The sequence below is a fragment of the Cellulomonas sp. PS-H5 genome (assembly GCF_019265565.1).
Classification (GTDB): domain Bacteria; phylum Actinomycetota; class Actinomycetes; order Actinomycetales; family Cellulomonadaceae; genus Cellulomonas.
Genome location: NZ_JAHVCI010000002.1, coordinates 55,067 through 111,902, shown reverse-complemented (window position 1 = coordinate 111,902; position 56,836 = coordinate 55,067). Strand labels below are relative to the sequence as shown.

At 74.5% G+C, this 56,836-nt stretch carries 52 protein-coding genes (2 of these 52 cut by a window edge); 11 read left to right on the top strand and 41 right to left on the bottom strand.

The window, feature by feature from the left end:
• The 10 genes in view from der to J5O08_RS01720 are tightly spaced (at most 60 nt apart) and all read right to left on the bottom strand, a layout consistent with a single transcriptional unit that may run on beyond the window.
• Positions 1-979, bottom strand: the 5' portion of a protein-coding gene (der, locus tag J5O08_RS01765; protein WP_218705106.1) for a ribosome biogenesis GTPase Der. It extends 575 nt beyond the left edge of the window; the window shows 979 of its 1,554 coding nt (coding positions 1-979); the start codon lies at positions 977-979; its stop codon lies beyond the left edge, outside the window.
• A gap of 60 nt (positions 980-1,039) precedes the next feature.
• Positions 1,040-1,720, bottom strand: a complete 681-nt coding sequence (locus J5O08_RS01760; RefSeq protein ID WP_218705105.1) for a 1-acyl-sn-glycerol-3-phosphate acyltransferase — start codon at positions 1,718-1,720, stop codon at positions 1,040-1,042.
• A gap of 11 nt (positions 1,721-1,731) precedes the next feature.
• On the bottom strand, positions 1,732-2,457 hold the full coding sequence (gene cmk / locus J5O08_RS01755; protein ID WP_308160966.1) for a (d)CMP kinase: 726 nt from the start codon (positions 2,455-2,457) through the stop codon (positions 1,732-1,734).
• Positions 2,454-3,581 (bottom strand): prephenate dehydrogenase, encoded by a 1,128-nt coding sequence (locus tag J5O08_RS01750; RefSeq protein WP_308281245.1) that lies wholly within the window; start codon positions 3,579-3,581, stop codon positions 2,454-2,456. Before J5O08_RS01750 ends, cmk begins: the two co-directional genes overlap by 4 nt.
• The gene (locus J5O08_RS20665; RefSeq protein WP_255589092.1) at positions 3,578-4,927 is read right to left on the bottom strand and encodes a pseudouridine synthase; all 1,350 of its coding nucleotides are present in this window, start codon (positions 4,925-4,927) and stop codon (positions 3,578-3,580) included. The genes J5O08_RS01750 and J5O08_RS20665 overlap by 4 nt, the downstream gene beginning before the upstream one ends.
• Positions 4,927-5,613 (bottom strand): SMC-Scp complex subunit ScpB, encoded by a 687-nt coding sequence (scpB, locus tag J5O08_RS01740; protein ID WP_218705103.1) that lies wholly within the window; start codon positions 5,611-5,613, stop codon positions 4,927-4,929. The genes J5O08_RS20665 and scpB overlap by 1 nt, the downstream gene beginning before the upstream one ends.
• Positions 5,610-6,557 carry a ScpA family protein gene (locus J5O08_RS01735; RefSeq protein ID WP_218705102.1) on the bottom strand — a complete coding sequence of 316 codons (948 nt, stop codon included), beginning with the start codon at positions 6,555-6,557 and terminating at the stop codon, positions 5,610-5,612. The genes scpB and J5O08_RS01735 overlap by 4 nt, the downstream gene beginning before the upstream one ends.
• A complete protein-coding gene (locus J5O08_RS01730) occupies positions 6,541-7,407 on the bottom strand; it encodes a ParA family protein (protein ID WP_147796645.1) in 867 nt (288 codons plus the stop codon). Before J5O08_RS01730 ends, J5O08_RS01735 begins: the two co-directional genes overlap by 17 nt.
• Before the next feature lie 29 nt (positions 7,408-7,436).
• The gene (locus tag J5O08_RS01725) at positions 7,437-8,447 is read right to left on the bottom strand and encodes a site-specific tyrosine recombinase XerD (RefSeq protein WP_218705101.1); all 1,011 of its coding nucleotides are present in this window, start codon (positions 8,445-8,447) and stop codon (positions 7,437-7,439) included.
• 31 nt (positions 8,448-8,478) lie between these two features.
• Positions 8,479-9,432, bottom strand: a complete 954-nt coding sequence (locus J5O08_RS01720) for a heme o synthase (protein ID WP_218705100.1) — start codon at positions 9,430-9,432, stop codon at positions 8,479-8,481.
• 331 nt (positions 9,433-9,763) lie between these two features.
• On the opposite strand from J5O08_RS01720, the gene tal reads away from it, so the two are divergent.
• The 4 genes from tal to pgl are packed head-to-tail and all read left to right on the top strand — an operon-like array spanning position 9,764 to position 14,116.
• Positions 9,764-10,882: a transaldolase gene (tal, locus tag J5O08_RS01715; RefSeq protein WP_218705099.1), complete on the top strand. Its 1,119-nt coding sequence runs from the start codon at positions 9,764-9,766 to the stop codon at positions 10,880-10,882.
• On the top strand, positions 10,879-12,420 hold the full coding sequence (gene zwf, locus J5O08_RS01710; protein ID WP_147796641.1) for a glucose-6-phosphate dehydrogenase: 1,542 nt from the start codon (positions 10,879-10,881) through the stop codon (positions 12,418-12,420). The genes tal and zwf overlap by 4 nt, the downstream gene beginning before the upstream one ends.
• Entirely contained in the window at positions 12,417-13,337 is a 921-nt protein-coding gene (locus J5O08_RS01705; RefSeq protein WP_218705098.1) for a glucose-6-phosphate dehydrogenase assembly protein OpcA, read from the top strand. The genes zwf and J5O08_RS01705 overlap by 4 nt, the downstream gene beginning before the upstream one ends.
• A complete protein-coding gene (gene pgl / locus J5O08_RS01700; protein ID WP_218705097.1) occupies positions 13,334-14,116 on the top strand; it encodes a 6-phosphogluconolactonase in 783 nt (260 codons plus the stop codon). Before J5O08_RS01705 ends, pgl begins: the two co-directional genes overlap by 4 nt.
• Positions 14,117-14,366: 250 nt before the next feature.
• On the opposite strand, the gene J5O08_RS01695 is transcribed toward pgl, so the two are convergent.
• From J5O08_RS01695 to uvrC, 9 genes are all read right to left on the bottom strand, one after another.
• A complete protein-coding gene (locus tag J5O08_RS01695) occupies positions 14,367-14,723 on the bottom strand; it encodes an RNA polymerase-binding protein RbpA (protein WP_147796638.1) in 357 nt (118 codons plus the stop codon).
• 12 nt (positions 14,724-14,735) lie between these two features.
• On the bottom strand, positions 14,736-14,978 hold the full coding sequence (gene secG / locus J5O08_RS01690; protein ID WP_146837079.1) for a preprotein translocase subunit SecG: 243 nt from the start codon (positions 14,976-14,978) through the stop codon (positions 14,736-14,738).
• Positions 14,979-15,162: 184 nt separating this feature from the next.
• Positions 15,163-15,951, bottom strand: a complete 789-nt coding sequence (tpiA, locus tag J5O08_RS01685) for a triose-phosphate isomerase (protein WP_217614118.1) — start codon at positions 15,949-15,951, stop codon at positions 15,163-15,165.
• Between the two features lie 5 nt (positions 15,952-15,956).
• Positions 15,957-17,147 (bottom strand): phosphoglycerate kinase, encoded by a 1,191-nt coding sequence (gene pgk / locus J5O08_RS01680; protein ID WP_147796637.1) that lies wholly within the window; start codon positions 17,145-17,147, stop codon positions 15,957-15,959.
• A 136-nt stretch (positions 17,148-17,283) separates the two neighbouring features.
• Positions 17,284-18,288 carry a type I glyceraldehyde-3-phosphate dehydrogenase gene (gap, locus tag J5O08_RS01675; protein WP_217614119.1) on the bottom strand — a complete coding sequence of 335 codons (1,005 nt, stop codon included), beginning with the start codon at positions 18,286-18,288 and terminating at the stop codon, positions 17,284-17,286.
• Between the two features lie 232 nt (positions 18,289-18,520).
• Positions 18,521-19,501 carry a DNA-binding protein WhiA gene (whiA, locus tag J5O08_RS01670; RefSeq protein ID WP_217614120.1) on the bottom strand — a complete coding sequence of 327 codons (981 nt, stop codon included), beginning with the start codon at positions 19,499-19,501 and terminating at the stop codon, positions 18,521-18,523.
• A 4-nt stretch (positions 19,502-19,505) separates the two neighbouring features.
• Entirely contained in the window at positions 19,506-20,486 is a 981-nt protein-coding gene (yvcK, locus tag J5O08_RS01665; protein WP_217614121.1) for a uridine diphosphate-N-acetylglucosamine-binding protein YvcK, read from the bottom strand.
• Positions 20,483-21,430, bottom strand: coding sequence for an RNase adapter RapZ (gene rapZ, locus J5O08_RS01660; protein ID WP_147796633.1), 948 nt, complete (start codon positions 21,428-21,430; stop codon positions 20,483-20,485). Before rapZ ends, yvcK begins: the two co-directional genes overlap by 4 nt.
• A complete protein-coding gene (gene uvrC / locus J5O08_RS01655) occupies positions 21,427-23,571 on the bottom strand; it encodes an excinuclease ABC subunit UvrC (protein ID WP_218705096.1) in 2,145 nt (714 codons plus the stop codon). The genes rapZ and uvrC overlap by 4 nt, the downstream gene beginning before the upstream one ends.
• A 68-nt stretch (positions 23,572-23,639) precedes the next feature.
• On the opposite strand from uvrC, the gene J5O08_RS01650 reads away from it, so the two are divergent.
• Positions 23,640-24,161: an OsmC family protein gene (locus J5O08_RS01650; RefSeq protein ID WP_217614124.1), complete on the top strand. Its 522-nt coding sequence runs from the start codon at positions 23,640-23,642 to the stop codon at positions 24,159-24,161.
• A 12-nt stretch (positions 24,162-24,173) separates the two neighbouring features.
• On the opposite strand, the gene uvrA is transcribed toward J5O08_RS01650, so the two are convergent.
• Positions 24,174-27,047 carry an excinuclease ABC subunit UvrA gene (gene uvrA, locus J5O08_RS01645; RefSeq protein WP_255589126.1) on the bottom strand — a complete coding sequence of 958 codons (2,874 nt, stop codon included), beginning with the start codon at positions 27,045-27,047 and terminating at the stop codon, positions 24,174-24,176.
• Between the two features lie 84 nt (positions 27,048-27,131).
• Between uvrA and J5O08_RS01640 the strand changes: the two genes are divergently transcribed.
• From J5O08_RS01640 to J5O08_RS01630, 3 genes are all read left to right on the top strand, one after another.
• On the top strand, positions 27,132-29,033 hold the full coding sequence (locus tag J5O08_RS01640) for a glycoside hydrolase family 15 protein (protein WP_218705228.1): 1,902 nt from the start codon (positions 27,132-27,134) through the stop codon (positions 29,031-29,033).
• The gene (locus J5O08_RS01635; RefSeq protein ID WP_308281241.1) at positions 29,030-29,782 is read left to right on the top strand and encodes an MBL fold metallo-hydrolase; all 753 of its coding nucleotides are present in this window, start codon (positions 29,030-29,032) and stop codon (positions 29,780-29,782) included. Before J5O08_RS01640 ends, J5O08_RS01635 begins: the two co-directional genes overlap by 4 nt.
• Before the next feature lie 141 nt (positions 29,783-29,923).
• Positions 29,924-31,357 carry a DUF4190 domain-containing protein gene (locus J5O08_RS01630; protein WP_218705094.1) on the top strand — a complete coding sequence of 478 codons (1,434 nt, stop codon included), beginning with the start codon at positions 29,924-29,926 and terminating at the stop codon, positions 31,355-31,357.
• A gap of 115 nt (positions 31,358-31,472) precedes the next feature.
• On the opposite strand, the gene J5O08_RS01625 is transcribed toward J5O08_RS01630, so the two are convergent.
• On the bottom strand, positions 31,473-32,642 hold the full coding sequence (locus tag J5O08_RS01625; protein WP_218705093.1) for an acyl-CoA dehydrogenase family protein: 1,170 nt from the start codon (positions 32,640-32,642) through the stop codon (positions 31,473-31,475).
• A 106-nt stretch (positions 32,643-32,748) separates the two neighbouring features.
• Between J5O08_RS01625 and J5O08_RS01620 the strand changes: the two genes are divergently transcribed.
• Positions 32,749-33,042 (top strand): YciI family protein, encoded by a 294-nt coding sequence (locus J5O08_RS01620; RefSeq protein WP_218705092.1) that lies wholly within the window; start codon positions 32,749-32,751, stop codon positions 33,040-33,042.
• A gap of 13 nt (positions 33,043-33,055) precedes the next feature.
• On the opposite strand, the gene J5O08_RS01615 is transcribed toward J5O08_RS01620, so the two are convergent.
• The 4 genes from J5O08_RS01615 to uvrB all read right to left on the bottom strand — a co-directional run bounded on the left by J5O08_RS01615 (position 33,056) and on the right by uvrB (position 38,042).
• Positions 33,056-34,108: a TerC/Alx family metal homeostasis membrane protein gene (locus tag J5O08_RS01615; RefSeq protein ID WP_218705091.1), complete on the bottom strand. Its 1,053-nt coding sequence runs from the start codon at positions 34,106-34,108 to the stop codon at positions 33,056-33,058.
• A 7-nt stretch (positions 34,109-34,115) separates the two neighbouring features.
• Positions 34,116-35,156 (bottom strand): TerC family protein, encoded by a 1,041-nt coding sequence (locus J5O08_RS01610; RefSeq protein WP_218705090.1) that lies wholly within the window; start codon positions 35,154-35,156, stop codon positions 34,116-34,118.
• A 257-nt stretch (positions 35,157-35,413) separates the two neighbouring features.
• Entirely contained in the window at positions 35,414-35,860 is a 447-nt protein-coding gene (locus J5O08_RS01605) for a VOC family protein (protein ID WP_218705089.1), read from the bottom strand.
• Positions 35,861-35,936: 76 nt separating this feature from the next.
• Positions 35,937-38,042: an excinuclease ABC subunit UvrB gene (gene uvrB, locus J5O08_RS01600; RefSeq protein WP_147796623.1), complete on the bottom strand. Its 2,106-nt coding sequence runs from the start codon at positions 38,040-38,042 to the stop codon at positions 35,937-35,939.
• A 335-nt stretch (positions 38,043-38,377) separates the two neighbouring features.
• Between uvrB and J5O08_RS01595 the strand changes: the two genes are divergently transcribed.
• Positions 38,378-40,036 (top strand): HNH endonuclease signature motif containing protein, encoded by a 1,659-nt coding sequence (locus tag J5O08_RS01595; protein WP_218705088.1) that lies wholly within the window; start codon positions 38,378-38,380, stop codon positions 40,034-40,036.
• A 92-nt stretch (positions 40,037-40,128) separates the two neighbouring features.
• Here J5O08_RS01595 and pcp read toward each other — a convergent pair whose 3' ends face one another.
• The 16 genes from pcp to J5O08_RS01515 all read right to left on the bottom strand — a co-directional run bounded on the left by pcp (position 40,129) and on the right by J5O08_RS01515 (position 56,281).
• On the bottom strand, positions 40,129-40,866 hold the full coding sequence (pcp, locus tag J5O08_RS01590) for a pyroglutamyl-peptidase I (RefSeq protein ID WP_308281240.1): 738 nt from the start codon (positions 40,864-40,866) through the stop codon (positions 40,129-40,131).
• Positions 40,863-41,492 carry a dephospho-CoA kinase gene (gene coaE, locus J5O08_RS01585; RefSeq protein WP_218705087.1) on the bottom strand — a complete coding sequence of 210 codons (630 nt, stop codon included), beginning with the start codon at positions 41,490-41,492 and terminating at the stop codon, positions 40,863-40,865. The genes pcp and coaE overlap by 4 nt, the downstream gene beginning before the upstream one ends.
• A 37-nt stretch (positions 41,493-41,529) precedes the next feature.
• Positions 41,530-41,745 carry a hypothetical protein gene (locus J5O08_RS01580; protein ID WP_218705086.1) on the bottom strand — a complete coding sequence of 72 codons (216 nt, stop codon included), beginning with the start codon at positions 41,743-41,745 and terminating at the stop codon, positions 41,530-41,532.
• A gap of 63 nt (positions 41,746-41,808) precedes the next feature.
• Entirely contained in the window at positions 41,809-42,579 is a 771-nt protein-coding gene (gene hisF, locus J5O08_RS01575; protein ID WP_218705085.1) for an imidazole glycerol phosphate synthase subunit HisF, read from the bottom strand.
• 2 nt (positions 42,580-42,581) lie between these two features.
• Positions 42,582-43,487: an FKBP-type peptidyl-prolyl cis-trans isomerase gene (locus J5O08_RS01570; RefSeq protein WP_218705084.1), complete on the bottom strand. Its 906-nt coding sequence runs from the start codon at positions 43,485-43,487 to the stop codon at positions 42,582-42,584.
• A 109-nt stretch (positions 43,488-43,596) separates the two neighbouring features.
• Positions 43,597-44,958 (bottom strand): Pup--protein ligase, encoded by a 1,362-nt coding sequence (gene pafA / locus J5O08_RS01565; RefSeq protein WP_218705083.1) that lies wholly within the window; start codon positions 44,956-44,958, stop codon positions 43,597-43,599.
• Positions 44,959-44,969: 11 nt separating this feature from the next.
• On the bottom strand, positions 44,970-45,695 hold the full coding sequence (gene prcA / locus J5O08_RS01560; RefSeq protein WP_147796616.1) for a proteasome subunit alpha: 726 nt from the start codon (positions 45,693-45,695) through the stop codon (positions 44,970-44,972).
• Positions 45,692-46,558, bottom strand: a complete 867-nt coding sequence (prcB, locus tag J5O08_RS01555) for a proteasome subunit beta (protein ID WP_374225907.1) — start codon at positions 46,556-46,558, stop codon at positions 45,692-45,694. The genes prcA and prcB overlap by 4 nt, the downstream gene beginning before the upstream one ends.
• A 3-nt stretch (positions 46,559-46,561) precedes the next feature.
• A complete protein-coding gene (locus J5O08_RS01550; RefSeq protein WP_218705082.1) occupies positions 46,562-46,756 on the bottom strand; it encodes a ubiquitin-like protein Pup in 195 nt (64 codons plus the stop codon).
• 134 nt (positions 46,757-46,890) lie between these two features.
• Positions 46,891-48,546: a depupylase/deamidase Dop gene (gene dop, locus J5O08_RS01545; RefSeq protein WP_308281238.1), complete on the bottom strand. Its 1,656-nt coding sequence runs from the start codon at positions 48,544-48,546 to the stop codon at positions 46,891-46,893.
• Positions 48,547-48,662: 116 nt separating this feature from the next.
• Positions 48,663-50,528 carry a carbohydrate-binding domain-containing protein gene (locus tag J5O08_RS01540; protein ID WP_218705081.1) on the bottom strand — a complete coding sequence of 622 codons (1,866 nt, stop codon included), beginning with the start codon at positions 50,526-50,528 and terminating at the stop codon, positions 48,663-48,665.
• A gap of 119 nt (positions 50,529-50,647) precedes the next feature.
• Positions 50,648-51,514, bottom strand: a complete 867-nt coding sequence (locus J5O08_RS01535) for a polyphosphate polymerase domain-containing protein (protein ID WP_308281237.1) — start codon at positions 51,512-51,514, stop codon at positions 50,648-50,650.
• A complete protein-coding gene (locus tag J5O08_RS01530; RefSeq protein WP_218705080.1) occupies positions 51,511-52,197 on the bottom strand; it encodes a DUF4956 domain-containing protein in 687 nt (228 codons plus the stop codon). Before J5O08_RS01530 ends, J5O08_RS01535 begins: the two co-directional genes overlap by 4 nt.
• A 142-nt stretch (positions 52,198-52,339) precedes the next feature.
• Positions 52,340-53,968 carry a proteasome ATPase gene (gene arc / locus J5O08_RS01525; protein WP_218705079.1) on the bottom strand — a complete coding sequence of 543 codons (1,629 nt, stop codon included), beginning with the start codon at positions 53,966-53,968 and terminating at the stop codon, positions 52,340-52,342.
• A 112-nt stretch (positions 53,969-54,080) separates the two neighbouring features.
• Positions 54,081-55,154: a tRNA (adenine-N1)-methyltransferase gene (locus J5O08_RS01520; protein WP_308281236.1), complete on the bottom strand. Its 1,074-nt coding sequence runs from the start codon at positions 55,152-55,154 to the stop codon at positions 54,081-54,083.
• A gap of 11 nt (positions 55,155-55,165) precedes the next feature.
• Positions 55,166-56,281: a site-2 protease family protein gene (locus J5O08_RS01515; RefSeq protein ID WP_218705078.1), complete on the bottom strand. Its 1,116-nt coding sequence runs from the start codon at positions 56,279-56,281 to the stop codon at positions 55,166-55,168.
• 114 nt (positions 56,282-56,395) lie between these two features.
• Between J5O08_RS01515 and J5O08_RS01510 the strand changes: the two genes are divergently transcribed.
• Positions 56,396-56,836, top strand: partial view of a RecB family exonuclease gene (locus tag J5O08_RS01510; protein ID WP_374225905.1) — the beginning only. It continues 474 nt past the right edge of the window; only the first 441 of its 915 coding nucleotides appear in the window; its start codon is at positions 56,396-56,398; the stop codon falls past the right edge of the window.

The following is a 56,836-nucleotide window of genomic DNA, read 5'->3' as shown; positions in this document are numbered from 1 at the left end:
AGAAGTCGGCGCCGGACGTCTGGTGCACCCGGCGGCGGATGCCGGCGGTGTCGACGAACCACCACGGCACGCCCTTGAGCTCCACGAGCTCGTCGACCGGGTCGCGGGTGGTGCCGGCGGTGTCGTCGACGACCACCCGGTCGGTGCCCAGCACCTTGTTGAGCAGCGACGACTTCCCGACGTTCGGGCGGCCCACCAGGGCGACGCGGCGCGGGCCGCCGGGACGGGCGGTGGCGTGCTGCGAGACGGTCGGCAGCGCCGCCATCGCGGCGTCGAGCAGGTCGCCGGTGCCGCGGCCGTGCAGGGCGGAGACCGGGTGCGGCTCGCCGAGGCCCAGGCTCCACAGCTCGGCGGCGTCGGCCTCGACGCGCGGGCCGTCGACCTTGTTGGCGCACAGCACGACCGGCTTCCCGGACTTGCGGAGCAGGCGCACGACCCGCTCGTCGGTGGCCGTCGGGCCGACGGTGGCGTCGACGACGAACAGCACGGCGTCGGCCAGCGAGATCGCGACCTCGGCCTGCTCGGCCACGCGCGCCTCGATGCCCGCGACGTCGACCTCCCAGCCGCCGGTGTCGACCAGCGTGAACCGGCGACCGGCCCACTCGGCGGGGTAGGACACGCGGTCGCGCGTCACGCCCGGCTTGTCCTCGACGACAGCCTCGCGCCGGCCGAGGATCCGGTTGACCAGCGTCGACTTGCCGACGTTCGGGCGCCCGACCACGGCGAGCACGGGGAGCGCCAGGTGCGAGCCGTCCTCGTCGTCCGCGCCCTCGTCGCCCGAGAGCAGGGCGACGTCGTCGTCCTCGAGCTCGTAGTCGTCCAGCCCGGCCCGCAGCGCGCGCTCGCGCGCCTCGTCGTCCTCCGCCTCCGCGGTCACGTCCGTGCCGTCGAAGGGCTCGGCGGGGCCGTCCTGGAGGTCGTCGAGCTCCACGGCGGGGTCCTCGGAGGTGGTCGACTGGGCCGGCTCGCTGTCACGCATGCGCACCATTCTCCCTGACCGAGCGGCCGGGGACGAACCACGCCCGACGACGCCCCCGGGTCAGTCCGTCGGGAGCGCCGCGCCGGTGCGGGCCGCGGCGTCGCGGACCAGTGCCGAGAGCGCCGCGCGGACCGTCTCCGTCCCCTCCCCGATCGCCTCGCGCCGGGACTGCCCGTCGGCCGGCGACAGGTCCAGCGGCGCGCCGAGCTCGACGTGCAGCCGCCGGCGCAGCCCCGGGACGTGGCCGACCGACTCCCCCGTGCGGCGGGTCCCGAGGATCGCGACCGGGACGACCGGCGCGCCAGCGTGCACGGCCATCCAGGCGACGCCGGCCCGCGCCGAGGACGCGTCGCCGCGCCCCCGGTTCCCCTCGGGGAACACGCCGACCGCGTCGCCGCGCTGCAGCACCGCCAGCGCCGCGACCAGCGCCGCCCGCCCGCCGGACCGGTCCACCGGGATCTGCTGCGCGCCCCGCAGCACCGCACCGATCGGGCCGCGGAACATCTCGTACTTGACCAGGATGTGCACCGGGCGCGGCGTGATGCCCTGCAGCAGCGGCCCGTCGACCACGCTGGTGTGGTTGGCGGCGAACACCACCGGACCGGTCGCCGGCACGTGCTCGGCGCCGACGACCTGGGCGTCCCAGACGCCGTGCGCCAGGAACGTCCCGATGGCTCGGGCCCAGCCGGGGACCGGCCGGGACCCGGGCAGCGCCTCCGCCGCCCGCGGGGCCGACGCCACGCCCGGGCCCGTCACGCGTGCAGGTCCGCGGTGCGGGCCACCACGTCCAGCACCGCCTGCACGGTCTGGTCGAGGTCGAGCTCCGAGGAGTCCACCGTCACCACGCCGTCGGCCGCGACGAGGAACTGCGACACCGTCGAGTCGTCCGCGTCCCGGCGGACCACCTGGTCCCGGGTCGCCTCGACGGCGTCGGCGTCGTCCGAGCCGTGCACCTCGCGGGCGCGCCGGGCGAGGCGGGCCTCCTCGCTCGCGGTCAGCAGCAGCCGCACGTCGGCGTCCGGCGCGATGACCGTGGTGATGTCCCGGCCCTCCGCGACGATGCCGCGGCCGCCCGAGAACGCCGAGGACGCCGCCTGCGCCGCGATCTCCGCGCGCTGCCGGCGGCCGAGCTCGGCCCGCACCTCGAGGTTGGTCGCCACCGCGCTCACCGCGGCGGAGATGGCGGTGTCGCGGATCGCCTCGCCGACGTCGTGCCCGTCCACGTGCACGCCCGGGTCGCGCGGGTCGACGCCCATCACCAGCGGCATCTCCCGGACGAGCTGCGCCACCGCGTCCGCGTCGGTCAGCGACACCCCGCGGTGCAGCGCCCACCAGGTCGCCGCGCGGTACATCGCGCCGGTGTCCAGGTACGCCAGGCCGAGCCGCTCGGCGACCCGCCGGGACACCGTCGACTTCCCCGAGCCCGAGGGCCCGTCGATCGCCACCACCACGGGACGGGGCGCGTCGTGCGCAGTCACCGAACCAACCTCCAACCGCGGGCCGTCAGCTCCGCCTCCAGGTGCGCCGAGCGCGCGGGGTCGACCGACACCGACGCCATGCCGACGGGCCGTCCCGCCGCGTGCTCGAGCCGCAGGTCCTCCAGGTTCACGCCGGCCGCGCCGACGTCGGTCAGCAGCCGCGCGAGCTCGCCGGGCCGGTCGGGCACGAGGGCCGTCACCACCGCGTACGAGCGCGGCGCGCCGCCGTGCTTGCCGGGCACGAGCGCCACGCCGGCGTTGCCGTCCGCGATCAGCCGCGCCACGCGGGCCAGCGCGCCGAGCTCGACGTCCTCCGGCCCGCTCGCCCGGGCGGCGCTGTCCAGCGCACCCAGGACCTCGTCCAGGTCGTCCCGCAGCCCCGCGAGCACGCCGCGCACGGCCGCCGCGTTGGCCGCCAGGATCGACGTCCAGAGCGCCGGGTCCGACGACGCGATCCGGGTCACGTCCCGCAGGCCCTGGCCCGCGAGCCCGAGCGCGTCCGGCTCGGCCCCGCGCAGCCGCGCCGCGACCAGGCTGGCCGCGACCTGCGGCACGTGCGAGACGACGGCCACCGCGGCGTCGTGCTCGGCGGCGTCCATGGTCACCGGCAGGCTGCCCAGGTCGGTCGCCAGCGCCCGCACCGCGAGCAGCGCGTCCGGCCGGGACTCCCCCGAGTCGACCACGACCCACGGGCGCCCGACGAACAGGTCCGGCACCGCCGCAGCCGGGCCGGAGCGCTCCCGCCCCGCCATCGGGTGCGACCCGACGTACCGGGACAGGTCCGCGCCCGCGGCGCGCAGCTCGTTGAGCACGTAGCCCTTCACGCTCGCCACGTCGGTCACGACCGCGTCCGGGTGCGCGGCCAGCTCGGCCCGCACGACGTCCGCCGTCACGTCCGGCGGCGCGGCGACGACGACCAGCGCCGGCTCGGGGTCGCCGTCCGCCGCGGGCCGCCCGGCCCCCACGTCGCGGGCCAGCGCCAGCGCCGTGCGGGACGGGTCGTGCAGCGTCACGTCGACGCCGCGCGCGGTCAGCGCCAGGCCGACCGACGCGCCCAGCAGCCCGGTGCCGACCACGCGGACCGGGCCGCGGGTCACCACCGCGGCCGTGCCGTTCGTGCTCACATGCCCACCGACGTCATCAGCGAGCCGACCTCCGCCTTCCCGAGCACGCGGGTGCGGCCCGGGCGCAGGTCGCCGAGCTTGATCGGGCCGATCTGGGTGCGCAGCAGGCGGGTCACCGGGTGGCCCACCTCCTCCAGCAGCCGGCGGACGACGCGGTTGCGGCCCTCGTGGATCACGATTTCGACCATGCTGGCCTGCGGCGTGGCGTCCACGACGCGGAACGCGTCCACCGCCACGACGCCGTCCTCGAGCTCGACGCCCTTCTTCAGCCGCGCGCCGACCCCGGCCGGGACCCGGCCGTCGACGGTCGCGAGGTACGTCTTGGAGACGCCGTGCGACGGGTGCGACAGCCGGTTGGCGAGCTCGCCGTCGTTGGTCAGCAGGATCAGGCCCTCCGAGTCGGCGTCCAGGCGCCCGACGTGGAACAGCCGCTCCTCGCGGTTCTGCACGAACTGCTCGAGCGACGGGCGGCCCTCGGGGTCGTGCATGGTCGAGACCACGCCCAGCGGCTTGTTCAGCGCCAGGGTGATGACGTCCTTGTCCAGCTGCAGGCGCAGGCCGTCGACGTGGATCACAGCGCTGCGCGGGTCGACGCGCACGCCGAGCTCCAGCACCACCTGCTCGTCGACCGTCACGCGTCCGGCCGCGATCAGCTCCTCGCACGCGCGGCGCGAGCCGAGGCCGGCCTGCGCGAGCACCTTCTGCAGGCGCACGCCCTCGGGGTCGTGCACGTCGAGGTCCGTGGACCGCGGGCCGCGCGGCGGCGTGCGGTACGACTGCGGCGGGCGGGACGGCCAGGCGGAGCCCGGGCGGCCGGTGTCGGCGCCGCGGGGGGCGCCGGAACGGGTGCCGCCGCCGGGACGGCCCGCACCCGCGACCCGGCCGGACGAGGAGCCGCCGGGGCGGCCGGCGGAGGACGCGCCGGGGCGACCCGCACCCGGACGGCCGGAGCCCCCGCCGTAGCCGCCGCCCGACGACGGACGGCCCGCGCCGCCGCCGCCGTAGCCGCCGCCGGAGGACGGCCGTCCGGAGCCACCGCCCTGGCCGCCCGAGCCGGGCCGCCCGCCGCCGTAGCCGCCGCCCTGGCCGCCGGACCCGGAGCGCCCGCCGTAGCCGCCGGACGAGCCCGCGCCCGACCGACCGCCGCTCTGGCCCGCACCGCCGGACCGACCGCCGCCGTACCCGGCGCCGCCGCCGGAGCGACCGCCGCCCTGGCCCGCGCCGCTGCCCGCGCGGCCCGCGCCGCCGCGCCCGGCTCCCCCGGACCGACCACCGGACCCACCGGCCCCGCGGGCACCGCCGCCCGTGTTGCCGCGGCCGCGACCGCCCTGTCCTGCTGCACTCATCACACGTCTCCTGTCGTCACTGCGGCCCCGTCCAGCCCGTCGAACGCGTCGATCTCGGGCAGGTACGGGGCGAGCGGGGGCAGCTCGTCGAGGCTCGTGAGGCCCATCCGCTCGAGGAAGTATCCCGTGGTCCGGTACAGCAGCGCACCCGAGCCCGGGTCGGTACCCGCCTCGGTGACGAGCCCGCGGGCCGTCAGCGTGCGCACCACGCCGTCCACGTTGACCCCGCGCACGCCCGAGACCTGCCCGCGCGTGACCGGCTGCCGGTACGCAATCACGGCCAGGGTCTCCAGCGCCGCCTGGGTCAGCCGGGCGGTCTGGCCGTCCAGCACGAACTGCCCGACGACCTGGTGGAACGCCGGCGCCGAGTAGATCCGCCAGCCCTCGCCGGCCTGGCGCAGCTCGTACCCGCGGGGGCGGCCGCCGTGCTCGCCGCGGTACTCCTCGGCGAGGGTCCGCAGCAGGTCGACGACCTCCCCGGTGGGCAGGCCGAGCACCGTGGCGAGGCGCACAGCCGGGATCGGCTCGTCGGCGACCATCAGCACGGCCTCCAGTGCCGCGAGGGCGCCGCCGGGCAGGTCGTGCACGTCGGGGGCCTCCGCCGCGGGCGCGGGGGGCAGCTCGCCCTCGCCGAGCCCGTCCGCGGGCACGCCTCCGGGCACCGCGGCCGTCGGGTCCTGGGTCATGCGTCCTCCCCCTGCGCCTCGGGCGCGGCCGCGTCGGCCGGCACCACGTCGTCCCCCTCGTCGAAGTCCGAGGCCACGGCGACGTCGCCGTCCTCGGCCCCGGTCCACCGCACGGTGAGCTCGCCCAGCGGCGTCACCTGGTCGAACGCCACGGCGCCCTCCCGGAACAGCTCCAGCAGCGCGAGGAACCGCGCCACCACCAGCAGCGTCGAGTCGGCGTCGGCGGTCAGCGTGCGGAACGAGGCGGCCCCGCCGTGCCGCAGCCGGTCCGCGAGCACCGCGGCCTGCTCCCGGACGCTCACCGCGGGCGCGTGCAGGTGGCTGAGGTCGACCCCGGGCGGCGGGGGCGGCGGCGCGAGGGCCTTCGCGGCCAGCGCCGCGAGCTCCTCCGGCCCGATCTGCCAGATCAGCTCGGGCAGCATCGCGGCCAGGTGCGGCTCCAGCTGCACCGTGCGCGGCAGCCGCCGGCCCTGCTCGGTGAGCCGGGTCCCGATGTCCGTGGCCACCACCTTGTACGCGCGGTACTGCAGCAGGCGGGCGAACAGCAGGTCGCGCGCCTCCAGCAGCTCCAGGTCCTCGGCGTCCTCGACCTCGCCCGCGGGCAGCAGCCGCGCGGCCTTGAGGTCGAGCAGCGTGGCCGCCACCAGCAGGAACTCGGACGCCTGCCCGAGGTCCCACGGGCGCCCGCCCTCGGCCTCGGCGCGCTCGGCCGCGCGGATGTACGCGATGAACTCGTCCGTGACCGCGGCGAGCGCGACCTCGGTGATGTCGAGCTTGTGCTTGGAGATCAGCCCCAGCAGCAGGTCGAACGGCCCGGAGAAGTTCTCCAGGTGCACCTCGAAGGCGCCGGACCCGGGCCGCGGCGCGTCGTCGGGCGCAGCGCTCTCGCCGGGGTCGGCGGCAACGGCCTCGGCGGTCGGCGCCGTCTCAGGCGGCGTCGCCACGGGCGACGAGCTCCCGCGCGAGCTGCCGGTACGCGTGCGCCCCGGCGTGCGTCGGCGCGTAGGTCGTGATCGGCTCCGCCGCCACCGAGGCGTCCGGGAACTTCACGGTGCGGCCGATGACGGTGTGCAGCAGGGTGTCGCCGAACGCCTCGTACACCCGGGCCACGACCTCGCGGGCGTGCAGGGTGCGCGGGTCGTACATGGTGGCGAGGATGCCGTCGACCTCGAGGCGCGGGTTGAGCCGGTCCCGGACCTTCTCGATCGTCTCGACCAGCAGCGCCACGCCGCGCAGCGCGAAGAACTCGCACTCCAGCGGGATGAGCACGCCGTGCGCGGCGGTCAGCGCGTTGACGGTCAGCAGGCCGAGCGACGGCTGGCAGTCGACCAGCACCACGTCGTAGTCGTCGAGCACGGGCCGCAGCACCCGGGACAGGATCGACTCGCGGGCCACCTCGCTGACCAGCTGCACCTCGGCGGCGGACAGGTCGATGTTGGCCGGCAGCAGGTCCAGGTTGGGGATCTCCGTGGGGCGGATCAGCTCCTCGACCCGCGCGTGCCGGTCGACCAGCAGGTCGTAGACCGTGCGGTCGAGCTCGTGCGGGTTGGCGCCCAGGCCGACCGACGCCGCGCCCTGCGGGTCGAAGTCGACGATGAGCACCCGGCGGCCGTACTCGGCCAGCGCCGCGGCGAGGTTGATCGTGGTGGTCGTCTTGCCGACGCCGCCCTTCTGGTTGCACATCGCGATGACGCGGGCGGGACCGTGGGCGGCGAGCGGCGCGGGGACGGGGAAGTCGGGCAGGGGCCTGCCCACCGGGTCGGTTGCGATCTCGGTCGTCTCCTCGCGTGCCACCCGCACAACCTACCGGAGCACCCGGCCGGTCAGCCGTCTCCCGCGCCGGTGCGCGCGGCGCCCGCGGCGGCCCGGACGGCGCTGTCCCGCCTGGCGCGCGGGTGGCTGGTCGCGTACACCTCGCGCAGCGTGTCCGGCGTCACCTTCGTGTAGATCTGCGTGGTCGTCACCGAGGCGTGCCCCAGCAGCTCCTGCACCACCCGGACGTCGGCGCCGCCGGCCAGCAGGTGGGTCGCGAACGAGTGCCGCAGCGTGTGCGGGGACACGTGGTCGGCACCCGGCAGCCCCGCGCGCTCGGCGGCCGTGCGCAGCACCGCCCACGCGCTCTGCCGCGACAGCCGCGCCCCGCGGGTGTTGAGGAACACCGCCGCTCCCCCGCGACCCGCCGCCGCCAGCGCCGGGCGGCCGCGCACCAGGTACGCCTCGAGCGCCTCGACGGCGTACGCGCCCACCGGGACGACGCGCTCCTTGCTGCCCTTGCCGAAGAGCCGGACCGCCGCGCGGCCCTCGGTGAGGTCGAGGTCGTCGACGTCGAGGCCCACGGCCTCCGAGATGCGTGCGCCGGTCGAGTACACGAGCTCCAGCAGCGCCCGGTCGCGCAGCGGCACCGGCCCGTCGCCGAGCGACGCCGCCTCCAGCAGCCGCAGCACCTCGTCGGTGCCGATGGCCTTCGGCAGCACCTGCGCCTGCTTGGGCGGCCGCACGGCCCGCGCGGGGTCGGCGGCGGTCAGCCCCTCCAGGACCGAGAACCGGTGCCAGCCGCGCACGGCCACGACGGCGCGCTTCGCGGAGGACGCCGACAGCACCGCCCGGCCGTCGGACCCGGTGCGCACGGCGGTGAGGAAGTCCTCGACGTCGGCCTCCGCCACCTCCGCGACGGACGCGCGACCCGCGGCGGCGAGGTGGTCGACGTACCGGGTGAGGTCGCGCCGGTAGGCGGCCAGCGTGTTGGCGGACAGCCCACGCTCGACCGTGAGGTGGGCGAGATACCCGTCCAGGGCGGCGCGCAGCGCGGGGGCGGACGGCTCGTCGTCCGTCATGCCGGTGCCTCCCCGCGGTCCCTCCGGTGGGTCAGAGCGGGAGGAACACGTCGACAGCCACCGCGACCGACAGCAGCGACAGGTACGTGATCGACCCGTGGAACACCGACATCGCGCGGAGCTTGCCGCGGCTCGGGTCCTGGGCGCGACGGTACAGCGCGATGTTCGACCAGAGGAACCACACGCCGAGGACGGTCGCGACGACCGCGTACACCCAGGTCATCCCGGCGACGGGGACCAGCAGCAACGAGCAGGCGATCATCGCGACGGTGTACGCGATCATCTCCTTCGCGACCTTCGACTCGGCCGCGACGACCGGGAGCATCGGCACGCCCGCGGCCGCGTAGTCCTTGCGGAACTTCATCGACAGCGGCCAGTAGTGCGGCGGCGTCCAGAAGAAGATCACGCCGAAGAGCAGCACCGCGGCCCAGGACAGCCCGCCGGTCACCGACGACCAGCCGATCAGCACCGGCATGCAGCCGGCGGCCCCGCCCCACACGATGTTCTGCGGCGTGCGCCGCTTGAGGATCATCGTGTAGCCGACGACGTAGATGAGGATCGCGCCGCCGGTGAGCAGCGCCGACGGCACGTTGACCAGCAGCGCGAGCCACAGCAGCGAGCCGACGCCGAGCGCGAGGCCGAACACCAGCGCGGCGCGCGGGGTGATCTCCCCCGTGACCAGCGGACGCCGCTTGGTCCGGTTCATCACCTGGTCGATGTCGCGGTCGATGTAGCAGTTGAGCACGTTCGCCGCGCCGGCCGCGGCAGCGCCGCCGACCAGCGTCGCCAGCACCAGCCCGATCGGCGGGAACCCGCCCTGCGCCAGGATCATCGTCGGCAGCGTGGTGACCAGCAGCAGCTCGATGACCCGCGGCTTGGTGAGGGCCACGTAGGCGGCGACGCGGCGCCGCAGCGCGCTCCGGCCGTCCTGGGCCTGGGCACCGGGGGCCCGCGACGAGGCCCCGGCGGGAGCGGCTGGGCTCATCGTGCGCACGCTCCGGTCCTCCGCCCGTCGCTCGACCGCGCCGGCCGGACGGCCCCGCGGATGATCTCGACCATCGTACGGCCCTCCCGGCAGCAGATGCGGCCGTGAACCGCCTGGGACCAGGGTCCCGGTCGTGTGACGTCCGTCGCCCCGGGCCCCCGCGCCGGTGGACCGGACGGCGGACCCCCGCCCCGCGGGTCTAGGCTCGAAACGCACGCCCGGCCCCGGGGGAATCAGGACCGGGCGTGAGCGGCGCCCGGCCTGGTCAGGACGGGCCCGACCGTCGACGCCCCGGCCCGGAGTCCGGGGCGAGAAGTGAGGTGGCACGACGATGACAGAGGGCATCACGCCGCTCGACCAGGTGGCCGACGCGGGCGTCGCGGTATGGCTGGACGACCTGTCCCGGGAGCGGCTGCGCACCGGGAACCTGAAGGACCTCGTGGCCGAGCGCCGCGTGGTCGGGGTCACGACCAACCCGACGATCTTCGCGAGCGCGCTGGCCAAGGGCGAGTCCTACGACGAGCAGCTCAAGCAGCTGCGGGCGCAGGGCACGGACGTGGACGGCGCCGTCTTCGCGATCACGACCGACGACGTGCGCGAGGCGGCCGACGTGCTGCGCCCCGTGTACGACGCCACCGACGGCGTGGACGGCCGCGTGTCCATCGAGGTCGACCCGCGCCTGGCGCGCGACGCCCAGGCCACCGTCGACTCGGCCCGCGCGCTGTGGTCGACGATCGACCGGCCGAACCTGTTCATCAAGATCCCGGCGACGCTCGACGGGCTGACGGCGATCACCGAGGTGCTCGCCGACGGCATCAGCGTCAACGTCACGCTGATCTTCTCGCTCGAGCGGTACCGCGCCGTGCTGGACGCGTTCGTCGAGGGCCTGGAGCGGGCGAAGGCCAACGGCCACGACCTCGCCCCCATCGCCTCCGTCGCGTCGTTCTTCGTGTCCCGCGTGGACGCGGCGATCGACCCGCGCCTGGACGAGATCGGCTCCCCCGAGGCCGCCGACCTCCGGGGCAAGGCCGCCATCGCCAACGCCCGCCTCGCGTACGGCGTCTACGAGGAGGTCGTCGCCTCCGACCGCTGGCAGGCGCTCGCCGCCGCCGGCGCGAAGCCGCAGCGTCCGCTGTGGGCGTCCACCGGTGTCAAGGACAAGGCGTACCCCGACACCCGGTACGTCGACGAGCTCGTCGTCGCCGGCGTGGTCAACACCATGCCCGAGGCCACGCTCCAGGCCGTCTTCGACCACGGCGACTTCCGGGGCGACACCGTCACCGGCACCCAGGCCGAGGCGCAGGACGTCATCGACCGCCTCGCCGGCCTCGGCATCCAGATCGACGAGGTCACCGACCAGCTCGAGCGCGAGGGCGTCGACAAGTTCGAGAAGTCCTGGGCCGAGCTGCTCGACACCGTCCGCGGCGGCCTGGAGCAGGTGGCCGAGTGAGGCCCGCGAAGGTCACCGCGGAGCACAACCCGCTCCGCGACCCGCGCGACCGCCGGCTCCCCCGGATCGCCGGGCCCTCGGGCCTGGTGATCTTCGGGGTGACCGGCGACCTCGCCCGCAAGAAGCTCATGCCCGCGGTGTACGACCTCACCAACCGCGGCCTGCTGCCCCCCGGCTTCGCGCTCACCGGGTTCGCCCGGCGCGACTGGGAGGACCAGGACTTCGCGCAGATCGTGCACGACTCCGTCAAGGAGCACGCCCGCACCCCGTTCCGCGAGTCGACCTGGCGCCAGCTGTCCGAGGGCATCCGGTTCGTCCAGGGCACCTTCGACGACGACGACGCGTTCGACCGGCTGCGGCAGACCGTCGAGGACCTCGACGTCACCCGCGGCACCGGCGGCAACCACGCGTTCTACCTCTCGGTCCCGCCGAGCGCGTTCCCCGTCGTCTGCAAGCAGCTCGCCCGCTCCGGCCTGTCCGAGTCGGTCGAGGACGCCTGGCGCCGCGTCGTCATCGAGAAGCCGTTCGGCCACGACCTGCAGTCGGCCCGCGAGCTGAACGACGTCGTGTCCTCGGTGTTCCACCCGGACGACGTGTTCCGGATCGACCACTACCTCGGCAAGGAGACGGTCCAGAACCTCCTGGCGCTGCGGTTCGCCAACCAGCTGTTCGAGCCGATCTGGAACGCCAACTACGTCGACCACGTGCAGATCACGATGGCCGAGGACATCGGCGTCGGCGGCCGCGCCGGGTACTACGACGGCATCGGCGCCGCGCGCGACGTCATCCAGAACCACCTGCTGCAGCTCCTGGCCCTGACGGCCATGGAGGAGCCGGTCACGTTCGACGCGCACGACCTGACCGCCGAGAAGATCAAGGTCCTCTCCGCGGTCCGCGTGCCCAAGGACATCGGCAAGCACACCGCCCGCGGGCAGTACGCCGAGGGCTGGCAGGGCGGCGAGAAGGTCGTCGGCTACCTCGACGAGGGCGGCTTCGACCCGAACTCGACCACCGAGACGTTCGCCGCCATCCGCGTCGACGTGGACACCCGCCGCTGGGCCGGCGTCCCGTTCTACCTGCGCACCGGCAAGCGCCTCGGCCGCCGCGTCACCGAGATCGCCGTCGTGTTCAAGAAGGCGCCGCACCTGCCGTTCGAGTCGACCGCGACCGAGGAGCTCGGCAAGAACGCGCTGGTCATCCGCGTGCAGCCCGACGAGGGCGTCACCCTGCGGTTCGGCGCCAAGGTACCGGGCACCGCCATGGAGGTCCGCGACGTCACGATGGACTTCGGCTACGGCCACGCCTTCACCGAGTCGTCCCCCGAGGCCTACGAGCGCCTCATCCTCGACGTCCTGCTGGGCGACCCGCCGCTGTTCCCGCGGCACGAGGAGGTCGAGCTCTCCTGGAAGATCCTCGACCCCATCACGTCCTACTGGGCGAGCAAGGGCAAGCCGGAGCCGTACCGCGCCGGCACCTGGGGGCCGGAGTCGGCCGACCGCATGATGGAGCGCGACGGACGGACCTGGAGGCGACCGTGATCATCGACCTGCCCAAGACGACCACCCGCGACATCAACAAGCGGCTGGTGCAGGAGCGCGAGGAGGGCGGCGCGGTCGCCCTCGGACGCGTGCTGACGCTCCTCATCGACGTCGGCGCCAACGACCCGGAGGCCGCCATCGAGGCCGCCAACGACGCGAGCCGCGAGCACCCCTGCCGCGTCATCGTGCTCACCGAGTCCGGCCCCGAGGCCGCCGACTCCGAGCTCGACGCGCAGATCCGGCTCGGCGGCGACGCCGGGGCCTCCGAGGTCGTCCTCCTGCACCCGTCCGCCGCGCAGGCCCGGCACCTGGACACCCTCGTGCTCCCCCTGCTGCTGCCGGACGCGCCGATCGTCGCCTGGTGGCCCTACCAGGTGCCCGACGACCCGGCCCAGCACCCGCTCGGCCAGCTCGCCCGGCGCCGGATCACCGACTCCACCGAGTGCACCGACCCGTCCGACGCGCTGCACCGGCTGGCCGGCGGCTACACCGAGGGCGACACCGACCTCGCGTGGACCCGCACCACCCTGTGGCGCGGTCTCATCGCGGCGACGCTGGACCAGCCGCCGTTCGAGCCCGTCACCCGCGCGGTCGTGGCAGGCGAGAGCACCCACCCGTCGGTCGACCTGATGGCGGCGTGGCTGGGCTGGGCGCTGAACTGCCCCGTCGACATCGAGCGCCAGGCGGACGCCCCGGCGATCACGCAGGTGCGGCTCGAGCGGAAGTCCGGCCCGATCGTGCTCGACCGGCCCGACGGCAAGACCGCCGCGCTGCGCCAGCCCGACCAGCCCGAGCACCGGATCGCCCTGCCGATCCGGCAGCTGCGGGAGTGCCTGGCCGAGGAGCTCCGGCGGCTCGACGCCGACGAGGTCTACGGCGAGGTGCTGCGCAAGGGCCTGACGAAGGTGGGCGCGTGACGGGGGCGCCGCGGACGGTGCTCGTGCACCCGGACGCGACCACCCTCGCCGAGGCCACGGCCGCGCGGCTCATCACGCGGCTCGTCGACCTGCAGTCGGCGGCCGCGCCGGTGCACGTCGTGCTCACCGGCGGCACCGTCGGCATCAAGACGCTGGCCGCCGTGGCGTCGTCCCCGGCGGCCGGCGCCGTCGACTGGTCCGGCGTGCACCTGTGGTGGGGCGACGAGCGGTTCCTGCCCGACGGCGACGGCGACCGGAACGAGACCCAGGCGCGCTCCGCGCTGATCGACGGGCTCGGCGACGCCCTCCCGGCGGCGAACGTGCACCCCATGCGGCCGCTCGACGCGGGCGCCGGCATCGCGACCCCGGAGGACTCGGCCGCGGCCTACGCCGCCGAGCTCGCGGCGTTCGCGCCGGAGGGGGCGGACGTGCCGACGTTCGACGTGCTCATGCTCGGCATGGGCCCCGACGGCCACGTGGCGTCGCTGTTCCCCGGGCACGAGGGCGTCGACGTCACCGGCGTGCCGACCGTCGGGGTGCACGGCTCCCCGAAGCCGCCGCCGGAGCGGGTCTCGCTGACGTTCGAGTCGATCCGCGCCGCGCGCGAGGTGTGGGTGGTGGCGGCGGGCGCCGAGAAGGCGCCGGCCGTCGCGTCGGCGCTGTCCGACGCGGACGTCCAGGTCACGCCCGCCGCGGGCGCCCGCGGCACGGAGGCGACGCTGTGGCTGGTCGACGCGGCCGCGGTGGCCGAGGTCGGCGCGTCGCAGGGCGCGGCGTAGCCGCCGGTACTCCCCCGCACGGGACGAGGGCCCCGCAGCCGGGTGGCTGCGGGGCCCTCGGCCGTCGGCGCACCGCGCCGGGTCGGCGAACCCGGCGAGGTCGAGGGTTTGCCGGTTCACGGCGGCCCGAAACGCTCGACCTCGGCGGAAACGCTCGACCTCGGCGGGGTCCCCGCTCCCCCCGGACGCGGCGAGGGCCCCGCAGCGGTGCTGCGGGGCCCTCGGCCGGGGGCTGCGTGCGGGTGGTGCCTCAGCGCACCCCGCCGCGACGGCGGGCGCGGAGCGCGGCCAGCGCCTCGTCCAGGATCGCCTCGCCGTCCTCGGCGGACCGGCGCTCCTTCACGTAGGCCAGGTGGGTCTTGTACGGCTCGTTGCGCACGGGCGACGGCGGGTTCGCCTCGTCCTGGCCGGCCGGGAACCCGCAGCGCGGGCAGTCCCAGGTCTCGGGCGCCTCGGCGGCGGCCTCCTCGGCGAACGACGGCCGGGTCTCGTGGCCGTTCGCGCACCAGTAGGAGATCCACACGCGGGGCGCGGCGTCGCCGCGCTCGGCCTCGCCCATGGGGCCCGCGCCGACGCGGGACCCCCGGATCGCACTTCCGCTCGCCATGAGGTCTCTCCCTCAGCTCACGCGCTCGATGAGACCGAGCAGCACGATCACGACCGCCCACACGAGGCTGACGCCCACGGTGATGCGGTTGAGGTTGCGCTCGGCCACGCCGGAGGACCCGGCGCTGCTGGTGATGCCGCCGCCGAACATGTCGGACAGACCGCCGCCCTTGCCCTTGTGCAGCAGGACGAGCGGGACGAGCAGCAGGCTCGTGACCACCAGGAGGACCTGGAGGGCGATGGTGAGGGCTGTCACGGCGGGTCTGGCTCTTCTCGCTGTCGGGGACCCCGGGCGGGGTCGGTCGGGTGGACCGCGGTCCAGGGTAGGCGACGCGCGGCGCAGGAATCCAGCACGACAGGCCAGATCGGGCCGCGGGTCGCCCGGTCGGCCGGGGCGCGCGCCGGCGTGCTGCCGCCGCGCGCCCCGACCTCGGGGTGGATCAGGCGCCCGCGTGCTCCTGGAAGCGCGCGATCTTGGCGAACTCCTCGGCGTCGAGCGACGCACCGCCGACGAGCGCGCCGTCGACGTCGGGCTTGCCGATGATCTGGGCGGCGTTGCCGGACTTCACCGAGCCGCCGTAGAGCACGCGCACGGCGTCGGCGACCTCGGCCGAGTACAGCTCGGCGAGCTTGCCGCGGATGGCCTCGCAGACCTCCTGCGCGTCCTCGGGGGTGGCGACCTCGCCGGTGCCGATGGCCCAGACGGGCTCGTAGGCGATGACGACCGTCTTCGCCTGCTCCTCGGTGACGCCCGCGAGCGAGCCCTCGAGCTGGGTCAGCGTGTACTCGACGTGGGTGCCCGCCTTGCGGATCTCCAGGCCCTCGCCGACGCAGACGATCGGGGTGATGCCGGCACCGAGCGCGGCGACCGTCTTGGCCGCCACGACCGCGTCGGACTCGCCGTGGTACTCGCGGCGCTCCGAGTGGCCGGTGGCCACGTAGGTGACGCCGAGCTTGGCGAGCTGCGCCGCCGAGACCTCGCCGGTGTAGGCGCCGGAGGCGTGCGCGGACACGTCCTGCGCGCCGTAGCCGATCTCCAGCTTGTCCGCGTCGACCAGGGTCTGCACGGAGCGGATGTTGGTGAACGACGGCAGGACGACGACCTCGGCGGTGCCGAAGTCGTGCTTGGCGTCCTTGAGGGTCCAGGCGAGCTTCTGCACCAGGTGCACGGCCTCGTGGTGGTCGAGGTTGAGCTTCCAGTTGCCCGCGATGAGGGGGGTACGTGCCATGTGGATCAGTCCTCCAGGACCGCGATGCCGGGGAGGGTCTTGCCCTCGAGGAGCTCCAGCGACGCGCCGCCGCCGGTCGAGATGTGGCCGAAGCCGGCCTCGTCGAAGCCGAGTCGGCGCACGGCCGCGGCCGAGTCGCCGCCGCCGACGATGGAGAAGCCGTCGGTGTCGACGAGCGCCTGCGCGACGGCCTTGGTGCCCTCGGCGAACGCCGGGAACTCGAACACGCCCATCGGGCCGTTCCAGGCGATGGTCTTCGCGTCGAGGATCGCCGCGCGGAACAGCTCGCCCGACTTCGGGCCGATGTCCAGGCCCATCTTGCCGGCCGGGATCTTGTCCGCGTCGACGGTCTCGTGCGGGGCGTCGGCCGCGAAGCCGTCGGCCGCGACGATGTCGACGGGCAGCACGATCTCGACGCCGGACTCCTGCGCCTGGGCGAGGTAGCCCTTGACGGTCTCGACCTGGTCCTCCTCGAGCAGCGAGGAGCCGACCTCGTGGCCCTGGGCCTTGAGGAAGGTGAAGACCATGCCGCCGCCGATGAGCAGCTTGTCGGCCTTGGTCAGCAGATTCGCGATGACGCCGAGCTTGTCGGAGACCTTCGAGCCGCCGAGCACGACCACGTAGGGGCGCTCCGGGTCCTCGACGGCCTTGCGCAGCGCCTCGACCTCGGTGAGGACGAGGGAGCCCGCCGCGTGCGGGAGCCGCAGCGCGACGTCGTAGACCGACGCCTGCTTGCGGTGCACGACGCCGAAGCCGTCGGACACGAACGCGTCCGCGAGGGCCGCGAGCTCGTCGGCCAGCGCGCCGCGCTCGGCCTCGTCCTTGGAGGTCTCCCGCGCGTCGAACCGGATGTTCTCGAGCAGCGCGATCTGCCCGTCCTCGAGCGCCGCGACCGTGGCCTTGGCGGACTCGCCGACGACGTCCTCCGCGAGGGCGACCGGCTGGCCGAGCAGCTCGCCCAGGCGGGCGGCGACGGGGGCCAGCGAGTACTTCGCGTCGGGCTCGCCCTTCGGCCGGCCGAGGTGCGCGGTGACGACCACGCGGGCGCCGGCGTCGAGCAGGCCCTTCAGCGTGGGCAGCGCGGCGCGGATGCGGCCGTCGTCGGTGATGGTCGTGCCGTCGAGCGGCACGTTGAAGTCGGAACGGACGAGCACGCGCTTGCCGCGCAGGTCGCCGAGGTCCTCGATGGTCTTCATGCTTGCCTACCTTGCTCCGCGGGGCCGTCGGGGCCGACGACCGGGGCTGTCCATGACGGCGCCCGCGACACGCCGGGGTCGGAAGGCCGACCCCGGCGTGCGCGGGCGCATGTGCGTCGCTACGGACGGCTGAGGGTCAGAGACGCTCGCCGACGTAGGAGGTGAGGGTCACGAGGGAGTTGGAGTAGCCCCACTCGTTGTCGTACCAGGACACGACCTTCACCAGGTCGCCCGACACCTTGGTCAGCTTCGAGTCGAAGATGCTCTGGTGCGGGTCGGTGACGATGTCGGAGGACACGATCTCGTCCTCGACGTACGCCAGGACGCCCTTGAGCGGACCCTCGGCGGCAGCCTTGACCGCGGCGTTGACCTCCTCGACCGTGACCTCCTTCGAGGCGGTGAAGGTGAGGTCGGTCGCCGAGCCGGTGATGGTCGGGACGCGCAGGGCGTAGCCGTCCAGCTTGCCCTTGAGCTCCGGCAGCACGAGCGCGACGGCCTTGGCGGCGCCGGTCGAGGTCGGGACGATGTTCTGCGCGGCGGCGCGGGCGCGGCGGAGGTCCTTGTGCGGGCCGTCCTGCAGGTTCTGGTCACCCGTGTAGGCGTGGATCGTGGTCATGAGGCCACGCTCGATGCCGATCGAGTCGTTGAGCGCCTTCGCCAGCGGGGCGAGGCAGTTCGTGGTGCACGACGCGTTCGAGATGATGTGCTGCGTGGCCGGGTCGTACGACTCGTGGTTCACGCCGACGACGAAGGTGCCGTCCTCGTTCTTCGCCGGGGCGGAGATGATGACCTTCTTGGCACCGGCGGCGATGTGCGCCTTGGCCTTCTCGGCGTCGGTGAAGAAGCCGGTCGACTCGATGACGATGTCGGCGCCCAGCTCGGCCCAGGGGAGGTTGGCCGGGTCGCGCTCGGCGAGGGCGCGGATGTTCTTGCCGTCGACGATGATGTTGTCGTCGTCGAAGTCGACGCTCAGCGGGAAGCGGCCCAGCACGGTGTCGTACTTGAGCAGGTGAGCCAGCGTCTTGTTGTCCGTCAGGTCGTTGACGCCGACGATCTCGATGTCGGCGCCCGACGCCACGATGGCCCGGTAGAAGTTGCGCCCGATACGGCCGAAGCCGTTGATGCCGACCTTGATGGTCACTTGCCCTCCTCGGCACGCGCCGGCACAGGCCAGCGCACACTGTTGCGGTGATGGACTGCGCACGCCGGTGTGCGCTCCGGAAACGCCGCGGTCACAGGAACTTGACCCTCAGAACATCTCCGGATGGCCTAGAGCCTATACCCGAGCGCAGGGTGCCGCAGGGACCTAGGTCTGGCCGGCGGGACGGCCGTCCGTGGTGCGGACGGCCGTTCACCCGCTGCCCCGCGGCCTGCTAGAGGTCCAGCAGGTCGGGGCTCAGCCCGGACTCGGTGTCCGGGATGCCGAGGTCGGCCGCGCGCTTGTCGGCCGTCGCCAGCAGGCGGCGGATCCGGCCCGCCACCGCGTCCTTGGTGAGCACGGGGTCGGCGAGCTTGCCGAGCTCCTCGAGCGAGGCCTCCTTGTGGGCGAGCCGCAGCTCCCCCGCCTCGCGCAGGTGCTCGGGCACGTCGGCGCCGAGGATCTCGAACGCGCGCTCCACGCGCGCGCCCGCGGCGACCGCGGCCCGCGCCGACCGGCGCAGGTTCGCGTCGTCGAAGTTGGCCAGGCGGTTCGCGGTCCCCCGCACCTCGCGGCGGACCCGGCGCTCCTCCCACACCAGCAGCGTCTCGTGCGCGCCGAGCCGGGCCAGCATCGCGGCGATGGCGTCGCCGTCGCGGATCACCACGCGGTCGACGTTGCGCACCTCGCGCGCCTTGGCCGGGATCTGCATGCGGCGCGCGGCCCCGACCAGCGCCAGGGCGGCCTCCGGGCCGGGGCAGGTCACCTCGAGCGCGGACGACCGGCCGGGCTCGGTCAGCGAGCCGTGCGCCAGGAACGCGCCGCGCCACGCCGCCTCGGCCTCCTGCACGCCGGCGGAGACGATCTGCGGCGGCAGCCCGCGCACCGGGCGCCCGCGGTTGTCGAGCAGGCCGGTCTGCCGCGCGAGCGACTCGCCGTCCTTCACGACCCGCACGACGTACCGGTTCCCGCGGCGCAGCCCGCCGCCGGACACCACGATGACCTCGGACTGGTGGCCGTACACCTCGGCGATGGCGGCCCGGAGCCGGCGTGCGGCCATCCCGGTGTCGAGCTCGGCCTCGATGACGATCCGCCCCGAGATGATGTGCAGCCCGCCCGCGAACCGGAGCGTCGCCGACACCTCCGCCTTCCGGCACGACGTCTTGTCGACCTGGAGCCGCGCAAGCTCGTCCTTCACCTGTGCCGTCAGAGCCATGCGGTCATCCTGCCATCCCCTGGGGTGCGCCGACGTCGCCGAGGTAGCCCTCGACCACGTCGCTGATCGCCGCGGCCAGCCGCAGCGCGTCGTGCCGGGGCGTGCCGTCCCCGCGCCGCACCTGGCGCAGCAGCAGCCGCCCGCCCTGCGCGCGCGTGCGCTCCTCGAGCTCGTCGACGTCCTCCACGGCGCCGGGGTCGGCGATGACCGCGTCCAGCCGGAGGTCCGGGGCGTGCTGGCGCAGCGCGTCCAGGTGCTCGCACGGGCCCATGCCGGCGGTCTCCGCGTCCGGGCTGAGGTTGAGCAGCACGATCTTGCGGGCGGGCGTGCGGTGCAGCGCCTCGGCGAGGTCCGGCACCAGCAGGTGCGGGATCACGGACGTGTACCAGGAGCCGGGTCCCAGCACGACCCAGTCCGCCTGCTCCACCGCGGCGACCGCCTCGGGCAGTGCCGGCGGGCGGTCGGGCACGAGCCGCACACCCTCGATGGGGTCGCGCGCGACGGCGACGTGGCTCTGCCCGCGCACCACCTCGACGCGTCCGTCGGACCGCCGGACGTCGGCCTCGATCGCGAGCGGCACCGCCGCCATGGGGAGCACGCGGCCGCGGGCGCCGAGCAGCCGGCCGACCCAGTCCAGGCCGTCGACCGTGTCGCCCAGCAGCTCCCACAGCGCGACGATCAGCAGGTTGCCGACCGCGTGCTTGTCCAGGTCGCCCGCCGAGGTGAACCGGTGCTGCAGCACGTCGCGCCACGTGCGGCCCCAGTCGGAGTCGTCGCAGAGCGCGGACAGCGCCATGCGCAGGTCGCCGGGCGGGAGCACGTCCAGCTCGTCGCGCAGCCGGCCGGAGGACCCGCCGTCGTCCGCGACCGTCACGACCGCCGTGAGCCTGTCCGTCACGCGGCGCAGCGCCGACAGGGAGGCGGACAGCCCGTGCCCGCCGCCCAGGGCGACGAACGCGGGGTGCCCGTCGCGGGACGGGTTCATTCCTTGCCGAGGTCGCGCGCCGCCACGGTGACGCGCTGCCCCCGGGACCGCAGCCGCTCGGCGATGGCCTCGCTGATCGCGACCGACCGGTGCTTGCCGCCGGTGCAGCCGACCGCGATCGTCACGTAGCGCTTCTCCTCCGCCAGGTACCCGGCGAGGACGGGCTCGAGCGCGTCGACGTACCGGTCCACGAAGTCGACGGCGCCGGGCAGGCCCAGGACGTAGTCGCGCACGGGCGCGTCCCGGCCCGACATGTGCCGGAGCTCGGTGATCCAGTACGGGTTGGCCAGGAACCGGACGTCGACCACGTGGTCCGCGTCGAGCGGGATGCCGTACTTGAAGCCGAACGAGAGCACGTTGACCCGCAGCGCGTCCTCCTCCTGCTCCGAGGACACCGCCGCCCGCACGATCCGGCCGAGCTCGTGCACGTTCGTCTCCGAGGAGTCGATCAGCACGTCCGCGCGCTCCCGGATGTCGGAGAGAAGGCTGCGTTCCGTCGTGATGCCGTCGAGGATCCGGCCCTCGCCCTGCAGCGGGTGCGGGCGGCGCACCTGCTCGTACCGGCGGACCAGGACCTCGTCGGAGGCGTCGAGGAACAGGATCCGGTAGTCGATGCCCGACTCGCGGAGCTGCGCGAGCACCGCGAGGAGGTCGGCGAAGAACTCGCGCCCGCGGACGTCGACGACCGCCGCGATCCGCAGGTCCGCGCTCGGCGGCCCGCCGTGGGTCAGCATGCCGACGAGGTGCGTGAGCATCTGCGCGGGCAGGTTGTCGACGACGTACCAGCCCATGTCCTCGAGCACCGCGCCCGCGCGGGTGCGGCCCGCGCCGGACATGCCGGTGATGATCAGGACGTGGGGCTGCCGGACCCGGGGCGCCGCGGTGGCGGCCTCGATCGCGGGGATGCCGTGGGGGACGGTGATCGGCGAGGTCTCGTCGCTCATGACCCCAGCATGCCAGGCGTTTCGGCGGTCGGCGCCGCCGGGTCGGTGGCACGGGACGGCAGGTCCGTGGCCGGGGCGGCCGGGTCGGCGTCCGGGGCCTGCGAGCCCACGGGCGCCGGGACGCCGGTGGGCTCGGTGCCGCCGGCCAGCGCCGCCACCACCGCGGCCGCGGTCCGCGCGCCCATGCCGGGCACCGTCGCGATCTCCTCCGCCGAGGCGGCCTTGAGCCGCTTGAGCGAGCCGAAGTGCTTGAGCAGCGCGGCCGACCGCGCGGGGCCGAGCCCCGGGACGGTGTCGAGCGCCGAGACCGTCATCCCCTTGCTGCGCTTCTTGCGGTGCGCGGTGATCGCGAACCGGTGCGCCTCGTCGCGGACGCGCTGCAGCAGGTACAGCCCCTCCGAGGAGCGCTGCAGGATCACCGGGTAGTCCTCCCCCGGCAGCCACACCTCCTCGAGCCGCTTGGCCAGGCCGCACAGCGCGACGTCGTCGATCCCGAGCTCCGCCAGCGCCGCCGCCGCGGCCGCGACCTGCGGCGGGCCGCCGTCGACCACGACCAGGTTGGGCGGGTAGGCGAACCGCTGCGGGCGCCCGGTGGACTCGTCGATCGGGCCGGACCGCACCGGCCCGGCGTCGGCGTCCGCCAGCGCCTCGGCCAGCTGGTCCTCCCCCAGGCCGAGCTCCAGGTCGCCCGCCTGCTCGCGCTCGGCGAGGTACCGCCGGAACCGGCGGGTGATGACCTCGTGCATCGCCGCGGTGTCGTCGCGCGCGCCCGAGCCCTCGGGGCCGCGGATCCCGAACGTCCGGTACTCGCTCTTGCGGGCCAGCCCGTCCTCGAACACGACCATCGACGCCACCTGGTACGTCCCCTGGTTGTGCGACACGTCGTAGCACTCGATGCGGAGCGGGGCCGAGTCCAGGCCCAGCGCCTCCTGGATCTCCTGCAGCGCCTGGCTGCGGGTCGTCAGGTCGCCGGCCCGGCGGGTGCGGTGCAGCGCGAGCGCGTGCTCGGCGTTCTTCCGGACCGTCTCGGCGAGCTCGTGCTTGTCGCCCCGCTGCGGCACCCGCACCTGCACCCGGCTGCCGCGCAGCCCGGACAGCCAGGCCTGCACCTGGTCGAGGTCGTCCGGCAGCACCGGGACCAGCACCTCGCGCGGCACCGAGCCGGCGACAGCGCCCTGCGCCGCCGCGCCGTCGTCGCCGGCGGGCGCGTCGCCGTACACCTGCTGGAGCAGGTGCTCGACGAGCTGCGCGTCGGTCACGTCCTCGACCTTCTCGACCACCCAGCCGCGCTGGCCGCGGATCCGGCCGTCGCGCACGTGGAACACCTGGACGGCGGCCTCGAGCTCGTCGCCGGCGAGGGCGAAGATGTCGGCGTCCGTGCCGTCCTGCAGCACCACGGCGTTCTTCTCGGTGGCGCGCTTGAGGGCGCCGATGTCGTCCCGGAGCCGCGCTGCGCGCTCGAAGTCGAGCTCCGCCGACGCCTCCTGCATGCGCTGGGTCAGCCGCCTGGTGAACCGGGCCGTGTCCCCCGCCATGAAGTCGGCGAACTCCTCGGCGAGGACGTGGTGGTCCTCCTGGGAGATCTTCCCGACGCACGGCGCCGAGCACTTGTCGATGTAGCCGAGCAGGCACGGCCGGCCCTGCTGCTTGGCGCGCTTGAACACCCCCGCCGAGCAGGTGCGCACCGGGAACACCCGGAGCAGCAGGTCGACCGTCTCCCGGATCGCCCACGCGTGCGCGTACGGGCCGAAGTACCGGGTGCCGGGCCGCTTCGCGCCGCGCATGACCTGCACGCGCGGGAACTGGTCGGCCAGCGTCACGGCCAGGTACGGGTACGACTTGTCGTCGCGGTACTTCACGTTGAACCGCGGGTCGAACTCCTTGATCCAGGAGTACTCCAGCGCCAGCGCCTCGACCTCCGTGCCGACGACCGTCCACTGCACCGACGCGGCGGTGGTGACCATCTGCTGCGTGCGCGGGTGCAGCCCCGCGACGTCCTGGAAGTACGAGTTCAGCCGCGACCGCAGGCTCTTGGCCTTGCCGACGTAGACGACCCGGCCGTCCTTGTCGCGGAACCGGTACACGCCGGGCTGGTCGGGGATCTCCCCCGGGGCGGGGCGGTAGGTGGCGGGGTCAGCCATGCGTGCCACCGTAGTTCGCCGGTCCGACAGCCGCGCCGGCGGCCCGGCGCGCCGGTACCGTCGCCCGCATGGGACTGCTGCACGAGTACGCCGCCGACGTCGTCTGGACGGGCGCGGGCGCCACGGGCACCACCGGGTACGCGGCGTACAGCCGCGACCACGAGGTGCGGGTCGCGGGGAAGCCGACCGTGCTCGCGTCGGCCGACCCGGCGTTCCGGGGCGACCCGGCGCGGCACAACCCCGAGGAGCTGCTCGTCGCCGCGCTGGCCGAGTGCCACATGCTCTGGTTCCTCCACTTCGCCGCCACGTCGGGCGTGGCGGTCGTCGGCTACACGGACCGGGCCGGCGGGACGATGCGGGTCGAGGCGGCCGGCCACGGCCAGTTCACCCAGGTCGTGCTGCGCCCGCAGGTGACCGTGCGGCCCGGCGGGTCCGCCGCGGCCGACGGCGCCGCGCTCGACGCGCAGCTGGCCGACCTGCACCGGCGGGCGCACGAGCACTGCTTCATCGCCCGGTCGGTGACGTTCCCGGTGCTGACCGAGCCGGCGCCGGCGGTCCTGGAGACCGCGGGCGCCGGCTCGGCGGGCTGACGCCCGGGCGGCTCAGGCGCTCGCGCGCTCCGCCGCCGGCTCGTCCAGCACCTCCGCCAGGAACGTCCCCGTGTGGCTGGCCGCGACGCGGGCGACCTGCTCCGGCGTGCCCTGCGCGACGACCGTGCCGCCGCCCGAGCCGCCCTCGGGACCCATGTCGATGACCCAGTCGGCGTTCTTGATCACGTCGAGGTTGTGCTCGATGACGATCACGCTGTTGCCCTTGTCGACCAGGCCCTGCAGCACGCCGAGGAGCTTGCGGATGTCCTCGAAGTGCAGGCCGGTGGTCGGCTCGTCCAGCACGTAGACCGTGCGGCCGGTGGACCGGCGCTGCAGCTCGGTCGCGAGCTTGACGCGCTGCGCCTCGCCGCCGGACAGCGTCGGGGCCGGCTGGCCGAGCCGCACGTAGCCGAGGCCGACGTCGACGAGCGTGGTGAGGTGCCGGGCGATCGCGGGCACCGCGGCGAAGAACTCCGCGGCCTCCTCGATCGGCATGTCCAGCACGTCCGCGACCGTCTTGCCCTTGAAGTGCACCTCGAGCGTCTCGCGGTTGTACCGCGCGCCGTGGCACACCTCGCAGGGCACGTACACGTCGGGCAGGAAGTTCATCTCGATCTTCAGCGTGCCGTCGCCGGAGCACGCCTCGCAGCGGCCGCCCTTGACGTTGAACGAGAACCGCCCGGCGGTGTAGCCGCGGACCTTCGCCTCGGTCGTCTCGGCGAACAGCTTGCGGATCCGGTCCCAGACGCCGGTGTAGGTGGCCGGGTTCGACCGCGGGGTGCGGCCGATCGGGCCCTGGTCGACGTGCACGACCTTGTCGAGCTGGTCCAGGCCGCTGACCCGCTTGTGCCGGCCGGCCACCCGGCGGGCACCGTTCAGCTCGTTCGCCATGACCGTGTAGAGGATCGAGTTCACCAGCGTCGACTTGCCGGAGCCGGACACGCCGGTGACCGCCGTGAACGTCCCGAGCGGGAACGACACGTCGACGTTCTTGAGGTTGTGCTCGCGCGCGCCGTGGACGGTGACCTGGCGCTTCTTGTCCACCTTGCGCCGCTGCGCGGGCATGGGGATCGAGCGCCGGCCGGACAGGTACGCGCCGGTCATCGACTCGCGCGACGCCAGCAGGCCCGCGAGGTCGCCGGAGTGCACGACCTTGCCGCCGTGCTCGCCCGCGCCGGGGCCCACGTCGACGATCCAGTCCGCGGTGCGGATGGTGTCCTCGTCGTGCTCGACGACGATCAGCGTGTTGCCGAGGTCCCGCAGCCGGGTCAGCGTGTCGATGAGGCGGCGGTTGTCCCGCTGGTGCAGGCCGATCGACGGCTCGTCCAGCACGTAGAGCACGCCCACCAGGCCGGAGCCGATCTGGGTCGCGAGCCGGATGCGCTGGGCCTCGCCGCCGGACAGCGTCGCCGCGGCGCGCATGAGCGACAGGTAGTCGAGGCCGACGTCGAGCAGGAAGCCGAGCCGGGCCTGGATCTCCTTGAGCACCTGCTCGGCGATCTGCCGCTCGCGCACGCCGAGCTCGAGGGCGTCGAGGAACTCCTTGGCCTCGCGGATGGGCAGCGCGCAGACCTCGGCGATGGACTTGCCGCCGACCCGCACGGCCAGCACCTCGGGCTTGAGCCGCGTCCCCTCGCACACGGGGCACGGCACCTCCCGCATGTAGGCCTCGTACTTCTCCTTGCTCCACTCGGACTCGGTCTCGCCGTGCCGGCGCTCCAGGAACGTCACCACGCCCTCGAAGCCCGTGGAGTACTGGCGCTCACGGCCCCAGCGGTTCTTGTACTTGACGTGCACCTTGTGGTTCTCGCCGAACAGCACGGCCTTCTTGGCGCGCTCCGGCAGCGCCCGCCACGGCTGGTCCATCGAGAACCCGAGGTCGTCGGCCAGCGCGGTCAGCACGCGCTCGAAGTACTCGGACGAGATCTGCGCCCACGGGGCCACCGCGCCGTCGCGCAGCGACAGGTCGTCGTCCGGGACGACCAGCTCGGGGTCGACCTCGAGGCGCGAGCCGATGCCGGTGCACTCCGGGCACGCGCCGTACGGCGCGTTGAACGAGAACGTCCGGGGCTCGATCTCCTCCAGCGTGAGCTGGTGGTCGTTGGGGCACGCGCGGTTCTCGGAGAACCGGCGCTCCCGCTCCGGGTCGTCCGCGTCGAGGTCGACCATGTCGACCACCAGCAGGCCGCCGGCGAGGCCGAGCGCGGTCTCCACCGAGTCGGTCAGGCGGCGCTGGACGCCCTCGCGCGACACCAGGCGGTCGACGACGACCTCGATGTCGTGCTTGAGCTTCTTCTCCAGCGTCGGCGGCTCCGCGAGCTGGACGACCTCGCCGTCCACGCGGGCGCGGGCGAAGCCCTTGGCCTGCAGCTCCTTGAACAGGTCGGCGTACTCGCCCTTGCGGCCGCGCACCACCGGCGCGAGCACCTGGTAGCGGGTGCCCTCGGGCAGCTCGAGCAGCCGGTCGACGATCTGCTGGGGCGTCTGCGCGGTCACGCGCTCCCCGCACACCGGGCAGTGCTGCGTGCCCGCGCGGGCGAACAGCAGGCGCAGGTAGTCGTAGACCTCGGTGATCGTGCCGACGGTCGACCGCGGGTTGCGGTTGGTCGACTTCTGGTCGATCGACACCGCGGGCGACAGGCCCTCGATGAAGTCGACGTCGGGCTTGTCCATCTGCCCGAGGAACTGGCGCGCGTACGCGGACAGCGACTCGACGTAGCGGCGCTGCCCCTCGGCGAAGATGGTGTCGAAGGCCAGCGACGACTTCCCGGACCCGGACAGGCCCGTGAACACGATGAGCCTGTCGCGCGGGAGATCCAGGTCGACGTTGCGGAGGTTGTGCTCGCGGGCCCCCTGGACCACCAGACGATCATTCACGCGCAGCATGCTACGGCGGACCACCGACATGCGCACATGTGTTCGAACCGTAAAGGCCGCCCGACCTGCGCCGTCGCCCCTGGTCGGCGCATGATGAGGACCGTGACCGACCACGCCGTCGTGACGGACCCCACCCCCGGGGCGGGCCCCGCGCCCGCGACCCCGACGCCCATCGGCGAGTACGCCGTGCTCGGGGACGGCCGGACCGCCGCGCTCGTGTCCCGCGCGGGCTCCGTCGACTGGCTGTGCCCGCCGCGGTTCGACTCCCCCGCGTGCTTCGCCGCGCTCCTCGGCGGCCCCGAGCACGGCCGCTGGCTGCTGACGGCGCCCGACGCCACCCGGGTCACGCGCCGGTACCTCGACGACTCGTTCGTGCTGGAGACCACGTTCGAGACGCCCACCGGGACGGCCGTGCTGCTCGACGCCATGCCGCTGGGCGACGGCCGGTGCGACCTCGTCCGGCGGGTGACGGTCACCCGCGGGTCCGTGCGGCTGCGGCACGAGTGGGTCGTGCGGTTCGGCTACGGCGCCGTCGTGCCCTGGGTGCACCGTGTGGCCGACCCCGACGGCGCCGAGGTCATCCGCGCGGTCGCCGGGCCGGACAGCCTCGTGCTGCGCGGCGACCGGCTCCCCCGCCCGGGCGGCGGTCCCCATCGCGGGCACGCCGACGAGTTCACGGTCGCCGAGGGCGGGAGCGTCGGCCTGTCGCTCACCTGGGTGCCGTCCTGGAAGCCCGTGCCCCGCGCGCCCCGGCTCGCGCACCGCGTCGAGGCCACCGAGCACCAGTGGGCGCACTGGGCCCGGTCGGCCCGGTACCGCGGCACCTACCGGGACGCCGTCGTCCGGTCCCTCCTCGTGCTCCGGCTGCTCACCGACTCCGAGACCGGCGGCATCGTCGCGGCCGCGACCACCTCCCTCCCCGAGGACCCGGGCGGCGAGCGGAACTGGGACTACCGGTACTGCTGGCTCCGGGACGCCGCCATGACCCTCGAGGCCCTCCTGGAGCACGGCTACCGGCACGAGGCCCAGGCCTGGCGCCAGTGGCTGCTCCGCGCCGTCGCCGGCGACCCCGCGCAGGTGCAGATCATGTACGGCGTCGACGGCTCCCGGGAGCTCACCGAGCGCACGCTCGACCACCTGCCCGGCTACGCCGGCTCCCGCCCCGTGCGGGTGGGCAACGCCGCCGTCGGGCAGGTGCAGAACGACGTCCTCGGCGAGGTCATGGCGGCGCTCCACCTCGCCCGCACCTCCGGCGTGGCCGAGGGCGACGACTCCTGGTCGCTGCAGTCCCACCTCGTCGAGCACCTGTGCCGGACGTGGCGCCGGCCCGACAGCGGGATCTGGGAGGTGCGCGGCGACCCCCGGCACTTCACGCACTCCAAGGTGATGGCCTGGGTCGCGCTCGACCGCGCCGTCCGCGCCGTCGAGGAGCAGGGCCTGCCCGGCCCCGTCGACCGGTGGCGGCGGGAGCGGGACGCCGTGCACGCCGACGTCCTCGCGCACGCCTGGGACGCGGACCGGAACACCTTCGTGCAGCACTACGGCGCCACCCACACCGACGCGGCCCTGCTCCAGCTCGTCCTCGTCGGCTTCCTGCCGCCCGACGACCCCCGGCTGGTCGGCACCGTCGCCGCCGTGCGGGGCGAGCTCGAGGTCGCCCCCGGCCTGCTGCTCCGGTACCGCACCGACCGCACCGACGACGGCCTGCGCGGCTCCGAGCACCCGTTCCTCGCCTGCTCCGGCTGGCTCGCCGACGCGCTCGCCCGGCAGGGCGACGTCGACGGGGCCACCGCCGTGCTCGACGTCCTCGACGGCCTGCGCACCGACGTCGGGCTGCTCGCCGAGGAGTACGACCCCGCGACCGGGCGGATGGTCGGCAACGTGCCGCAGGCGCTGTCGCACCTCGCCCTCGTGCGGGCGGTGCACAGCCATGACGAGGCGCTCGGGCGCGGTGGGGCGCCGGAGTCGCGCGGCGAGGCGGTGGGGCGGGCGTGAGCGGGCTCGCGGGCGTCGGGGACGGCGCGGGAGCCGGGTACACCGGGGACGTCGTGCCGGGGGGGCCGGCGGCCGTCCGGGTGCTCGACGAGGTCGTGCTGCGCAAGCTGTCCGTCGGGCCGATGGACAACGAGGCGTACGTGCTCGCCTGCCGGCGCACCGGGGCGCGGCTGCTCGTCGACGCGGCCGCCGAGCCGGACCGGCTGCTCGACCTGGCCCGCGCCGGGTCGCCGGGCGAGGCGCCCGCCGGGCCGCTCGTGCTCGTCGTCACGACCCACCGCCACCGGGACCACCTCGGCGCCCTCGCGGGGGTCCTCGCCGCGACGGGCGCCGCGCACGCCGCCGGGGCCGCCGACGCGGACGCCGTGGCCGAGGCCGCCGGTACCGCCGTGCCGCGCGCGCTCGCGCACGGCGACGTCCTCGAGGTCGGCGCCCTCCGGCTCGAGGTGGTCGCGCTGCGCGGGCACACGCCCGGCGCGATCGCGCTCGCCTACCGGGAGCCCGACGACGCCCGCGCGCCCGACGCCGTCCCGGGCCGCGTCCACCTGCTCACCGGCGACTCCCTGTTCCCCGGCGGGCCCGGCCGGACCACCGACCCTGCGGCGTTCGGCGCGCTCATGGCCGACCTCGAGGACCGGGTGTTCGTGCGGTTCTCCGACGACACCTGGGTCTACCCCGGGCACGGTCGGGACACCACGCTCGGGGCCGAGCGGCCGCACCTGGCGGAGTGGCGCGCGCGAGGCTGGTGACCCGGCGTCCGGGTGATCCCGGCGTGCCCGGCCGCGCCCGCGGGTGAACAGGACATGTCGGGCGTGGACGCCATCGCCCTGGTGAGAAGGCCGTCTGCCATAGTGACGCACAGGTCCGTCACAAGGAGCGAGAGGACGTCCATGTCGAACGACGGCAGTGCCACGCCGGAACCCGGGCAGCAGCCCGAGCAGCAGCCCGGCAGCAGCGCCTGGCCCACGCCGGGCAGCGGCACCGAGCGGCCCGCCGCCCCCGCGCCCTCGGGCTACGAGGCCACCCCGGCCTCCGGCCCCGCACCCTCCGGCTACGAGGCCGCCCCGTCGTGGCCCACCCCGCCGACGTCCGGCTCCGACGCCCCCACGGCGGCGTACCCGACCACGCCCACCGCGGCGTACCCCACGGCCTCCCCGTACGGCGCCCCCGGCCAGGACGCGCCGACTGCCGCGTACCCGACGTCGGGCGCGCCCGGCTCCGACGCGCCGACCGCCGCGTACCCGGCGTCCTCGCCGTACGCCGCGCCCGGTGCCGGGCAGGGCTCCGCCCCGCAGGAGGGCGGCTACCCCGCGCCCGGCTACCCCGGGCAGGGCGGCGCGTCCGCGCAGCCGGGCGGCGACCCGGCGCAGCAGCCGGGCGGCGGGTACCCGGCCCCGGGTGCGGGCTACCCCGCTCCCGGCGGCTACCCCGCGTCCGGTGGGGGCTACCCCGCGCCCGGCAGCGGCTACCCCGGCGGCGGCTACCCGCAGGCCCCCTACTCGCCGAACCAGTACCAGCAGGCGCCGCGGACCGACGGCGTGTCCATCGCCGCCCTCGTCACCGGCATCCTCGGGACCGGCGTCGTGGCGATCGTGCTCGGCATCCTCGGCCTGCGCCGCACCAAGCGGGACGGCACCCAGGGCCGCGGCCTCGCCATCGCCGGCCTCGTCCTCGGCGGTCTGGGCGTGCTCAGCTGGGTCGTCATCGGCGTGACCGTCGGCGCCGCGATCGCCTCGCACAACAACCGCATGGCCGACCTGCGGTCGTCCTGCGCCTCCGGTGACATGGAGGCGTGCGACGACCTGTACTTCGACTCGTCGTCCGGCTCCGACGACGAGGAGTTCGGGAACACCTGCGGCGGTCGCACCGACGGCAGCACCCTGTGCACCTCCGTCGACCCGACCCGGTGGGCCTACGGCGACGACGCCGAGCTCGACGGCCTGTGGGACGGCTGCGCGTCCGGCGACCTCGCCGCGTGCGACTCCCTGTGGTCCGCGGCGCCCTCCGGCTCGGAGTACGAGGAGTTCGGCCGGACCTGCGGCGGGACCACCGACGGCAGCAGCTACTGCGACTCCGGCGCGACCGACGGCACCGACGAGGGCACGGACGAGGGCACCGACCTCGGGAGCAGCACCGGCGCGCAGACCTACGGCGACGACCCCGAGCTCGACGCCCTGTGGGACGCCTGCCAGGGCGGCAGCGGCACCGCGTGCGACGACCTGTACTGGGCGTCGGACCTCGGCACGGAGTACGAGTCGTTCGGCTCGACCTGCGGCAACCGCGTCGAGTACGCGATCAGCTGCGAGAGCGAGATCGGCGGCTGACGCCTCCCGCCTGCGCACGACGGCCCCGGGGCAGCACGCCCCGGGGCCGTCGTGCGTCGGGGGGCGTCGCGCGTCCCGGCGTGCGGGGCGTCCCCGTGCCGGCGCGCCGAGCGGGTCAGCGGTCGACCGGGCCCAGCCACGCGTTCGCGACCGTGCTGTGCGCCGACTCGTCGTCGGACGGGTGGAACAGCCCCGCGAGGACGTCCCGGTACAGCCGGCCCAGCTCGCTCCGGGAGAAGTACGACCCGCCGCCCGACACCCGGATCGCCCGGTCCACGACCTCCCGGGCCGTCTCCGTGGCGCGCACCTTGAGGCCGACCACCTTCGCGAACCACAGCGCCCCGTGGTCCACCGCCTCGTCGACGTCCCGGGCCAGCGCCCACACCTGCGGCTCGATCCCGTCCTGGGCGATCGCCGCGTCCGCCACGCGCCACCGGATGTCCGGGTCCTGCGCGTAGCTCCGGCCGTCGTTCTTCATCGACGTCCGCCGGTGCGCGGCCGCCACGGCGAGCTCGAGCGCCCGCCGCCCGATGCCGGTGTACACCGCGGCGAGCAGGATCTCGAACACCTGGAACAGCGCGAGCACGTACGGGTCGGCGCTCGGGCCGGGCGGCAGCGCGCGGAACACCCGCCCCGGCGCCGCGTACGCGCCGTCGAGCACCGTCGTGCAGGACTGCGTCGCCCGCATGCCGAGCGTGTCCCAGTCGTCCTTCGTCTCGATCCCGCCGCCCGCCCGGGACACGACCCCGTGCACCAGGCGCGGGCCGTCCGGGTGGTCCTCGTCCAGGCCGAACGTCGCGAGCCGGGTCCACACCGGCGACAGCGACGTGAAGATCTTCGTCCCGTGGAACCGGTAGCCGCCGTCGGGCTGCCGCTCCGCCCGGGTGCGCGAGGCGAACATGACGAGGTCGTTCCCCGCCTCGGAGTTGCCGAACGCGAACACCTCCCCCGCCGCCGCGTCCCGCAGCACGAACTCCAGCGAGTCGTCGCCGCGCGCCGCCAGCACCGCGGCCATCCCCGTCACCACCAGGTGCATGTTCACCGACAGCGCCGTCGCGGGTGCCGCGCCCGCCAGCCGGACCTGCTCCCGCGCGACCTCCTCGAGCGTCAGCCCGGCGCCGCCCAGCGCCTCCGGCACGAAGGCCCGCAGGTACCCGGCCTCGCGCAGGTCGTCCAGGTCCGCGTGCGGGAAGGTGTTCTCCCGGTCGTGCACCGGCGCCCGCTCCGCCGCGCGGGCCAGCAGGTCGTCGGTCAGCAGGGTGCGCGGTGCCGCGGTGCGGGTCATGCCGTCCACTCTGCCACCGCCGTCCGGGTCCGCGGGCCGGGCCGGCGGGCCGGGTCGGCGGGGTCGTGCGGCACCGGGGCGGGGCCTGGTGCGGCAGGATGGCGGCATGGCCACCTTCGCCGTCCGGTACACGTACGACCAGCGCGCCGACCTGCAGGACGAGGTCCGTCCCGAGCACCGAGCCTACCTGCGGGGCCTGGCCGACCGCGGCCTGCTGCGCGGGTCCGGCCCGTTCACCGACGGCGCGCCCGGCGCGCTGCTCGTCTTCGAGACCACGGACCGCGCCGCGCTCGAGGTGCTCCTCGCCGACGACCCGTTCGCGCGCGCCGGCGTCATCGCCGACGTCGAGATCCGGGCGTGGAACCTGATCCTCGGCCCCTGGGCCTCGGCCGGCTCCTGACGGACCGGGCCGGTCAGGCGCGGCGGTCGGCGTCCTCGGTGTCCGCCGTGCGCCCGGCGGGTGCCGCCGCGGTGGCCCGGCGCTCGTCCCGGCGCGACGCCGCGATGCTCGTGACCGCGGTGAGCCCCAGGGTCACCACGATCACCGCCAGCGACACCCACGACGGCAGCTCCGGCGCCCAGCCGACCGGCTCGCCGCCGTTGACGAACGGCAGGGAGTTCTCGTGCAGCGCCTGCAGCACGAGCTTCACGCCGATGAACCCCAGCAGCACACCGAGGCCCACGTTGAGGTAGCGGAGCCGGGTCAGCAGGCCGCCGAGCAGGAAGTACAGCTGCCGCAGGCCCATCAGCGCGAACACGTTCGCCATCAGCACCAGGTACGGCTCCTGGGTCAGGCCGAACACCGCGGGGATCGAGTCGAACGCGAACAGCAGGTCCGTCGCACCGATCGCCACCAGCACGAGCAGCATCGGCGTCACGTGCCTGCGGCCGTCGACCTTCGCGGTCAGCCGGACGCCGTCGTACCCGTCGGTCGTCGGCAGGAACCGCTGCACCACGCGCACGAGCGCCGGCGCCTTGTAGTCCTCCGCCGCCTCGTCCGCGTCCTCCCCCACGCCCTCGCGGGCGACCTTCACGGCCGTCCACACCAGGAACGCGCCGAACAGGTAGAACACCCAGGAGAACGACGCGATCGCCGCCGCGCCGATCCCGATGAACACCCCGCGGAACACCAGCGCCAGGATGATGCCGATCAGCAGCGCCGTCTGCTGGTACTGCCGCGGCACCGCGAACCGGCTCATGATCAGCAGGAACACGAACAGGTTGTCGACCGACAGCGAGTACTCCGTCAGCCAGCCGGCGACGAACTCGCCCGCCGGGCCGCCGCCCCACACGAGGGCGACGACCACGGCGAACACCAGCGCGAGCCCGATGTACATCCCGAGGTAGCGCAGGCACTCCGCCGTCGTCGGGATGTGCGGCCGCCGGCCCACCACCGCCACGTCCACGATCAGGACGGCGGCGGCGAGGCCGAGGGACACGACCCAGACGAGCGGGGAGACGTCCATGCGCGGGTCAGTGCTCCTTGGTGGCGGCGGGCTCCTGCTCGTCGGTCAGGGCAGGAGCGGCGTCCCGGTCGCGCCGGGTCTTGGCCAGGCTCGCGACGGTCGCGACGGTGAGCGTACCCAGGATCACGAGCAGCGACAGCCACGTGGGGATCTCGGGGGCCCACTCGATGTGCTCGCCGCCGTTGATGAACGGCAGCTCGTTCACGTGCATCGCGTGGAACACCAGCTTCAGGCCGATGAACGCCAGGATGAACGCCAGGCCCTTGTTCAGGTACACCAGGCGCTCCAGCAGGCCGCCGATGAGGAAGTACAGCTGGCGCAGGCCCAGCAGGGCGAACGCGTTCGCCGTGAACACGATGTACGGCTCCTGCGTCAGGCCGTAGATCGCCGGGATCGAGTCCAGCGCGAACAGCACGTCGGTGGCGCCGATCGCGACCATGACGACGAGCATCGGGGTGATGAAACGCTTGCCGTCGATCTTCGTGGTCAGGCGGTCGCCGTGGTACTCATCCACCGTCGGGAACACGCGCTTGAGCAGGCGGACCGCGACGCCGTCCTTCTCCTCGCCGGCATGCGCCAGCTCGTCGTCGTCGTGCTTCTCCTTGGCCAGCTTCACGCCGGTGTACACGAGGAACGCGCCGAAGATGTAGAACACCCAGGACCACTGCTCGATCGCCGCGGCGCCGAGCAGGATGAACACCGTGCGCAGCACCAGCGCGATCACGACGCCCACCAGCAGGACCTTCTGCTGGAACTCCCGGGGCACCGCGAACTTCGTCATGATGATGAGGAAGACGAACAGGTTGTCGACCGAGAGGCTCTTCTCGGTCACGTACCCCGCGAAGTACTCCGTCCCGTGGTCCCAGCCCCAGACGAAGCCGAGCCCCACGCCGAACACGATCGCCAGGCCGACGTAGACCGCCGACCAGATGGCCGCCTCACGGAACGACGGCGCGTGCGGCGTGCGCACGTGCGCGAAGAAGTCGAACAGGATCATCCCGACGATCGCGACGGCGGTCGCGATCCAGACCCACAGGTCCACGGACATAGAGCATTCCTCCGGTACAGACGGCTGAAGATACGGCTGAGTACCGGAGGTCTCTCCCACCCGTAGAACGGGCCGACGTCCCGGGTCGGCGTCGTCGACGACCGTGATGACGGGGGCGTCGTGTCGGGATACTCCCCTCCACTGCGTGCGCCAGCATAGGTCATGGGTCCTACGCGCACCTCGCGGCGCCCACGGAGCGGCGTGTGACGCGCGTCATGCCTGGTGAGGCAGCGTGTCTCGGACCGCCCTGCGCGCGGTCACGTCACGCAGAACTCGTTGCCCTCCGGGTCGGCCATGACCACCCAGGCGCCCTCGCGGGGGTCGTCGACCTCGCGCAGCACGGCCGCGCCGGCTTGGACGAGGGCTGCCGCGTGCTCCTTCGCGGCCGCGAGCTTGGCCGCGCGGTCCTCCCGGTCGACGCCCTGGGCCGCCGAGTAGCGCACGTCCAGGTGCACCCGGTTCTTCACCGTCTTGCCCTCGGGCACGCGCTGGAAGAACACCCGCGGGCCCGCGCCGGCGGGGTCCACGACCGCGTAGGCCAGGTCTCGGTCCTCGGGCGGGAAGCCCCAGGCGTCGAGGGCCGCGTCCCACGAGTCGAAGCCCGCCGGTGGCGGCTCCTCGACGTAACCGAGCGCGAACGCCCAGAACGTGCCGAGCGCGCGGGGCGACCGCGCGTCGATCACGACCTGCACCTCGAGCGCCATGCGTGCCTCCGATCGTCGGTGGTGCGTCCCGCCGCTCCTCGGATGGCGTGGCAGGCCGTGCGCCCGGGGGCGCGGGTCAGGCCGTCGCGGCGTGCATCTGCCGCAGCTCCTTCTTCAGCCCGGAGATCTCGTCGCGCAGCCGCGCCGCGAGCTCGAACTGCAGCTCCCCCGCCGCGACGTGCATCTGGTCGGTCAGCTCCTGGATGAGGCCGGCGAGCTCGCCCGCCGCCGCGCCCGCGAGCTTCGTGCGTTCCGTCGGCGGCCCGGCCTTCGAGCCGAGGCCCGGGACCGGCGCCTTGCCGCGGCTGGCCTGCCGGCCCGCGCCGCCGAGCAGCTCGGCGGTGTCCGCGTCCTCGCGCGCGAGGAGGTCGGTGATGTCGCCGATCTTCTTGCGCAGGGGCTGCGGGTCGATGCCGCGCTCGGTGTTGTAGGCGATCTGCTTCTCGCGGCGGCGGTCCGTCTCGTCGAGCGCGAGCTGCATCGCGGGCGTGATCTTGTCCGCGTACATGTGGACCTGGCCCGAGACGTTGCGGGCAGCGCGGCCGATCGTCTGGATCAGCGACTTGCCGGACCGGAGGAAGCCCTCCTTGTCCGCGTCGAGGATCGCGACCAGCGACACCTCGGGCAGGTCGAGCCCTTCGCGGAGCAGGTTGATGCCGACCAGCACGTCGTACTCGCCCATGCGGAGCTCGCGGAGCAGCTCCACGCGGCGGAGCGTGTCCACCTCGGAGTGCAGGTAACGGACCCGGACGCCCTTCTCCAGGAAGTAGTCCGTGAGGTCCTCGGCCATCTTCTTCGTCAGCGTCGTGACGAGCACGCGCTCGTCCTTCTCGACGCGGAGCCGGATCTCCTCCAGCAGGTCGTCGATCTGGCCCTTCGTGGGCTTCACGACCACCTGCGGGTCGACCAGGCCGGTCGGGCGGATGATCTGCTCGACCACGCCGTCGGACATCGCGAGCTCGTAGTCACCGGGCGTCGCCGACAGGTAGACCGTCTGGCCGATGCGCTCGACGAACTCCTCCCAACGGAGCGGTCGGTTGTCCATCGCGCTGGGCAGCCGGAAGCCGAAGTCGACGAGGTTCCGCTTCCGGGACATGTCGCCCTCAAACATCGCGCCGATCTGCGGGACCGTCACGTGCGACTCGTCGATGACGAGCAGGAAGTCCTCGGGGAAGTAGTCGAGCAGCGTGTTCGGCGCCGTCCCCGGCGCGCGGCCGTCGATGTGCCGCGAGTAGTTCTCGATGCCCGAGCACGACCCGATCTGGCGCATCATCTCGATGTCGTAGGTCGTCCGCATGCGCAGCCGCTGGGCCTCGAGGAGCTTGTTTGCGCGCTCCAGGTCCTTGAGGCGCTCCTCGAGCTCGTGCTCGATGCCGTTGATCGCGCGCTCCATGCGCTCCGGGCCGGCGACGTAGTGGGTCGCCGGGAAGACGTGCACCTGCTTCTCGTTCCGGACGACCTCGCCCGTCAGCGGGTGCAGCGTCTGGATCGCCTCGATCTCGTCGCCGAAGAACTCGATGCGGATCGCCAGCTCCTCGTACACCGGGATGATCTCCACGGTGTCGCCGCGCACCCGGAACGTGCCGCGGGTGAACGCCATGTCGTTGCGGGAGTACTGCATCGAGACGAACTGGCGCAGCAGCGCGTCGCGGTCCACCTGGTCGCCGACGTCCAGCGTCACCATGCGGTCGACGTACTCCTGCGGGGTGCCCAGGCCGTAGATGCAGGACACCGAGGCGACCACCACCACGTCGCGTCGGGTCAGCAGCGAGGACGTCGCCGAGTGCCGCAGGCGCTCCACCTCGTCGTTGATCGACGAGTCCTTCTCGATGTAGGTGTCCGTCTGCGCGATGTACGCCTCGGGCTGGTAGTAGTCGTAGTACGAGACGAAGTACTCGACCGCGTTGTTGGGCAGCAGCTCGCGGAACTCGTTGGCGAGCTGCGCGGCGAGGGTCTTGTTCGGCGCCATGACCAGCGTCGGCCGCTGCAGCTTCTCGATCAGCCAGGCCGTCGTCGCCGACTTGCCGGTACCCGTGGCGCCGAGGAGCGTGACGTCCTTCTCCCCCGCCTGGATGCGCTGGGCGAGCTCCGCGATGGCCTGCGGCTGGTCACCGGAGGGCTGGTACTCGGACACCACCTCGAACGGGGCGACGGTGCGCTGCAAGTCGGTCACGGGACGCATGCGTCAACCGTACGACGCGGGTCTGACACACGCCCCGGGCAGGGGGTCGGGTTCGCCGAGGGCGTGGCCGCTTGGCGGCTCGAGGCGGCGGCTCGAAGCGGCGGCTCGAGGCGGCGGCTCGAAGCGGCGGCTCGAGGCGGCGGCGCGGCCGGGGCGCGGCGGGGTGAGCGGGGCGCCCTGTGGCGGAGCACCGCGGTCCCGGTGGGCGTGGCGCAGGGCCGGTGGCGCTCGGTGAGCGGGCGCCGAGTCCTCCACAGGCTCGGTGTCGTGCGTCGTCCCCAGGCGGCGGCGCGCGCTCCGGGAGCGTGTCGGCGGCGGGTCATAGCGTGGCTCACATGGCCGATGACGTGCAGGAACGCAACGCACCCGACCTCGACGGCGGCGACGCCGACGCGGTCACCGGTGGCGCGGTTCCCGGCGACGGCCTCGGGGAGCGGCTGGACGCGATGCCCGCCGGGGCGGCCCTGCTGGCCGAGCTGGAGGGCCTCGACCTGGGCGCGCTGCCGTCCTACGAGCTGCCCGAGGTCGTCGTCCAGGCCCGGCGGATCGCCGCGCACGCACACGCTCTCGAGACCGCCGCGGCCGCCACGCTGGCGCGACACCCCGACCTACGGCACCCCGACCTGGCAGCGGTGTGCCGGTCGCTGCCCGAGGGCACCGCGTTCGTGCACGCCGACATCGCCGCCGCCGACCTGTCCGCGCGGCTCCTGGTCCCACCGGCCGAGGCCAAGATGCTCATCCGTGAGGGCCGCGCCTACGCCGACGCCCTGGCCGACACCGGTGTCGCCCTGGCCGACGGGCGGATCGACCCGGCCAAGGCCCGCGCGATCGTGCAGGGCGCCGGGGACGAGCCCGCGCACGTCGCAGCCGCCGTCGAGGCCGAGGTGCTGCCGCGCGTGGCGGGTCGCTCGGTGAAGCAGGTCCGCGCCGACGTCGCCCGGGCGCTGAACCGGGTCGACCCGGACGGAGTCGCCGACCGGCACCGGGCCGCTCGCGACTGCCGGGTGGTCTCCCGGCCGCGGATCCTGCAGGACGGGATGGCAGGTCTGTGGGCCGTGCTCCCGGCGGCCGAGGCCGTTCGCGTCGACGGCATGCTCGACGCCCTCGCCCGACGGTCCCGCGAGGCCGGGGACGCGCGGACGCTGGACCAGCTCCGGGCGGACGAGCTCGTCGACCGGCTGCTGGGCCGGTCCCAGCACGTCGTGGCACCTGACGGCACCGTGCTGCCGTCCCAGCGCGGCTGGGCCTACGAGGACCTGGACGCCTGCGGAGCGCCGGCCGGCGCTGCGGGGGCGGCCGCGCTGACAGGGGTCGCGCCGCTGGACGGTGAGGAGCGGGAGGGCGACGCGAGGGAGGGCGAACCGACGGAGACCGCCCCGGCGGAGGCCGCCCCGGTGGCGGCCGCCCCGGCCCACCCTGGGCACGTGTGCCCGAGCGGCCCGCGGACCGTCGTGCACGTCACCCTGGCGCTGTCGACGCTCATGGGCGCCGACGACGAGCCCGGCGAGCTCGCCGGGTACGGCCCGATCGACGCCCAGCAGGCCCGCGCGATGGCCCTGGACCTCGGATCCACCTGGCAACGCATCGTCACCGACCCGCTGTCCGGGACCGTCCTGGACGTCGGACGCACCACCTACCGGCCACCGGCCGCCCTGGCCGACCACGTCCGGCACCGCGACAAGTACTGCACCGCACCGGGCTGCCCCGTGCCCGCCGCCCGGTGCGACCTCGACCACACAGTGGAGTACCACCCGCCGGCCGACGGCTCACCGCCCCGACCGCTCGGGTCGACGTGCGCCCACAACCTCGGGCCGCTGTGCCGCACCCACCACCGGCTCAAGACCGCCGGCATCCTGCGCGTGTGCCAACCCACCGCCGGGGAGTTCCTCTGGCGCACCCCCACCGGCCACGCCTTCCGCGTCAGACCCGGCACCGAGGAGCCGACCATCCACCTGACCGGACGGCCGCATCCTCCAGCACAGCCGCCGTACTAGGAACGACCCGAGCAGCACCCGCGCCGAGCAGCATGGTCGGCGCTGGGCGGCCCGACGCGCCCGGTGGGCGCCTCCGTAGCCGCCCAGCAGGATCAGGCCAGCGTGCCCGCAGCCAGCCGGACGTCCTCGGTCGTCCGCAGCGCAGCGCGCAGCACGGCCCGCAACCCCTCCGCTGCCGCCTCCACGCCCAGCGACGCCGCGCCGACGGGCACCTGCTCGGGCAACCTCGGCACGTGCACGAAGCCGCCGCGCGCCCCCGGGGCGCGTCCTGCCGCGAGCTGGTCGGCCAGGGCGTAGGCGATCGTGTTGCAGACGAACGTACCGGCGCTGTTCGAGACCTCGCCCGGGACGCCCGCCTCGCGCAGCGCCGCCAGGCAGGCCTTGACCGGCAGGGTCGAGAAGTACGCCGCGTCGCCACCGGGGACCACGGGCACGTCGACGGGCGCAGCGCCGTCCTCGTCGGCGATGCGGGCGTCCTGGACGTTCACGGCCACGCGCTCCACCGACACGGCCGACCGTCCGCCTGCCTCGCCGACGGCGACGACGAGGTCCGGCCGGACGTCGAGCAGGAGCTCCGCCAGGCGCCGCGGGGCACGCGCGAAGGAGACGGGCAGGAGGGCCGTGACGAGGGCAGCACCCTCGGCGGTCTGGTCCCACGACTCCGCGACCTCGCGCACAGCGGCCCAGGAGGCGTTGACCTCCTGCTCCTCGAACGGCTCGAAGCCGGTGAGCAGCACGGTCGGCACCGCCCCGCCGCCCCCACCCCGGTTCGCTCCCGCCAGGCGATCCGGCATCGTCCCGTCGTCGGTCTGCTCGGCGCCTCGGGTCACGGGGCGTCCACCTCCTGCTCGTCGTGCCGCTCGGCGGCGAGTCGGTCCCACAGGGCGTCGACCTGCTGCTGCAGGTCCTCGGGCGCGCCGGAGCCGTCGAGGACGACGTCGGCGACGGTCAGGCGCTCGTCGTCCGTGGCCTGGGCGGCGATGCGCCGCTCGGCCTCGTCCCGCTCGAGGCCCCGGGTCCGCACGAGTCGCTCGACGCGCAGGACGGCCGGGGTGTGCACGAGGACGACGAGGTGGAACGCGTCGGCGCGCCCGGTCTCGACGAGCAGCGGCACGTCGTGCACGACGACGGCGCCGGGATCGGCGGTCGCCGCGGCGGCCTCCCGCTCGGCGGCGAGCCGGCGCACGACGGGGTGCACGATGCCGTTGAGGCGTTCGCGCGCGTCGGCGTCGGCGAAGACGACCGCGCCGAGCGCGGGCCGGTCGAGGGTGCCGTCGGACAGGAGGACGCCGGCACCGAAGGCCTCGACGACAGCCGCCAGCCCGGCGGATCCCGGCGCGACGGCGTCGCGGGACAGCTGGTCGTAGTCGATGAGGACGGCGCCCCGCGCGGCGAGGCGCTCGGCCGCGACCGACTTGCCGGCCGCGATCCCCCCGGTCAGTCCGATGCGCTGCATCGCCCCATCGTGCCGTGCCGGGGCGCAGGACCGCACCTCACCGGTCGCGTGCAGCCCCGCGCCGCCGGAGCTCGCGGGTGTTGTCCACGAGGATCCAGACCGCCGCCACGACCTGGAGGCACGCGATGACCAGGGACAGGGTCCGCCCGTCCTGCACGGCGAAGACCGCGAGGACCACCCCGCAGGCGGCGAGGATCGCCGCGGCCACGAGGGAGGTCCGGAGTCGGCTGGTCGAGGCGTCGGCGCTCCGCATGCCCCGACTCTGTCAGACCCGCCCGCCCCTGCGCAGGCGTTCGGCCGGGAGGTCGGCCGCGCGTCAGCGCACGGTGTGCCCGGTGGCGCGCAGGTGGTCCTTCACCTGGCCGACGGTGAGCTGCCCGAAGTGGAACACGCTGGCGGCGAGGACGGCGTCGGCGCCCGCGTCGGCGGCGGCGGCGAAGTGCTCGACGACCCCGGCCCCGCCGGAGGCGATGAGCGGGATCCGGACCTCGCGCCGGACGTCGCGCAGCATGTCGAGGTCGAAGCCGGCCTCGGTGCCGTCGGCGTCCATGGAGTTGAGCAGGATCTCCCCCGCGCCGAGCTCGGCGGCCCGCACGGCCCACGCGACGGCGTCGATGCCGGTCCCCCGGCGGCCGCCGTGGGTGGTGACCTCGTAGCCGGAGTCGGTGCGGGTGTCGCCGGTGACGCGCCGGGCGTCGACGGAGAGGGTGAGGACCTGGCTGCCGAACCGGTGGGCGATCTCGGCGATGAGCTCGGGCCGGGCGATGGCGGCCGTGTTGACGCCGACCTTGTCGGCGCCGGCGCGCAGCAGCTTGTCGACGTCGTCGGCGGACCGGACGCCGCCGCCGACGGTGAGGGGCACGAAGACCTCCTCTGCGGTGCGGCGGACGACGTCGTAGGTGGTCTCGCGGTCGCCGGAGGAGGCGGAGACGTCGAGGAAGGTGACCTCGTCGGCGCCCTCGGCGTCGTAGCGGCGGGCGAGCTCGACGGGGTCGCCGGCGTCGCGCAGGTTCGCGAAGTTGACGCCCTTGACCACGCGGCCGGCGTCGACGTCGAGGCACGGGATGACCCGGAGGGCGACGGACACGCTCACTCCCCTTCCGGCGCTTCCGTGGCGCCCGTGTCGTCGCCGTCGGCCGCGGGGGCGCGGGTGGCGAGGAGGTCGATGACGAAGACGATGGTCTGCCCCTGGAGCTCCTCGCTCTGGGTGGCACCGAGGGCGTAGGACGGCGGGACGACGACCATGACCTGGCTGCCGACGGTCTGCTCGACGAGGGCCTCGGACCAGGCGGGGACGTCGTCGAGCGGGAACGTGTTGGGGCTTCCGTTGGTCCAGGTGGAGTCGAAGGCCTCGCCGGTGGACCACACGAAGCCGGTGTACTGGACGGTGATGACGTCGCCCTCGGCGACCTGGGCGCCGGTGCCGCGCAGGAGCGGCTGGACGACGAGGTCGGACGGCGGCTCGGTGCCGGTGGGCGCGAGGGACGGGGCGCCGTCGTCGTCGAGGGTGACGGCGGGCATGCCCTCGCGCGGGGCGACGGGCTCGCCGGCGGCGCGGATGGGCAGGACGTCGAGCACGGTGACGGTCGGGTAGGACGAGGCGCTGGCGTCGGAGGCGGGGCTCAGCTGGAGGAGGCGCGCGCCGACCTTCTGGCCGGACAGGGTGGCGTACAGGTCCTTGCCGAGGTCCTCCTCGGTGAGGAGCCGCGGGGTCGGGCTGGAGGTGTACGACTCCTTGACGAGGGAGGCGTCGGCGGCGTCCTCGAGCCAGAAGTCGAGCAGGACGGGTCGCCCCTCCACGAGGTCGGGCCCGGTGCCGGGCCAGACGACCTCGTGGCTCGACTCGGTGATGCTGAGCGGGGTGCGGTAGGTGACGGTGGGGGCGGCGCCGGCGTCGCCGGTCACGACGACCTCCGGCGGTTCCGGCTCCTGCGCGGAGCAGGCCGCGAGCAGCAGCATCGCCGCGGCGGCGCAGGCGGCCACGAGTCGTCGCACGTCGTTCCTTCCGAGGGTCCTGCAAGGTGCGCGCCCACTGTACGGGTCCCGGCACCCCCCTCCGGACGCCCCCTCGGTCGGGTCCGGTGAAGACCCGGCGGGGCCGCGGTCACATGGACTCGATGAGCCGCTCCACCCGGTCGTCGACGTTGCGGAAGGGGTCCTTGCACAGGACGGTGCGCTGGGCCTGGTCGTTGAGCTTGAGGTGGACCCAGTCGACGGTGTAGTCGCGCCGGGCCTCCTGGGCGGCCTGGACGAACTCGCCGCGGAGCTTGGCGCGGGTGGTCTGCGGGGGCACGGAGGTGGCCTCGAAGACCTCGACGTCGGTGGTGACGCGCTCGACGAGCCCGCGCTGGGCGAGCAGGTTGTACAGGCCCTCGGTGCGGGAGATGTCGTGGTAGGCGAGGTCCATGCGCGCGACGCGGACGTCGGACAGGTCGAGGCCGTGCTTGGCGCGGTACCGCTCGATGAGCCGGTACTTGATCACCCAGTCGAGCTCGCGCTCGACGAGGGACAGGTCGCCGGTGCGCAGGGCGCGCAGGCCGCGCTCCCAGAGCTCGAGCACCTGCTTGACCTCGGGGGTGACGTCGGTCTCGGCGGCGACCCAGTCCTGGACGCGGCCGAGGTACTCCTCCTGGAGGTCGACGGCGGTGACGGTGCGTCCGCTCACGAGGGTGACGGGGTGCATGCCGGTGACGTCGTGGCTGATCTCGCGGATGGCCCGGATGGGGTTCTCGAGGGTGAGGTCCCGCATGGGCAGCCCGGCCTCGACGAGCCGCAGGACGAGGTCGGTGGAGCCGACCTTGAGCATGGTGGTCGTCTCGGACATGGAGGAGTCGCCGACGATGACGTGCAGCCGGCGGTAGTGCTCGGCGTCGGCGTGCGGCTCGTCGCGGGTGTTGATGATGGGCCGGGACCGGGTGGTGGCCGAGGAGACGGACTCCCAGATGTGGTCGGCGCGCTGGGACAGGCAGAAGACGGCGCCGCGCGGGGTGGCGAGGACCTTGCCCGCGCCGGTGAGGATCTGCCGGGTGATGAGGAACGGCACGAGGACGTCGGACAGCCGGGAGAAGTCGCCCTGCCGGCGCACGAGGTAGTTCTCGTGGCAGCCGTAGGAGTTGCCGGCGGAGTCGGTGTTGTTCTTGAACAGGTGGATGCGCCCGGAGAGGCCCTCGTGCTCGAGCCGCTGCTGGGCGTCGGCGACGAGGCCCTCGAGGATCCGCTCCCCCGCCCGGTCGTGCGTGACCAGCTGGCGCCAGTCGTCGCACTCGGCGGTGGCGTACTCGGGGTGGGAGCCGACGTCGAGGTAGAGGCGGGAGCCGTTGCGCAGGAAGACGTTCGACGAGCGGCCCCACGCGACGACCTTGCGGAACAGGTAGCGCGCGACCTCGTCGGCGGACAGGCCGCGGCCGTCCTCGGCGGCGCAGGTGACGCCGTACTCGGTCTCCAGGCCGAAGATGCGTCGGTCCATGGGCTGGCTCCTCAGGGCAGGTCGGGTGCTGCGGCCGAGCCCAGCAGGTCCTCGAGGACCACGCCGGACAGGCGCCGGAACGCGCGGCGCGGGCGCGTGCGGTCGAGGACCGCGACCTCGAGCTGGGCGGCGGGGATGACGCGGCGGTCGTCCTCGTCGGCCCCGTCGGCGGGCGCGCCGAGCACCCGGACGGCGAGCTGGAGCACGGCGGCGAGGGGCATGCCGGGCGTCCAGGCGCCGGCGACCTCCTCGCGCAGGCGCTCGGCCTGCCCGCCCATGACGACGAAGCCGCGCTCGTCGGCGACGGAGCCGTCGTAGGACAGCCGGTAGATCTGGTCGGTCGCGGCGTCGACGCCGACCTCGGCGACGACGATCTCGACCTCGAGCGGCTTGGACTCGGTGGTGAAGACGGTGCCGAGGGTCTGGGCGTACGCGTTGGCGAGGCCACGGGCGTTGACGTCGCGCCGGTCGTAGGAGTAGCCGCGCAGGTCGGCGTACCGGACGCCGGCGACGCGCAGGTTCTCGAACTCGTTGTACTTGCCGACCGCGGCGAACGCGATGCGGTCGTAGATCTCGGAGACCTTGTGCAGCGCGCGGGACGGGTTCTCGGTGGCGAAGGCGATGCCGTCCTCGTAGGCCAGGACGACGACGGAGCGGCCGCGGGCGATGCCCTTGCGCGCGTAGTCGGCCCGGTCCTTCATCAGCTGCTCGGGCGAGACGTAGAACGGCATGCTCATCGCGTCGGCTCCTCCTCTGCCCGGGCGCGGGCGTGCTGCTCGGCGCGGTCGGCCAGGACGCGGGCCACCACCTCGCCGAGGTCGTCCTGGGGCACCCGGAGGTAGCCGGCGGCGGTGACGGTGGCGACGACGGGCCAGATCCGCCGGGACGTGTCGGGACCCCCGGTGGCGGAGTCGTCGTCGGCGGCGTCGACGAGGGCCTCGACGGCGACGCGCACGGCGTCGGCGGCGTCGAGCCCGGGCCGCCAGAGCTTCTTGAGGGAGCCGCGGGCGAACACGGAGCCGGAGCCGACGCTGTGGTGCTGGTGCTCCTCGTACCGGCCGCCGGTGACGTCGTAGGAGAAGATCCGCCCGGCGCCCCGGTCGAGGTCGTAGCCGGCGAACAGCGGGACGACGGCGAGGCCCTGGAGGGCGAGGCCGAGGTTGCCGCGGATCATCGTGGCGAGCCGGTTGGCCTTGCCGTCGAGGGAGAGCAGGGTGCCCTCGATCTTCTCGTAGTGCTCGAGCTCGAGCTGGAACAGCCGGACGAGCTCGACGGCCAGCCCCGCGGTGCCGGCGATGCCGACGGCGGAGTAGTCGTCGGCGGGGAACACCTTCTCGATGTCCCGGGAGGCGATCTGCGAGCCCATGGTGGCGCGCCGGTCGCCGGCCATGACGACGCCGCCCGTGAAGGACAGCGCGACGATGGTGGTCGCGTGCGGGGCGCTCGCGCCGGGGCTCACGTCACCGACGGGCAGCGGGGTGCGGCGCCCGGGCAGCAGGTCCGGGGCGTGCTGGGCGAGGAAGTCGACGAAGGAGGACGACCCGGGGGTGGTGAACGCCCCGGGCAGCCGCCCCGCCGGGATCAGCGGGTCCGTCGGCACGCGTCACTGCCCGCCCTTCTGCACGAACCCGCGCACGAACTGCTCGGCGTTGGTCTCGAGGACGTCGTCGATCTCCTCGAGGAGGGCGTCGACCTCGGCGTCGCGCTGCTGCGCGGCGGCGTTCACCTGCTCGACGTCGGGCCCGTCGACCGGCTCGTCGTCCTCGCGACGGTCCCGAGCGCGCTCCTGACCAGCCATGTGCACCTCCGGCGGTAGTCGGGCACGGGCCGCGCGCGCTGGGCGTGCGACCCGCAGTGCCACCACCCTAGGCCCTGGTCGGCGCGCATTCCCGTGCGGGCCGGGCGCGTCGCGGCGCCGCGCGCCGTGGCAGGTCAGGAGCCGAGCGCCGCCAGGAGGCTCGCGACGTCCGGGGAGGACTCGAGCAGGTCCTGGACGTGCGCCCGCGTGCCGCGCAGCGGGTCCCGCATGGGCACGCGCTGGAGGGTGGGCGCCCCGGGGACGTCGAAGACGACGGAGTCCCAGCTGGCCGCGGAGACGTGGGCGCCGAACCGGGCGATGGTGCGGCCGCGGAAGTACGCGCGGGTGTCCTCGGGCGGGGCGGTGACGGCGGCGCGCACGTCCTCGTCGGTGACGAGGCGCTCGACGGCGCCGGCGTCGACGAGGCGGTGGTACAGCCCGCGCTCGGGGCGCACGTCGGACCACTGGAGGTCGACGGCGGCGAGACGCGGGTGGTCCCAGTCGAGGTGGTCGCGGCGGCGCAGGCCCTCGAGGAGCCGCATCTTGGCCAGCCACTCGACCTCGCGGGCGCACGACGCCGGGTCGGTGGCGAGCCGGTCGAGCAGGGAGCCCCACCGGGCGAGGACGTCGGCGGTCTGGGCGTCGGGTCCGTCGCCCCCGACGGCGGAGCGGCCGAGCGCGGTCCGCACGGCGGCGAGGTACTCCTGCTGGATCTCGATGGCCGTGAGCAGCCGCCCGTCGGCGAGGTGCAGCCTGCGGGTCAGGGTGAGGTCGTGGCTGACGGCGTGGACGGAGCCCACGGGGTCGGCCAGGGCGAGGCGGTCGAGGGTGCGGCCGAGGTCGGCGGCGGAGCCGTCGGCGATGCGCTCGATCAGCCACAGGACGAGGGAGGTCGTGCCGAGCTTGAGGTAGGTCGGGACCTCGAGCTGGTTGGCGTCGCCGATGATGACGTGCAGCCGCCGCCACTTGTCGGGGTCGGCGTGCGGCTCGTCGCGGGTGTTGACGATGGGGCGGCGCAGGGTGGTCTCGAGACCGACCTCCGCCTCCATGTAGTCGGCGCGCTGCGAGAGCTGGAAGCCGGCCTCCTCGCCGCGCTGGCCGATGCCGACGCGCCCGGCGCCGGTGAACACCTGCCGGGTGACGAGGAACGGGGTGAGCCGCGCGGCGAGGTCGACGAACGGGACGGACCGTTCCACGAGGAAGTTCTCGTGGGTGCCGTAGGTGGCGCCCTTGCCGTCGACGTTGTTCTTGTACAGCGCGACGTCGGGCAGGGCCGGGGTGGACGCCAGCGCGCGGACGGAGGCGAGCATGACGAGCTCCCCCGCGCGGTCCCACCGGACGGCGTCCAGGGGGTTGGTGACCTCGGGCGAGGAGTACTCGGGGTGCGCGTGGTCGACGTACAGCCGGGCGCCGTTGGTGAGGATGACGTTGGCCGCGCCCGGGTCCTCGTACTCCTCGACGAGCGACCGGGCGACCTCCTGCGGGCCGTCGGCCGAGGCGCCGGGGGCGGCGCCGCCGGACACGGACCCGTCGCCCGAGGGAGCGGGGCGGGCGGGGTCGTCGGTGAGCAGCGACGGGTGCGCGGCGGCCCGCTGCAGGTGGAAGCCGCGGGCGTCCTGCAGGGGGTCCTCGTCGTCGTAGTCCCACCGGGCCTTGGCGCGACCGCCCTGGCGGGCCGCGGCGTGCACGGCGACGACGTGGCTGGACAGGAGCATCGGGTTGGCGGTCGGGCGGCCGGGCTGCAGCACGCCGTACTCGGTCTCGATCCCCATCACGCGGCGCACGGTCACGCGGCCCACCCTATGTCGGGGCCGGTGGTCGGCGACGCCGCGCGCGGGTGGACCCCTCCGCACCGCCACGCCCGGGCGTGTGCGTGCGGAGGGATCCGCTCGCGGCTCCGGTCGGGTCAGCCGTTGCCGCCCGGTCGGGCGCCGCCCTGCCCGCCGGCGCCCTGCCCGCCGCCCGGCATGCCGCCGCCGCCCATCCCGGCCGTGTGCTCGCCCGCGGTGACGGTGAGCACCTCGGTCGCGCCCGAGGCGTCGCCCGACGCGGTGTAGCCCTCGACCGCGTCGCCGGTCGCCGTGGCACCCGAGACGACGGTGTACTGCTCCCCCGCCGTGAGGCCTGCGGCCGAGATGACGAGCGAGGTGATCTGCTTCGCGGGGGTGAAGGTCGCGACGACGGTGCCGTCGGCGTCGACGACGGCGAGGGTGGTGCCCGCGGCCTGCGCGCTGTCGAACGTCGCGGACACCCAACCCTGCCCGTCGGTGCCCGGCGCCATGGCCATGCCGGAGGAGCCCGCGGCGACGAGGGTGCCGCCGGTGACGGACGGCGTGCTGTCGGCGTCGATCGCGCCGTTGCCGTCGTTCGTCGGCCCGTTCACGACGACGGTGCCGCCGGACATCGTGAGGGTGCCGTTGGCGTCCAGGCCGTCGCCGCCCGCGTCGACCGCGACGGTGCCGCCGGTGATCGTGAGGCTGGCGGTGCCCGTGGACTCGCCGCCGGGTCCGGCCCAGTCGCCCTGGGCGTCCTCGGTGGACCCCGCGGCGCTGCTCGCGGCGTTGATCCCGTCGTCGGAGGCCACGACGGTGATGTCCCCGCCGGCGAGGGTGACCGCCTCGGCCTCCAGGCCCTCGTACGAGGTCAGCACGTCGACCGAGCCGCCGGTGACGTCGAGCGCCGCGTCGGCGTGCACGCCGTCGTCCCCGCTGGACAGGGTCAGGTCGCCGTCGGTGATCGACACGATGCCGTTGGAGTGCACGGCGTCGTCGGCGGAGTCGACGGTCACCGTGCCGCCGCCGACGACGACGCTCGCGGAGCCCTTGACGCCCTTGGTGGAGGTCTCGTCGGTCGGCTCGGTGCCGCTCCCGCCGCCCGCGGTGACGTCGAGGGTGCCGCCGGTGACGACGACGTCGGTCTCGGCGTCCACGCCGTCGCCCTCGGCGGCGACGGTCAGGTCACCGCCGGAGACGACGACGAACCCCGCGGTCACGTCGCTGTCGTTGTCCGCCTTGAGGCCGTCGCCCCCCGCGGTGACGTCGAGGGTGCCGCCGGAGACGACGAGGTAGTCCTTGCCGCGGATGCCGTCGTCCACGGAGTCGACGGTGATCTGCCCGGACTCGATCACCAGGCCGTCCTTCGACGCGATGCCGTCGTTCGCGTTGCCGGTGACGGTGAGCGCGCCGTCCCCGGTGATCGTGAGGTCGGCGGTGCTGAACAGGGCGGCGTTCGGCGCGTCCTCCGCGTCGGCGTCGGCGTAGGTCGCGGCGTCGGTCAGCGCGTTGCTGGAGCCGTCGGCCAGCTCGACCACCGCGGAGCCCGCGCTGCTGATCACGAGCGGGGCGCCGGTGGACGAGGTGATGTCCGCGCCGTCCAGCACGAGGTGCACGACGGCGTCGCCGGCGTCGACGACGACCTGGCCGTCGTCGAGGGTGCCGGTGACCGTGTAGGTGCCGCCGGCGGTGATCGTGACGACCGACCCGTCGACCGTGACGCCCTCGGCGTCGGACGTGGCGGTGCCGCCGTCGAGCGTGATCGTGCCGGTGGCGGTGCCGGCGTCCGCGACCTCGTGCACGTCGGCGTTCGCGGCGAGCACCTCCGCGGCGGTGGCCCCCGCGGCGACGTCGGTGACGGTGGTGCTGGTCGCGCCGGCGGCGTCGGACGAACCGGAGCTCGTGCCCGCCACGGCGTCGTCGGTGCAGCCGGTGAGCAGCAGGCCGATCAGGACGGCGGGGGCTGCGAGGGCGGTGATCACGTGGCGGGGTCGGCGCACGGTGGGCTCCTTCGTGGGGATCGGGGTCGCGTGGGTGGTCGTGGGTCGCGCGGATCGGGACCGCGCGAGGCCGGCCCGGCGGGTCGGGCGAGTCGGGAGGGACAGGCGGGTCAGGCGGGTCAGGCGGCGAGCGTGTGGCGCAGGGTGCGCCGCCACGGCCGGCCGCCGAGGGCGGGGTCGAGGACGACCAGCCCGGTCGCGTACTTGGAGATGCGGCTGGGCCGGTGGCCGAGGGCCCACAGGGCGCGGTCGGCGGCGGACGCCCCGGCGACGCTCTTGGTCTCGACGACGGCGTGCCCGGGCACGGCCGCGACGGACCGCGCGCCCAGCCACTCGAGCCCCGTGTCGACGGTCAGCCGCGCGCCGTCCGGGAGGTGCAGGGTCCGGCGCCGGTACTGGGTGGTGAGGGTCGGCGCGAGCAGCGGCTCGGCGCCGTCCCCGGCGGGCGCCAGGTCGACGCCGTGGGCGCGCAGGGTGCCGACGACGAAGCCGAGCGCGTCGCCGACGTCGTCGCGGGAGCGGACGTCGTGCTCGCGCCGCTCCTTGACGGTGGTGCCGCGGGGCCCGCGGGTCTTGACCTCGAGCCAGCAGCCGCCGGTGTCGGTGTACGTGCGGGTGCGGACCTTGTACCGGCGGCGCCGGCGGCCCGCGGCGAGGTGGTACGCGTCGAGGTCCGGGGTGTCGAAGTACACCGACTCGTACCCGAAGGCGTCCCGGCCGGCGATGACGAGCCGGCGGGTGCCGACCGGCAGGGCCGCGACGAGACCGGGCAGGGCGGCGAGCGGGAGGACGTACTTGCGGTCGACCCGTGTCTGGAGCGCGGCGGTGGCCTGGAGCTCGTCGAGGTCGATCACGGGGAGCTGCGCGAGGTCGGCGAGGTGCGGCACGGTGGCGACGGGCGCGACGCCGGCGGCGGTGCGCGGGCCCCGCGACGCGTTCAGGGCGGGCACGGCGACGCCCGCGACCTCGGGCCCGGGGCCGGTCACCGTGCGACCCCGGACAGCGCCGACCCGACCCGCGCCGGGTCGTCGGCGAGCGCGGAGCTCGCGGGCGCGGCGCCCCCGCGGCGGTCGGACGGCGTCGCCCGCGTCCGGACCCGCGGGCCCGCCCCGCCCCGCGCACCGGTGGGCGGCGCGGCGTACCGCACGTCCACGACGGTGGTGTCGTCGACGAGGTCGAGCCGCTGGACGGTCGCGCCGTGCACCCGGGCACCGAGCAGCTGCTCGAGGTGCGCGACGAGGGCGGCGTGGTCGCCGAACGCCCGGTCGACGACGACGACCTGCTGCCGGTACCCGCGCAGCAGCCGGGGGTGGTCCCCGGCGTACAGCGCGACCAGGACCATCGCCATGAGCACGAGCGCCAGCGCCCCGAGGGACGAGCCGAGCCCCCCGATCAGGCCGAGCGCGAGGGCCGCGAAGTAGTACGCGACCTCGCGCTGGTCGATCTCGGAGGACCGCAGCCGGATGATCGACAGGACCCCGAACAGGCCGAGCCCGAGCCCCGCGCCGACGGTGCTCGTCGACAGGGCGCCGGCGACGGCGAGGACGCCGACGTTGACGCCGAGGAACGCGACGACGAGGTCGCGCCGGCGGTGCCGGGGGAAGTAGAGGGCGAAGGTCAGGACGGCGATCGCCACGAGATCGGCGGCGAACAGGACGGCGGCAGGCATGGGCACCTCGCGGGTCGGGGATGAACGCCCGGTGAACCGGGTGCATCCATCAAGCCGCGCGGTGCTGTGGGGTCCCTGTGCACGAGCAAGGCCCGCCGTCTGAGTCGACGGCGGGCCCCGGTCGGCGCGTGGACGCGGACCGCTACAGGTACTGCCCCGTGCTCTGCACGTTCTCGATCCGGCGCGAGGCCTCCTCGCCCTTCTTGTCCTGGACGATCGTGCGGATGAACACGATGCGCTCCCCCTTCTTGCCGGAGATGCGCGCCCAGTCGTCGGGGTTGGTGGTGTTCGGCAGGTCCTCGTTCTCCTTGAACTCGTCGACGCACGCGGTGAGCACGTGCTCGACGCGCAGACCGCGCTGGCCGGTCGCGAGGAGGTCCTTGATCGCCGACTTCTTCGCGCGGTCGACGACGTTCTGGATCATCGCGCCGGAGTTGAAGTCCTTGAAGTACAGGACCTCCTTGTCGCCGCTCGCGTAGGTGACCTCGAGGAACCGGTTCTCCTCGTTCTCGGAGTACATCCGCTCGACGGCCCGGGCGATCATCGCGTCGACGGCCGCGGCGGTGGAGCCGTGGTGCTCGGCGAGGTCGTCGGCGTGGATCGGCAGGTCCGGGGTGAGGTACTTGGCGAAGATCTCCCGCGCACCCTCGGCGTCGGGCCGCTCGATCTTGATCTTCACGTCGAGGCGGCCGGGCCGCAGGATGGCCGGGTCGATCATGTCCTCGCGGTTGGAGGCGCCGATGACGATGACGTTCTCCAGGCGCTCGACGCCGTCGATCTCGGCGAGGAGCTGCGGGACGATCGTGGTCTCGACGTCGCTGGACACGCCGGTGCCGCGGGTGCGGAACAGCGACTCCATCTCGTCGAAGAACACCACGACGGGGTGCCCCTGCGAGGCCTTCTCCCGCGCCCGGGAGAAGATCAGCCGGATGTGCCGCTCGGTCTCGCCGACGTACTTGTTGAGCAGCTCGGGGCCCTTGACGTTGAGGAAGTACGACTTGGCCTCGGTGACCTCCTCGCCGCGCGCGCGGGCGGACGTCGCGGCGAGCGAGTGCGCGACGGCCTTGGCGATGAGGGTCTTGCCGCACCCGGGGGGCCCGTAGAGCAGGACGCCCTTCGGCGGCTTGAGCCCGTGCTCGCGGAACAGGTCGGGGTGCAGGAACGGCAGCTCGACGGCGTCGCGGATCTGCTCGATCTGCGGGCCGAGGCCGCCGATGTCGGCGTAGTCGATGTCCGGCACCTCCTCGAGCACGAGGTCCTCGACCTCGGCCCGCGGGACGCGCTCGAACACGAAGCCGCTGCGGGCCTCGACGGTGAGGGCGTCGCCCACGCGGACGGAGCCGTCCAGCACCTGGCCGGCGAGCCGCACGACGCGCTCCTCGTCGCCCCGCCCGACGACGAGCGCGCGCTCGTGCCCGATGAGCTCCTTGACCGTGACGAGCTCGCCGACCTGCTCGTAGCCGCCGGCCTCGACGACGGTCAGCGCCTCGTTGAGCATGACCTCCTGGCCCGGCCGCAGCCGGTGGACGTCGATGGCCGGGCTGGCGCCGACGTGCATCTTGCGGCCCGACGACACGACGTCGACGGTGCCGTCCTCGCGCGCGGCGAGGAACGTCGCGAACGTGCCCGGGGGCTTCGCGAGGTCGTCGATCTGACGCTTGAGCTCGATGATCTGGTCGCGCGCCGCCACGAGCGCGTCCGACATGCGCTCGTTCTTGGCGGCCAGGAGCGCGAGCTCGCGCTGCAGGTCGCGGGCTGTCGGTTCCGTCATCGCCGGTACCTCCGATCGCGGGTCGACCTCACGGCGCTGTGGGGCTGTCGTGGGGAGACCCTAACCACACGTGTCAATCGCAGCCGGGACGCCCCGCCGCGGCGGTGCCGGGTCAGTCGGCCTCGGGTGCCTGGCCGACGTCGCGGCGGACCTTGCGCACCTTCTTGTCGGAGACGGCGCGCTCGCCGAGGGCCTCGGGGGTCCACTCGGCGTCGGGCACCTCCTGGAAGGACCTGCTGGTCACGACGTCGCCGACCTCGTCGACGAGCGCGGCCTCGCCCGGCTGGGAGCCCTTGGCGGGGCGGCGCTTGCGCAGCGGCGGCAGGACGCCGTCGGCGAGGCGGCGGGTGGTGAGCAGGAAGCCGGTGTGGCCGATCATCCGGTGCTGCGGGCGGACGGCGAGGCCCTCCAGGTGCCAGCCGCGGACCATCGACTCCCAGGCCTGCGGCTCGGTGTACCGGCCGTCGGCGCGCACGTCCTCGGCGAGCCGGGAGAGCTGGGTCGCGGTGGCGACGTAGGCGATGAGCACGCCGCCCGGGGCGAGGGCGGTGGCGACGGCGTCGAGGTTCTCCCAGGGCGCGAGCATGTCGAGGACGACGCGGTCGACCTCCCCCCGCGCCTCGGCGAGGGGCAGCACGTCGGACAGGTCGCCGACCGACAGCCGCCACGCGGGGTGCGGGCCGCCGAAGAAGGTCTCCACGTTGCCGCGGGCGATCGCGGCGAAGTCCTCGCGGCGCTCGATGGAGTGCAGCCGGCCGCCGTCGCCGACCGCGCGCAGCAGGGACATCGTGAGGGCGCCGGAGCCGACGCCGGCCTCGACGACGCGGGCGCCCGGGTAGATGTCGGCCATCGCGACGATCTGGCCGGCGTCCTTCGGGTAGACGACCGCCGCGCCGCGCGGCATCGACAGCGTGTAGTCGCTGAGGAGCGGGCGCAGCGCGAGGTACTCGACGCCGCCGCTGCTCGTCACGGTCGTGCCCTCGGGCGCGCCGATGAGCTCCTCGTGCCGGAAGTAGCCCTTGTGCGTGTGGAAGGTCGCGCCGGGCGCGAGCGTGATCGTGTGCAGCCGGCCGCGCGGGTCGGTCAGCTGGACGCGCTCCCCCACCCGGAGCAGGCCGCGACGCTGGTCGGCGCCCGTCGGCGTGGGGGCGGCGGCGGGCTCGGGCGCGGGGGTCTGCTCGGTCACGGGGGTCGATCCTAGGGGCGGAGCGCCGCCGCCACGTCCGCGCTACGCACGAGCGCGACGACCTGGCCGTCCCGGACGGCCGCCGCGACGGGCGAGAACCGGGACACCGCGGCGACCGCCTGGACGAGCTCGGGCCCGCGCAGCGCGGCGTCGACGACCGCCCCCGCGGGCAGCGTGACGGCGACGGCGGTGAGCGGGACGTGCGCCCGGTCCGCGGCGGGGACGGCGTTGGCCGCCTGCGGGTCGACGTACGCCGCGGGGCGACCGTCGGGGGCGAGGAGCACGACCGCGTCGGCACCGGTCTGCCCGCGGGCGGCGTCGGCCTGGGCCAGCACCGCGGTCGCCGGGACGCCGACGGCGCGGGTGCCCACGGAGCCGACGTGCAGCGCGTCGACGGCCCGCCCGGCGCGGGCGCCCTGGATCGCCGCCGAGGCCCCCGACCACAGGAAGGCGCCTACGAGGGCCGCCCAGGCGACGGCCCACAGGTCGGGGCTGCCGCCCCGCACCATCGGCAGCAGGATCACCCAGGCGGCGAAGCCCACCGCGAACACCCGGCCGACCCAGCCCGCGACGAGCGCGCCGCGCCGCCGGTCCCCCGTCGCGCCCCACACGATCGACTCGAGCACCATGCCGCCGTCGAGGGGCAGCCCGGGCACGAGGTTGAACAGCCCGACGAACGCGTTGCTGTAGGCGGCGGCGTACAGCACGAGCGCGGCGAGGCCGAACGGGTCGGCGATGCCGGCGACGAGCCAGAAGACCCCGGCGAGCACCAGGTTCGCGATCGGGCCGACGACGGCGACCAGCCCCTCGGTGAACGGCGTGATCCTCCCGTGGAACGCGGTGTGGCCGCCGATCAGCGTCAGGGCGTACTCGCGGACCTGGAGGCCGCGGGCGCGGGCGGTGAGGCCGTGGGCGAGCTCGTGGACGAGGACGGACAGCAGGAGCAGCAGCCCGACGACGAGCGCCACCACGTAGGTCGACCCCGTGCCGAGCCCCGGGGCGCGGTACCGGACCGAGGGGGCGAACACCAGGGCGATGACCGCCACGACGAGCAGGCTGCTCGGGCTCAGGACCACCGGTGTCCCCGCCACGCGCCCGACGACCCAGCCCCGCGTTCTCTCTGCCACGGGGGAAGGCTACGTGGCCGGGCCGTGCGACCCGTGCCGACGGGCGCTCGGGCGTCCGGGGCCGCGCGGCGCGGGGCGCCGGGCGTGTCGGTGGTGGCGCCTAGGCTCGTCACCGTGACGACCACCGACCCGCAGCTGCTCGCCCCCGTGTCCGCCGACGGCGCCGACGCCGGCGACGTCGAGGTTGCGCCCGAGCCGCGGGTGCCGGGTCTGTCGCCGTCGCGCGCCAACGACTTCCAGCAGTGCCCGCTGCTGTTCCGGTTCCGGGTGGTCGACAAGCTGCCGGAGCCGCCCAGCCTCGCCGCCGCCCGCGGCACGCTCGTGCACACGGTGCTGGAGCGGCTGTACGACCTCCCGCTCGGCGAGCGCACCCCCGCGGCCGCGCACGGACTCGTGCCCGCCGCGTGGGACGCGCTGCTGGAGCGGTCGCCCGAGGTGCTGACGATGTTCGCCACGGACGACGAGCGCGAGGCCTGGCTCGGCACCGCCCGCCTGCTGCTGGACACGTACTTCACGCTGGAGGACCCGAACCGGCTGCAGCCCGGCGACCGCGAG

What these genes read in the sequence shown, in the direction of transcription:
- arc (WP_218705079.1), bottom strand. Translation starts at nt 53,968, where the DNA reads ATGACGGAACCGACAGCCCGCGACCTGCAGCGCGAGCTCGCGCTCCTG.
- rapZ (WP_147796633.1), bottom strand. Translation starts at nt 21,430, where the DNA reads ATGAGCGACGAGACCTCGCCGATCACCGTCCCCCACGGCATCCCCGCG.
- J5O08_RS01595 (WP_218705088.1), top strand. Translation starts at nt 38,378, where the DNA reads ATGGCCGATGACGTGCAGGAACGCAACGCACCCGACCTCGACGGCGGC.
- tal (WP_218705099.1), top strand. Translation starts at nt 9,764, where the DNA reads ATGACAGAGGGCATCACGCCGCTCGACCAGGTGGCCGACGCGGGCGTC.
- uvrC (WP_218705096.1), bottom strand. Translation starts at nt 23,571, where the DNA reads ATGGCTGACCCCGCCACCTACCGCCCCGCCCCGGGGGAGATCCCCGAC.
- J5O08_RS01650 (WP_217614124.1), top strand. Translation starts at nt 23,640, where the DNA reads ATGGGACTGCTGCACGAGTACGCCGCCGACGTCGTCTGGACGGGCGCG.
- whiA (WP_217614120.1), bottom strand. Translation starts at nt 19,501, where the DNA reads ATGGCTCTGACGGCACAGGTGAAGGACGAGCTTGCGCGGCTCCAGGTC.
- J5O08_RS01695 (WP_147796638.1), bottom strand. Translation starts at nt 14,723, where the DNA reads ATGGCGAGCGGAAGTGCGATCCGGGGGTCCCGCGTCGGCGCGGGCCCC.
- uvrA (WP_255589126.1), bottom strand. Translation starts at nt 27,047, where the DNA reads ATGCTGCGCGTGAATGATCGTCTGGTGGTCCAGGGGGCCCGCGAGCAC.
- tpiA (WP_217614118.1), bottom strand. Translation starts at nt 15,951, where the DNA reads ATGGCACGTACCCCCCTCATCGCGGGCAACTGGAAGCTCAACCTCGAC.
- J5O08_RS01580 (WP_218705086.1), bottom strand. Translation starts at nt 41,745, where the DNA reads ATGCGGAGCGCCGACGCCTCGACCAGCCGACTCCGGACCTCCCTCGTG.
- J5O08_RS01725 (WP_218705101.1), bottom strand. Translation starts at nt 8,447, where the DNA reads ATGACGGACGACGAGCCGTCCGCCCCCGCGCTGCGCGCCGCCCTGGAC.
- J5O08_RS01615 (WP_218705091.1), bottom strand. Translation starts at nt 34,108, where the DNA reads ATGGACGTCTCCCCGCTCGTCTGGGTCGTGTCCCTCGGCCTCGCCGCC.
- J5O08_RS01640 (WP_218705228.1), top strand. Translation starts at nt 27,132, where the DNA reads ATGAGGACCGTGACCGACCACGCCGTCGTGACGGACCCCACCCCCGGG.
- scpB (WP_218705103.1), bottom strand. Translation starts at nt 5,613, where the DNA reads ATGACCCAGGACCCGACGGCCGCGGTGCCCGGAGGCGTGCCCGCGGAC.
- J5O08_RS01610 (WP_218705090.1), bottom strand. Translation starts at nt 35,156, where the DNA reads ATGTCCGTGGACCTGTGGGTCTGGATCGCGACCGCCGTCGCGATCGTC.
- yvcK (WP_217614121.1), bottom strand. Translation starts at nt 20,486, where the DNA reads ATGAACCCGTCCCGCGACGGGCACCCCGCGTTCGTCGCCCTGGGCGGC.
- pgk (WP_147796637.1), bottom strand. Translation starts at nt 17,147, where the DNA reads ATGAAGACCATCGAGGACCTCGGCGACCTGCGCGGCAAGCGCGTGCTC.
- J5O08_RS01620 (WP_218705092.1), top strand. Translation starts at nt 32,749, where the DNA reads ATGGCCACCTTCGCCGTCCGGTACACGTACGACCAGCGCGCCGACCTG.
- J5O08_RS20665 (WP_255589092.1), bottom strand. Translation starts at nt 4,927, where the DNA reads ATGAGTGCAGCAGGACAGGGCGGTCGCGGCCGCGGCAACACGGGCGGC.
- J5O08_RS01530 (WP_218705080.1), bottom strand. Translation starts at nt 52,197, where the DNA reads ATGCCTGCCGCCGTCCTGTTCGCCGCCGATCTCGTGGCGATCGCCGTC.
- coaE (WP_218705087.1), bottom strand. Translation starts at nt 41,492, where the DNA reads ATGCAGCGCATCGGACTGACCGGGGGGATCGCGGCCGGCAAGTCGGTC.
- J5O08_RS01630 (WP_218705094.1), top strand. Translation starts at nt 29,924, where the DNA reads ATGTCGAACGACGGCAGTGCCACGCCGGAACCCGGGCAGCAGCCCGAG.
- J5O08_RS01605 (WP_218705089.1), bottom strand. Translation starts at nt 35,860, where the DNA reads ATGGCGCTCGAGGTGCAGGTCGTGATCGACGCGCGGTCGCCCCGCGCG.
- pafA (WP_218705083.1), bottom strand. Translation starts at nt 44,958, where the DNA reads ATGGACCGACGCATCTTCGGCCTGGAGACCGAGTACGGCGTCACCTGC.
- J5O08_RS01550 (WP_218705082.1), bottom strand. Translation starts at nt 46,756, where the DNA reads ATGGCTGGTCAGGAGCGCGCTCGGGACCGTCGCGAGGACGACGAGCCG.
- uvrB (WP_147796623.1), bottom strand. Translation starts at nt 38,042, where the DNA reads ATGCGTCCCGTGACCGACTTGCAGCGCACCGTCGCCCCGTTCGAGGTG.
- prcA (WP_147796616.1), bottom strand. Translation starts at nt 45,695, where the DNA reads ATGAGCATGCCGTTCTACGTCTCGCCCGAGCAGCTGATGAAGGACCGG.
- J5O08_RS01625 (WP_218705093.1), bottom strand. Translation starts at nt 32,642, where the DNA reads ATGACCCGCACCGCGGCACCGCGCACCCTGCTGACCGACGACCTGCTG.
- J5O08_RS01720 (WP_218705100.1), bottom strand. Translation starts at nt 9,432, where the DNA reads ATGAGCCCAGCCGCTCCCGCCGGGGCCTCGTCGCGGGCCCCCGGTGCC.